Genomic DNA, 57,671 nt, shown 5'->3' with positions numbered 1-57,671 from the left:
TCTGCTCTTGTCTTGAAGTCCGGGAATGTGGAAGTGGCAAGTCGCCAGACGATACGCGAAGCAAACCCTGCTTTCTTGTCTTATCAGTTCACAGAAAAAGATGGAGCTATGACCGGCACCGGCATGACGATAAACGGTAAGGACTTGTTACTTGTGGAAGATGTTGTGTTTACTTTGGGCGATAATAGCCTGGCTATTCATGCGCTCGAAATGACGCGTAAGTCGAATACTGCCATTAAGTTGACATTACCTCAGGATACACCTGTAGGCGAAGCCGTGCAGGTGACGATAAGTTTTAAGAACGGTACAGAGATGTCTTTGCCTGCAATAGACATTCAGAAAGGTTCCGGTGGCGGTTCGTGGGTACAGCAAGAGGTACCTGTTTATTCCGGAGAGCCTGTTGATGTAGGTTCATGGGCCAACTCTCTGCAGATAGCAGCCACTGCTTTTGCCGATGCCAAGTTGGATGACTTGATTCGCGTATATATCTCCGATTGTGGCGATAATGCTCAGGGTTCATTGAAGAATGGAAGTACTTGGGCGGGATTACTGCCTGAGCTTGAATACTTCGATATCACTGGAATGGTAGGCATCGGATATTACGAGCAGACGGTTACAGAAGAGATACTGTTGCAGTTGCAAGAGTCCGGTTTGATTGTTAGCGGACAGAACTATTTAATTCAGAAAGTTTCGCTGTTTACTTCTGTATGGGTACCAGGGGGAGATGAAGAACTTACCGACCCGATTACTCCGCAGACAATTATGTTGAATGACTTTGAAGAGCATGACGGTCATAACTCTTCCTGGGATAATAGCTGGTCGGATGCTGAGGCTACTGAGTTCCCCGTAGACGATAAAGGCAATGTATATCTCCATTTGGTGAAACCTCTTGACGGATGGCTTTTGAACTGTAACCATCAGGATATTGGCACTGTATCTGGCATTGAGAACTATGTCATTAAGTTCGACCTCAAGATTGATGCCGGCACAGTAGGAGCTTCGGAGGCTGCCATGCAGATTGTCTTGGCAGACAAATGGCTTTGGGTAGGCCCCGGCCTCTTCCCGGAAACCACGGACGGGAAATGGATAACCGTATCCCGCAACATTTCCGACTTGAGTGCCGACTTGGTGGGTGACTTGGAGATAGGTAAGCTGAACAATGGCTTATATGGAGATAAGATACCTCAAGGCTTATGTATTGACAATCTTCGTTTAGATCCGAAGAAATAATAATTTGTATAATGAATATTATCACGCGATTTGTAACGAAGTCTAAAGAACTATTTTGTTCTTTATGTAATATAGTGACTGTTCTTGGTTTCTATACTCTTCTCTGTTCTTGCGGCGGCAGTGATTCTCCGGATACCCCGGTTCCGGATGCACCCCGCCTGCTGGAGAGCAGTCCGGTGAATGGGGAGAAGAACTTGTCTGCCGGCAATTTGACTGTTGTACTCACCTATGACCAGAGACTAACACTCCCTGCTGATGCCCGCAGCAAAATAACCATAGCAGGTGCTACGGTTTCCGAAGTGTCTGTCTACTTGACAAAGGCGACTATTCTGATTACCGGTCTGGAGAATGGCAAAACTTATGAGTTGGTAGTATCGCAAGGAGCTGTATTGGGGCTCGCAGGAGTAGAAGCTCCCCGAACAACCATTTCCTTTAGTACAGCCGAAGCTGCCGGTCCACCCATTGCCAAATTATGCACTCCCAATCCATTGCCACAGGCTCAGAAAGTTTATGATTACCTGTTTAGCATCTACGGAGAGAAGGTGCTGTCCGGAGCAATGGCCAACGTTAACTGGAATATAGCCGAGGCAGAGCTTGTAAAGCAGGCTACCGGAAAATATCCTGCCATTGCATTCTTTGACTATTTGCATCTTTTTGCTTCACCGGCGGACTGGATAGATTATGGCGACATCAAAGTTGCAAAAGATTGGTGGGATGCAGGCGGGCTGATAGGAGCGGGCTGGCATTGGAATGTGCCTAACGTAAAGAACGGTGTAGAATATACGTGTACCCCCGGAGACGGGAACAAGAATAGCGACGGCAACTGGACAACCACCTTCAGTGCAAGCAATGCCACGGTAGACGGCACTTGGGAGAACGAAGTGGTGAAGGCAGATCTGGAGAAAATGGCCGGTTATCTGAAACTGTTGCAAGATAAGAACATACCCCTAATCTGGCGTCCGCTGCACGAGGCTGCCGGCAACACCTATGAATATACAGGTGGAAAGGTCTGGTTCTGGTGGGGATATGATGGTGCCGATGCCTACAAGAAACTGTGGATTTACATGTTCAACTTCTTTAAGGAGAAGGGCATAAACAACTTGATATGGGTATGGACTACACAGACGAAAGACGCTGATTTCTATCCGGGAGATGACTATGTGGACATCGTAGGCCGTGATATTTACAATCAGAAGGATGGAGCAGCCAATGCAGCCCAGTACAGTTCAATCAAGGCGACTTATTCCGGCAAACCGGTGGCCTTGAGTGAGTGTGGAAGTGTTGCCACTGTTTCTTCTCAATGGAGCGCAGGCGCACGCTGGTCTTTCTTTATGCCTTGGTATCAGTATAATGCAACCGGCCTGGATGGGCACGAACATGCCGATACTGCCTGGTGGAAGGATGCCATGAGCAAGGATTATGTGGTAGCTCGTGAAGATTTGCCTTCGTTCAAGTAGCACTCCGGTGATTTTATTCCGAGTAGAATAAGTAAGGTATAGGATAAAATTGTATCAGAATATGAACAGTCATTCCGCTATCTTTGTGAAGTGAAATGAATAGACCATTGATAAATATGAAAACACTTAGATTAATAACCATGATATTGGCTTCAAGCTCTCTTATGGCATGTGGCCCGGCGCAGAAGTCTCAAAAAGACGAGGGCGCCCCTACGCGCACTGCCGAAACGGAGCAGTTGCTTGCCAATCTTAAAAAAGTATCAGCCCGCGGCTTCATGTTCGGTCATCACGACGACACCAACTACGGTATCGGCTGGGATGGTGACGAAGGACGCTCCGATGTAAAGAGCGTCTGCGGAGATTACCCTGCGGTTATCAGCTTCGACCTGGGGCACATCGAGCTGGGAGACACGGCGAGTCTGGACAATGTCCCCTTCAGTAAAATAAAGAAAGAGATATTGAACCAGTATAAGAGAGGCGGGTTGTCCTCTTTGAGCTGGCATCTGCGCAATCCGAAGACAGGAGGAGACGCGTGGGATGTATCAGATACTACAGTTGTGAAATCCATCCTTCCTGGTGGAGCGAATCATGAGAAGTTTGTCGGCTGGTTAGAGAAACTGAGCACTTTTATCAACTCCCTGCAAACGGAAGGCGGAGTGAAGGTGCCGGTACTTTTCCGCCCGTGGCACGAACATACCGGTAGTTGGTTCTGGTGGGGCGAGAAACTCTGTACGCCCGAGGAGTACAAGCAACTTTGGCACATGACGGCAGATGCGCTTCACGATAACGGAGTGAATAATGTGCTTTATGCCTACTCTCCGGGCAGTGAACCGCAGGATACGGCGCAATATCTGAAGCGTTATCCGGGTGATGATTTGATAGATGTGATTGGCTTCGATACATACCAGTCCGATCGTGATGGATATATTGCCAATCTTGAAAAGTCTCTTGCCATTATAGACAGTATCGGCAAAGCACACCATAAAATCATTGCCATCACCGAGACCGGATACGAAGGCATTCCCGATTCGAAATGGTGGACCGGAACCCTGCTCCCGGCTGTGGAGAAATATCCGATAGCCTACGTACTGGTGTGGCGCAATGCCCGCGAGCGTGTCACCCATTTCTACGCTCCCTATCCGGGGCAAGTCTCTGCCGAAGACTTTGTAGACTTCTACAATCATCCTAAAACTCTTTTTGCGAACGACGTAAACTCTTTGTATAAATAAGAAAAAGACAATCAATATGGAAACTTTTAATGATAAGGTAAACAAACTCTTTCAGGAACACGAGGAGCTGATTGCGAGAAAGAATGAACCCATGGAGGGAGGCAACGGCATCTTCACCCGCTACAAATATCCGGTAGTGACGGCGGCGCATACTCCTGTCTTCTGGCGTTATGATTTAAATGAAGCTTCCAATCCTTACCTAATGGAGCGCATCGGCATGAATGCCGCCCTCAACTCCGGCGCCATCAAGTGGAACGGCAAATACCTGCTGTTGCTGCGCATGGAGGGGGCCGACCGTAAGTCGTTCTTTGCCGTGGCGGAAAGTCCTAACGGTGTGGATAACTTCCGCTTCTGGGATTATCCCGTCACGATGCCCGAAGATGTGATACCGGCTACCAATGTCTATGATATGCGCCTCACCGCCCATGAAGACGGATGGATTTATGGTATCTTCTGTGCCGAGCGTCATGATGACAATGCCCCCGCGGGCGATTTATCCTCGGCAACGGCTACGGCAGGCATTGCACGTACCCGTGATTTGAAGACTTGGGAGCGTCTGCCCGACCTGAAGACTAAGAGCCAGCAACGTAATGTGGTGCTTCATCCCGAATTTGTAGAAGGCAAATATGCCCTTTATACCCGTCCGCAGGATGGATTTATTGATGCCGGAAGCGGCGGCGGCATAGGCTGGGCCTTGGTAGACGACATGACACATGCGGAGGTGAAAGAGGAAACCATCATCGACCAACGTTACTACCACACCATCAAGGAGGTAAAGAACGGTGAGGGCCCGCATCCGATAAAGACGGAGAAAGGCTGGTTGCACCTGGCTCATGGGGTGCGTGCCTGCGCTGCCGGACTGCGTTATGTGCTCTATATGTATATGACCGCCCTGGACGATCCTACACGCCTGATAGCCACCCCTGGAGGTTACTTCATGGCTCCTGAGGGAGAGGAACGTATCGGCGACGTAAGCAATGTGCTCTTTACCAATGGCTGGATTGCGGATGAAGACGGCAAGGTGTTCATCTATTATGCCTCGTCGGACACGCGGATGCACGTAGCCACTTCTACGGTGGACAAGCTGGCGGATTACTGCATGAATACGCCGGTGGACGGATTGTCCTCTTCGGCTTCGGTGGAGACGCTGAAGAAACTTATTAGTAATAATTTGCAACTCATGCGGAAATAAATATCTTTGCGGTGGCATCAAGCCGTTATTGAACCTATTTCAGTCGTATACTGAATAGGGTTCACTATACGACTGAACCCTATTCAGTATACGACTGATTCCACCCCCGCCGAGAAGGCATTCGGACACGGTTTTTAAGTTTCGCGTGCGCATGGTTATAAATCTTTAATTTAATAGTATGGCAACACTAAAAGAGAAAATTGGTTATGGCTTTGGCGATATGTCTTCCTCTATGTTCTGGAAGATATTCTCCTATTATCTGCCTATATTCTATTCTAATATATACGGGCTGAGTCTGGCTGATACGGGCGTCCTGCTGTTGGTAACGCGCATTTGGGATGCGGTGTCCGACCCGATGATGGGCATCATTGCCGACCGAACCCATACGCGATGGGGAAAATACCGTCCTTATCTGCTGTGGATTTCTCTTCCGTTTGCCGTCTGCGGTATATTGATGTTTACCACTCCCGACTTCGGGCCTACGGGGAAACTCATTTGGGCATACGTCACTTACATTCTGATGATGACGGTTTATACAGCTATCAATGTTCCATACGGGGCTATGCTGGGGGTGATGACGGATGACTCGGACACGAAGACGGTGTTCTCTTCCTACCGGATGTTCTTTGCATACGGTGGTAGTTTCATAGCCTTGTTTGCCTGGGAGCCGCTTTGCACGTGGTTCAGGGAGATGACCGGTTCGGTGACCGTCAGTTGGCAATATTCCATGATTGTGATTGCTGCGTTGTGCTTCGTCGTGTTCCTGCTATGTTTCAGCATGACGAGGGAGTACGTGAAGAGCGTATCTACGGTTTCCATCGGGAAGGACTTCAAGTCGTTGCTTGCCAACGTGCCTTGGTGGTTGCTGATAGGTGCGGCATTGTGTTCTAACTTGTTTAATACGGTGCGTGGCGCTACGGCTGCTTATTTCTTCAAAGATTATATAGGTGACAGTATATTCCTGAACCTGGGTGACTTCACTATTTTGTTCTATGCCGGGTTATTCCTCGGAGTGGGTGAAGTTTCTAATATGATAGGGGTAGTGCTGGCAGTTCCCCTTTCGCGCGGACTGGGCAAGAAATCCACCTATATCGCCACGATGGCGGCACTGGCGGTATTGAGCATTCTGTTCTTCTATCTGCCTTGCACACCGGCGGGCTTCTGGATGATGCTGATTATGCAAATCGTCATATCTATTTGTACGGGTATCGTTTCACCGTTGATATGGAGTATGTATGCCGACGTTTCGGACTATGCCGAACTGAAAGACGGGACGGCTTCGACTGGGCTTATATTCTCATCTTCGTCGATGGCGCAGAAGTTTGGCGGCGCTATGGGCGGGGCGGCTGTGATGTGGATATTGGCATCTTTCGGTTATAATACGGCTGAGGGTGCCGTGCAAACAGCGGAAGCATTGACGGGATTGAACCTGCTAATGAGCTGGATACCTGCCGCTGTGGCTGTGATGGCAATGATAGTCGTGTACTTCTATCCGTTGACGAAGAAGCGCGTGGAGGAGATTAACGAGAAGCTGAAAAAAGTACGTGCAACAGATTGAGGATTATACAATACGTGTTTGCCGGTCTGCACAATCTGCGTTTGCCGATCTGCACAATACGTATTTGCCTATTCGCAAAATACTCGGAGTATAAGTAAACTAAAAACAAAATCTTATGAACATCACGAATCTGCGAAAAGAGATGGAAGAAGAGTTGACAGCCAACATTCTTCCTTTTTGGCTGAACAAGATGACAGACAAGGCGAACGGTGGCTTCTATGGCCGCATCACGGGAACCGGAATCCTGATGCCGGAAACAGAAAAAGGGGCTGTATTGAATGCCCGTATTCTCTGGACTTTCTCGGCAGCCTACCGTTTGCTGAAGAAGGAAGAATACTTGTCTGCGGCAACGCGTGCCAAACGCTATGTGATAGATCATTTCTATGACCGCGAGTTCGGCGGCGTCTACTGGTCGCTTGATTACGAAGGCCGCCCGTTAGATACGAAGAAACAAATCTATGCCATCGGCTTTGCTATCTACGGGCTGAGCGAATATCATCGTGCCACGGGTGATGCTGAGGCTTTGGAATATGCCGTCCGCCTGTTCGAGGATATCGAAAAGCATAGCTTCGATTCTGTGAAGAATGGCTATTGTGAGGCTCTTACCCGCCAGTGGGGAGAGATTGCCGATATGCGACTTAGCGATAAAGACGAGAACGAACGTAAGACCATGAACACCCATCTGCATATCCTGGAGCCTTATACCAATCTGTACCGTGTATGGAAAGATGATCGCCTCAAGAAGCAACTCCGCAATTTGATAGAATTATTCACGGACCGGATTCTTAATCCTGAGACTGGACATCTGGAATTGTTCTTCGATGACAATTGGCGGAGTAAGTATCGCATTGTTTCCTACGGACACGATATAGAAGCTTCCTGGCTGATACATGAAGCCGCTTTGATACTGGCTGATAAAACTTTACTGGAAAAAGTGGAACCGCTGGTTGAGTTTATCGCCGCTGCCGCCGGTGAAGGATTGACGCCTGACGGTGCCATGATTTATGAGACTTTCCCGGATAGACAGAAGGCCGATACCGACCGCCATTGGTGGGTGCAGGCAGAGAATGTGGTGGGACACGTTAATCTTTACCAACATTTTGAAGATGAAGTGGCATTGCGCAAGGCTTTTCATTGCTGGGACTTCATCAAGAGGCATCTGGTAGATTACCGGAACGGCGAATGGCATTGGAGCGTGCATGCCGACGGCACGGTGAATACCGAAGATGACAAGGCCGGATTTTGGAAATGCCCGTATCATAACGGACGTATGTGCATGGAGATAATGGAACGTTTTTCATAAGTGGTTTAGAGGTTATTTCATAACTATTTTAGATGTTTGGAATGAGAAGATTGATTGGACTTTGTGTTGTGCTGTGGATAGGGATTGCGTTGCAGGCGCAGTCCCTTTATCCTGATTTCAGTAAGATGAATTTCGGTTGTGATGGGAACAGCATCACGGCGGGTGAACAATGGTCGAAGACGGTGGTCGATCTACTTGGATTTGCCACCCATCATAATGTAGCGGTAGGTTCTGCGACGTGGGCGTGCCATCCCGATACTCAGGATTACGGAAGTGCCGGTTTTGCCGGAATATCCAATGGCTGGCAGCCTACTGAAGATAAGCGTGAATTGCAAATGCGCCACAACAATGTCTCTAAAGTCCATATCCAGAAGTTCATAGCCGAGGTAGAGAGCGGGCAATATCCGGCTCCCGATGTCTTTGTCTTTTCTATGGGGACAAATGACAAGAATCTTGGCTCTGCCGAGGAAGCTCTGAAAGGTAAGACTCTTGCTGAAGTGGACGTTACCACTATGGCAGGCGGTGCCCGCTGGGCCATACAGACCATTTTGGAGCATTATCCCAAATGTCGTGTTTTTGTTTGTACCCCTATTCAAACCGGTGATGTAACCCGCAATGAACGTAATCTGGAGAAGATTGCCATTCTGCGTGAAATCTGCCGTACTCTCTCCGTACAACTGATAGATTGCTACTCTAATAGCGGTATAACCGGGAAATTCGAACAGCCTTCGGGCAGGGGACGCTATCTGCGCGATGGCTTACATCCCGATAAAGAAGGGCAGGAGTTGATGGGGCGCTATATTGCGAAAGAAATACGGAATAATTTCTTTTAGGTGCGGGTTGATTTCTTTCAGACGGGATATGAACTAAATGTGATAAGGTGGTAGAGTGATAAAGTGATAACGGGATAACGCTCTGTGATATATAGCGCAGCTACTTTATCACCCTATCACCTTACCACCTTATCACTCCTTTCCTTCTTTTCTGAGCGATTATGAATTAATTCCGCCAACGGGTTATATAGAGAATATATTCAAGACGCCTTCTTAAGCCACTCCTTCTTCAGCAACTTCTCGTCAAGCAACCGGAGTGCTTCCACCTTGTCCGTTGCCTTGACCACCAACGACACATCATTCTCATCGCTTCCGTAAGAAATCATCTTCAGCGGAATATTCTTCAACGCATCCATAATCCGCGCTTCGGTTTCGATGCACGATGACTTCATGTTTCCTACCACAGAAATGATACTCATCTTATCTTCCACCCATATCCGGGCATACTTATTCAGTTCCCGCAGGATGAGCGAAAGGAAGTTCCCGTCATCCGTGGCTACGGATATGTTATCGTTGGATGAAGTCAACAGACAGGGCATCGTCTTGTATTTGGCGAAGATATCGAAAATCTTGCTGATAAACATATAAGGCCGGAGCGTGTGGTTCGATTCGAACCGGATGTATGTGATAGAATCTTTGGTGGCGACTGCCTTCACCATGTTCCCGTTCAATCTGTTGGCGGATATATAAGTCCCTTCTGATGCCGGGTTCACCAGGTTGAGCAAACGGATGGGAATATTCTCTTTCCATGCCGTAGCCAGACAAAGCGGGTGCAGTATCTGGGGATTGAAGTAGATGAGCCGTTCGGCTTCACTGAAACTCAGGTTCTTTATCGTGTCGGCATCTTTCACTACCAGTGTGTCGTTGCTGTGTATATCGACATCTGTCCATATCCGTATTTCCTCCGCCTGTATGGCTGTCCCTATCAGGGCGGCGGTGTAGTCGCTTCCGCCTTGTTTCAGACAATCGGTCTCACCAAAGGCATTCCTGCAAATGCTTCCCTGTGTGAGAAACAGATGCGTATCGGGGTATGATTTACATATCTCTTTCACCTTCCGGCTGATATATTCCTCATCCGCTTCCCCGTTCATGCCGGTGCGTATGAAGTCGAAGGCACAAATCACGCTGTTGTCCACTCCCTGTTCCTGCAAGTAGAATCCCAGTAAGGTGGATGTCAGTAACTCGCCTTGTGCCAGGATTTCCTTTTCGTCGGTAGCGTAGAAAGGCTCCATGCTGTATTTCCATATTGCCTGGAAACAGTCGAGAATGCCCCGGATGGCTTCGTGCTTGATAGTGTCGTCCGTAAGTAGTTCATTGGCAAAGTCAATGAACTGGAATTCCAGCCGGGTTATTTTGTCGTGTGCTTCCTCTATGTTCCGGTTGAAGAAGTTGGCGGCTACCTCGCCCAAATGTTTGGTGACATCTTTGGGAGCGGACAGTACGACTATTTTAGACGTATTGTCTTGAATCAGTTTTGCCACATGTTGCATACCTCTTACGGATGCGGTTGCGTTTCCATCGAATTTGTAGATTTCCATATTCTTCTTTTTTAAGTTATTAATCAAATCCTCTTGTGAAGCCTCCTTGCCATTTCAGAATGGTTTTATCAAAATGGAAAGGAAACTCCCCCGCTGCCTGTTCTCTCTTTTCTGCCCTTATCTCCTTGTACTAATGGAGTTAAGCGATGAAATCAGTTACGGGGCTTTCAGGCTCTCTACTATAAAAGTTCAAAAGATGTGCCGCTCGTATTCGGGAAAAGCTTTATATTTGCACACCCTGTTTTTAGCATTATCAGTTTAAACACTTATCCGAATAAGATATGAGTAAGATTTTAATCGTTGATGACGAGATGCAAATCCGTACCCTTTTGGCGCGTATGATGGAGTTGGAGGGATATGAAGTCTGTCAGGCTGGTGATTGCAGGGCTGCCCTGAAACAGTTGGAATTGCAAAGTCCCGATGTAGCTTTGTGTGATGTTTTCCTGCCCGACGGGAACGGGGTGGATCTGGTGCTGGCTATCAAGAAAGCTGCGCCCAATGTGGAAGTCATTCTCCTGACGGCCCACGGCAATATCCCCGATGGCGTACAAGCCATCAAGAACGGGGCTTTCGACTATATCACCAAAGGAGATGACAATAACAAGATTATTCCCCTCGTCAGCCGTGCGGTAGAGAAGGCCGCAATGAATGCCCGTCTTGAAAAGCTTGAGAAGAAGGTGGGGCAGGCGTACTCTTTCGATTCTATCCTGGGAGAGTCCAAATCTTTGAAAGATGCTGTGTCGCTGGCGCAGAAAGTGTCGGTGACCGATGTACCCGTGTTGCTGACCGGAGAGACGGGAACAGGCAAGGAGGTGTTTGCGCAGGCCATCCATTACAGTAGCAAGCGTGCACGGCAGAATTTCGTTGCGGTGAACTGTTCCTCGTTCAGCAAGGAGCTGCTGGAGAGCGAGATGTTCGGGCACAAGGCAGGTTCGTTTACCGGGGCGCTGAAAGATAAGAAAGGGCTTTTTGAGGAAGCGAACAATGGAACGATTTTCCTGGATGAAATAGGTGAGATGGCCTTTGAACTGCAAGCGAAGTTGCTGCGCATCCTCGAAACAGGCGAATATATCAAGATAGGCGATACCAAGCCGACACGCGTCAACGTGCGTATCATTGCGGCAACCAACCGCAATCTGCCCGAAGAAATAGCCAAAGGGCGTTTCCGTGAAGATTTGTTCTATCGCCTTTCGGTGTTCCAGGTGCACTTGCCGCCATTGCGTGAGCGTGCGGGGGACATCCGCCTGTTGGCAAAGGCTTTCGTGAAGAACTTCTCCGTGCAACTGGCCCGTTCGATAACCGAGATTACTCCCGAATTTCTCACTACGCTTGAACTGCAACCGTGGAAAGGGAACATCCGTGAACTCCGCAATGTGATAGAGCGCAGCCTCATTGTTTGCGAAGGGGAACAGCTGACTATTGCCGACCTGCCGCTCGACATTCAGAATGCCCACTACGAACAGTCGGACGAGGAGACTCCCGGCAGTTTTGAACTTTCGGCCATGGAGAGGCGGCACATCGCCCGGGTGCTGGAGTACACGAAAGGCAACAAGACGGAAGCGGCTCGGCTACTGAAAATCGGGTTGACAACGCTGTACAGGAAGATAGAGGAATATAAAATCTGAGTTGTATTTCGGGGTATGTAGCGGTGGGCTTTTCGGAAAACATTGCTATCTTTGTATTGTTCAACTGAAAGAGATAAGAGATTATAATTATGAATAGGAGGAAAGCTAATGAAACGACCTGATCTTGTCCGTCGTATTGCAGAAGTGATGCATCATATTGCTCCCGATGCGAAGACCATTCTTTATGGTTCCGAGGCCCGTGGTGATGCTCGTCACGACTCAGACATTGACTTGCTTATCTTGCTTGATGAAGAAAAACTGGCTCCTGAACGTGAACTGGAAATAGCTCGTTATTTGTATGAGGTAGAAGTGGAGACAGGTGTCATTATCAGTCCTATGGTGATGTTACGTCATGTATGGGAAAGATTTACCACGCCGTTTAGCATTAATGTAATGAAGGAAGGGGTAGTGCTATGAAGGAGAAACTGGATGCAGAAAGCCGTTCTGCCATTGTGAACTACCGTTTGGAACGTGCTTACGAAACTCTGAAAGAGGCTGATTATAATACCGGGGGCGGGTATTATAATGCTGCTGTAAACCGCCTTTATTATGCTTGTTATTACGCAGCTTCTGCCTTGTTATTGCATTATGAAATAGAGGCTAATACACATAATGGTGTGAAAACACAACTTTCCATGCATTTTGTTCGTACCGGACGTTTGAGTTTGGACTATGGAGCAACCTTCAGTTTGTTGTTTGAAAAACGTCAAGCAAGTGATTATAGTGATTTTGCTTATTGTGACCTTGCTTTAGTGGACACACTTCGCCCACGGGCAGAAGCATTTATTGATGCGATGGAAAGGTTGATACATGAAGAGTGTCCCGATTAAATACATTCTCATTTCTCTTTAATACTCATCATCTCGCCCTATTTTGATAAATACCCTTTCAAAATGAAAGGGTATTTATGTTTTATACTTTTCTGTTTGTAACCCTCACGATCTTGGATATTAGACTGTTATGTACTTTTCTGCATGTCTGGCACGCAATTGGCATACCTAAACACGATGAAATAATAGTATCAATTTTAAAAAGGTAAAAGACATGGGAATAACGATTTCATTTATTTTCTGCCTGTTGAGCGGGTTGCTCGCTTTCGGGCTGTTCTGGAAATGTGTGGATTGGTTTGAAAAGATTTAAGAAGGAGAGAGAATTATGTACACAACATTATTTGTATTAGGTATTGCGGTTTTCGGGTATTTGATGTATGTGCTCGTAAAACCGGAGAAGTTTTAGTCAATTGACAATGGATAATTGACAATTAAGGTATCATTCTATTAATGAATTAGAGAAATGAACACAGAGATTTTAGGTGTAGTCCTGCAAATAGTCCTGATGGTGGTACTGGCTTACCCGTTGGGAAAATATATTGCAAAGGTCTATAAAGGACAAAAGACATGGTCGGACTTCATGAAGCCGATTGAGAGACTTATTTTTAAAGTGTGTGGCATCAACCCTGCCGAGGAGATGAACTGGAAACAGTTCCTGAAAGCATTGCTGATACTGAATGCTTTCTGGTTTGTGTGGGGCATGGTGCTGCTGGTTACTCAGCACTGGCTGCCTTTGAATCCCGACGGTAACGGGCCGCAGACACCGGATCAGGCATTCAATACCTGCATCAGTTTTATGGTGAACTGTAACTTGCAGCACTATTCCGGTGAAAGTGGATTGACTTATTTTACGCAGTTATTTGTCATCATGCTCTTCCAGTTTATTACGGCGGCAACGGGTATGGCGGCTATGGCAGGTATCATGAAGTCCATCTCCGCAAAGACAACGAAGACAATAGGTAACTTCTGGAACTTCCTTGTATTGAGTAGTACACGTATCCTGTTGCCACTTTCGCTGATTGTGGGTTTCATCCTTATTATAGAAGGTACTCCGATGGGCTTTGACGGCAAGATGGAGGTGACCACGCTCGAAGGACAGGAACAACTGGTATCGCAGGGACCTGCGGCTGCCATCGTGCCCATCAAGCAACTGGGTACCAATGGTGGCGGTTATTTCGGTGTAAACTCTTCGCATCCGTTGGAGAATCCTACGTATCTGTCCAATATGGTAGAATGTTGGTCTATCCTTATCATACCGATGGCAATGGTTTTCGCACTCGGTTTCTATTCCAATCGTAAGAAACTGGCTTATAGTATATTCGGTGTAATGCTCTTTGCCTATCTGGCGGGTGTCGGCATCAATGTCTATCAGGAGATGAACGGTAACCCGCGTATTGACGAACTGGGTATTGCGCAGGATGGCGGAGCGATGGAGGGAAAAGAGGTGCGGCTTGGTGCTGCTGCAACAGCCTTGTGGAGTATTACGACCACCGTCACTTCCAATGGTTCGGTGAATGGTATGCACGACTCTACGATGCCGCTCAGCGGACTGATGGAGATGCTGAATATGCAGATTAACACTTGGTTCGGTGGTGTCGGGGTAGGTTGGATGAACTACTATACATTTATAATTATAGCCGTGTTTATCAGCGGACTGATGGTGGGGCGTACACCGGAGTTCCTCGGTAAGAAGGTGGAAGCACGCGAAATGAAGATTGCGACTGTTGTGGCGTTGCTTCATCCGTTTGTGATTCTGGTAGGAACGGCTCTGTCCACGTATCTGTTTGCCCATCATCCCGACTTCGTGGCAAGCGAGGGCGGTTGGCTGAATAATCCTGGTTTCCACGGGCTGAGCGAGCAATTGTATGAGTTTACGTCGTGTGCAGCTAATAACGGGTCCGGCTTCGAGGGACTGGGAGATAATACTTATTTCTGGAACTACGCTTGCGGTTGGGTACTTATTCTGAGCCGTTTTATCCCGATTGTAGGGCAGGTGGCCATTGCCGGTTTGCTGGCGCAGAAGAAGTTCATCCCGGAAAGTGCCGGTACACTGAAGACGGATACGGTTACATTTGCTGTGATGACTTTCGCGGTTATTTTCATTGTAGCTGCCCTGTCATTCTTCCCGGTGCATGCGTTGAGTACGATTGCTGAACATTTTAGTTTGTAAGTAGTAGAAAAAGAAAGATATGAAAGATAAGAAATCAGCTTCTTTGTTTCAAAAGGAGCAAGTTATGGAAAGCTTGAAGCAATCATTCGTGAAGTTGGATCCACGGGTGATGATTAAGAATCCGATTATGTTTACGGTGGAGCTTGTGACGCTGGTGATGCTGGTGGTCTGCATCCTATCGCTGGGGACTACGGAATATGGAACATTCGGGTACAACTTCCTGGTGTTCGTCGTTCTCTTTGTTACTCTGCTGTTCGCCAACTTCGCTGAGGCCATTGCCGAGGCTCGTGGTAAGGCCCAGGCCGACAGCCTGCGCAAGACGCGTGAGGAGACTCCCGCTAAAATCCTGATTGATGGCAAAGTCTGCAATATCAGTAGTGCACGCCTGAAGAAAGGTGATTACTTTATTTGCGAAGCCGGTGATACGATTCCGGCTGACGGTGAGATTGTAGAAGGATTGGCTTCCATTGACGAAAGTGCCATCACAGGCGAATCTGCCCCGGTAATCCGTGAGGCGGGTGGAGATAAAAGTTCTGTAACCGGTGGTACGAAGGTACTTTCTGATAAGATAAAGGTATTGGTAACCCAACAACAGGGTGAGAGCTTCCTCGACAAGATGATTGCCCTGGTGGAAGGCGCTACCCGGAAAAAAACACCGAATGAAATAGCGTTGACTATCTTGCTGGCCGGTTTCACACTGGTATTCGTGATTGTTTGCGTCACGCTGATTCCGATGGCGGACTATACGAACATAGATCATCCGGGAACGTACATCTCGATTGCAGCTATTCTCTCCCTGTTTGTCTGTCTGATACCGACGACAATCGGTGGTCTGCTTTCCGCTATCGGCATTGCAGGTATGGACCGTGCGCTTCGTGCCAATGTGATAACGAAATCGGGTAAGGCGGTGGAAACGGCCGGTGATATTGATACGTTACTGTTGGATAAGACGGGAACTATTACAATCGGTAACCGTAAAGCCACGAAGTTCTATGCAGCTCCCGGTGTGGACGAACGTGATTTTATTGAGGCTTGCCTGCTGTCCTCCATCTCCGATGAAACGCCGGAAGGTAAATCAATTATAGAACTGGGACGGGAAACAGGTCGCCGTATGCGTGACCTGAATACTACGGGTGCCCGGATGATTAAGTTCACTGCCGAAACAAAGTGTTCAGGCGTGGATTTACAAAATGGTACTCAGATACGTAAAGGTGCTTTCGATGCTATCCGTAAGATTGTGGAGAGTGCCGGAAACAGTTTCCCGAAAGAGGTGGAAGATGTGATTGCTGCAATTTCAAGTAACGGCGGTACACCGTTGGTAGTGTGTGTCAACCGGCAGGTGGCTGGCGTTATTGAGTTGCAGGATATCATCAAACCGGGTATTCAGGAACGTTTCGAACGCCTTCGCAAGATGGGAGTGAAGACGGTAATGGTGACCGGAGATAACCCGCTGACGGCAAAGTACATCGCAGAAAAGGCCGGTGTGGATGATTTTATTGCTGAGGCCCGGCCGGAAGACAAGATGGAATATATCAAGAAAGAGCAACAATCCGGTAAGCTGGTGGCAATGATGGGAGACGGTACAAATGATGCTCCGGCATTGGCACAGGCAAATGTGGGCGTTGCTATGAATAGCGGTACGCAGGCTGCAAAGGAAGCCGGTAATATGGTGGACTTGGACAATGATCCTACGAAGCTGATTGAAATTGTGGAAATCGGTAAACAGTTGTTGATGACGCGCGGTACATTGACCACGTTCTCTATAGCAAATGACGTGGCTAAATACTTTGCGATTATTCCCGCTTTGTTTATGGTAGCCATCCCTCAGTTAGCACCGCTGAACGTCATGGGGCTGCATAGTCCTGAGTCAGCCATCCTTTCAGCTATAATCTTTAACGCTGTCATTATTCCTATATTGATTCCGTTGGCACTGAAAGGAGTACAGTATAAACCGATTGGTGCCAGTGCATTGCTTCGCCGCAACTTGCTGATTTATGGCTTAGGCGGTGTCATTGCACCCTTTATCGGAATTAAATTAATAGATATGGTGGTCAGTTTATTCTTTTAATAAATAACAAGATAATGAAAACTTTATTGAAATCCCTCAAAATAACACTTGCTTTTTGCGTGTTTTTCTCTGTATTCTATATCCTTATCCTGTGGATATTTGCCCAGGTGGCAGGTCCAAATAAGGGTAATGCGGAAGTAGCGACTCTGGATGGTAAGGTGGTCGGTGCCGCTAATGTAGGACAGATGTTCACAAAAGACATCTACTTCTGGGGACGCCCTTCCCATGCCGGTGACGGTTACGATGCTACCAGTTCTTCCGGTAGCAACAAAGGCCCTACCAACGAAGAATATCTTTCGGAAGTAGAAGCCCGTATTGATACTTTCCTGGTGCACCATCCCTATCTGCAACGCAAGGACGTTCCGGCTGAAATGGTGACAGCCAGTGCTTCGGGGCTTGATCCGGATATCACTCCCGCCAGTGCTTATGTACAGGTGAAACGCGTAGCCCAGGCATGTGGCATGGATGAGGCACAAGTAAAGACTCTCGTAGACAATGCAGTACAGAAACCGCTTCTCGGCCTTTTCGGTACGGAGAAAGTGAATGTGCTGAAACTGAACATTGCACTCGAAGAGGCAAATAAGTAGTTAAGCTACAAGCTACAGGTTACAAGTTGCTGCGCTATACTTGTGGGCGAATAATTATTCGCCCGGCTATCATGCCGAAAGGTACTCGTCACTCGTAGCTTGTAGCTCGTATCTTGTATCTCACAGAGAGGCGGACAGGCTCCGTTCATATTTTGCCATGGTGATGTCTAAAAACAGGGTGAACGGAGACACGCCTCTCTCTTTTTAAAAGATTGTATTTTAAAGATTGAATGAATTATGAAACAAGTAAAAAGAACGTTTTTTGTAATAGCAGCCATTGTTGCTGCATGTTTTTTCGGGACAAATGATGTGAAGGCACAGGAATTTACCGTGCAGGGTGATTTAGTAAGCTCTTACGTCTGGCGCGGCGTATATCAGACGGGAGCCAGCTTCCAACCTACACTGGGTTTCGGCATCGGCAGCTTTTCTCTGACTGCGTGGGGTTCCACGGACTTCGACGGTTATAAATCTACCGAAGGCCAGGCAAACAAGGAAATAGACCTGACGGCAGCTTACGCATTCGGCGAGTCCGGTCTGTCACTGTCTGTGGCAAGCCTTTGGTGGGCGGGACAGGGTGCCCGGCAGTATTTCAACTTCAAAAGTCATGAGACGGCACATTTCTTTGAAGCTGGTCTGGCCTATACGTTGCCTTGCGAGAAGTTTCCCCTGTCCATAGCTTGGTACACCATGTTTGCGGGAGCCGATAAAAATGAGGAAGGCGCGCAAAACTATTCTTCCTATTGTGAACTGAACTATCCGTTCAGCGTGAAGTCGGTAGGTTTGAATGCAACCGTAGGATTCGTTCCTTATGAAACTTATACGGTAGGATATGGAAACTCCGGTTTTGCCTTTACCAATGTAGCATTGAAAGCTACTACGGCTATCAGGATAACAGACTCGTTTTCATTGCCTATATTTGCACAGGCTATCTGGAATCCTTGTTTGGAAGATACCCACTTAGTCTTTGGTATAACCTTAAAGCCTTAATGTAAGTGACAGAGGTATCTTGTCTCTATGACTTAGCATAGAATCATTGGCATTGATTGTGGGAATCATTGGCATTGATTGTAGGAATCATTGGCATTGATTATACCCATCATCCGTATTGATGGTACTCATCATCCGTATTGATGATACCCATCATCCGTATTGATGATATGCCAACTCACTTACCAATCCCAGCTAACCCATAATGATAACTACTTAAAGGTATGGACAGAGAACAAAACGTGCAACACTTCCTCGACCTGATAAAGAAATCCCGTCGTGGCAAGTTCAAGATTTACATCGGCATGATAGCCGGTGTGGGCAAGTCTTACCGGATGCTCCAGGAAGCCCACGACCTGCTGGACAACGGCGTAGACGTGCAAATCGGCTACATCGAAACCCACGGACGTGCCGGGACGGAAGCTCTCCTTGCAGGCCTGCCCGTCATCCCCCGCCGCCGGATATTCTACAAAGGCAAGGAACTGGAAGAAATGGATTTGGAGGGTATCATCCGCATCCATCCCGAAATAGTCATCGTGGACGAACTGGCGCATACCAACGTAGAAGGCAGTCGTAACGAAAAGCGTTGGCAGGACGTGATGGACCTTTTGGACGAAGGCATCAACGTGATTTCCGCCGTCAACATCCAGCACATCGAGAGCGTGAACGAAGAAGTGCAAGGCATCTCCGGCATCGAAGTCAAAGAGCGCATCCCCGACAGTGTCCTTCAGGAAGCGGACGAGGTGGTGAACATCGACCTGACTGCCGAAGAACTGATAACCCGTCTGAAAGCCGGCAAGATTTATCGCCCGGAGAAGGTGCAGACGGCACTGACCAACTTCTTCCGGACCGAGAACATCCTCCAACTCCGTGAACTGGCCTTGAAGGAAGTAGCCCTGCGAGTGGAGAAGAAGGTGGAGAACGAAGTCGTCATTTCGAGCGTAGGCGTCCGGCACGAGAAGTTTCTGGCATGCATCAGCAGTCATGAGAAGACGCCACGGCGCATCATCCGTAAGGCGGCACGGCTGGCTACCCGCTACAATACTTCTTTCATTGCCCTGTATGTGCAGACGCCCCGCGAGAGTGCCGACCGCATCGACCTGGCAAGCCAGCGTTATCTGCTGAACCACTTCAAACTGGTTACTGAGTTGGATGGTGAAGTTCTCCAGGTACAGTCCCGGGACGTGCTGGATGCCGTGGTACGGGCCTGTAAAGAGCGGCAAATTACGACGGTTTGCATGGGAAGTCCTGCTTTCCGCTTTCCGCAATCCTTGTTCATGGTGTTGAAATACAGAAAATTTGTGAGCGAATTGGCGCAAGCAAACATAGATTTGATTATACTTGCATAAAATTTAATTCATCAGTGCATTATGAATATTCGTACTAAATTAATACTCAGTGTAGGCATTCTGGCTGGTATGATCATTCTGCTGGTTGCTCTCTCCGTAGTGAATCTTCAGATACTGACAGCCACCGAACCGGACAGTCCTGCCGCCATGCCCGGACTGGAACGTGCTTTGCTGTGGATTTCCGTTACAGGTGCTATTTGCATTCTTGCCAGTATCGTGTTGCTGGTCTGGCTTCCCCGTTCCATCAACAAGCCTATCCAGGAACTGACGCGTGGCATCCTTGAAATCGCCAATCATAACTATGAGAAACGTTTGGATATGAGCGGACACGAGGAATTCCGCCAGGTGGCCGATAGCTTCAACAGTATGGCCGAGCGCCTGACTGAATATCGTGCCAGTACGCTGAACGATATTCTTTCTGCCAAGAAGTTTCTTGAAGCCGTTGTGAACAGTATCCATGAACCTATTATCGGTCTGAATTGTGAGCATGAAATACTCTTTATCAATAAAGAAGCACTTACCGTATTGAATCTGAAACGTGAAGATGTAATCCGCCACTCTGCCGAGGAACTGTCCTTAAAGAATGATCTCCTTCGTCGTCTGGTTCGGGAACTGATTACTCCGGGTGAGAAGAAAGAACCCTTGAAAATCTATGCGGATAATAAGGAAAGCTATTTTCAGGCTTCTTACATCACCATTATGAATACGGATGCCGATACGGATGAACCGCAGAATCTGGGTGATGTGATCCTGCTGAAGAATATCACCGAATTTAAAGAGTTGGATTCTGCCAAAACAACCTTTATCTCCACCATCTCCCATGAACTGAAAACGCCTATCTCAGCTATTCTTATGAGTTTGCAGTTGTTGGAAGACAAGCGGGTAGGAGCTTTGAATGATGAGCAGGAACAATTATCGAAAAGCATTAAAGAGAATGCCGACCGCCTGCTGGGTATCACCGGTGAACTCCTGAATATGACACAAGTAGAAGCCGGCAAGCTCCAGATGATGCCGAAGATAACCAAGCCTATCGAACTTATAGAATATGCCATTAAAGCCAATCAGGTTCAGGCGGATAAGTTCGGCATCCAGATAGAAGTGGAGTATCCGGAGGAAAAAATGCCGAAACTGTTTGTGGATAGTGAGAAGATAGCCTGGGTATTGACGAATCTTCTGAGCAATGCAGTCCGTTATTCAAAAGAAAACGGACGTGTCGTTATTGGTGCCAAGCGTGAGGGAGACTTTGTTGAACTGTATGTGCAGGATTTCGGTAAAGGTATCGATCCCCGTTATCATCAGAGTATCTTCGACCGTTATTTCCGTGTGCCCGGCACAAAGGTGCAAGGCAGTGGACTGGGACTTTCCATTTCAAAAGACTTTGTGGAGGCACATGGGGGAACATTGACGGTGGAAAGCGAATTGGGGAAAGGAAGTAAGTTCATTATGCGACTGAAGGGGTAGAGTGATAGGGTGGTAAAGTGATAAGCACTCTATCACCCTATCACTTTATCACTTCTTCACCTCTTCCCACTTCGGCGGGTTTCCCCCCATCAGATGGCGTACAAAGAAATCATAGCGTTTATGTTCCCCGAAATCTTCTCCCATCGTGTGGTGTGCACCGGGAATCACTACCAATTCAAAATCTTTGTTGGCTTTTATCAGTGCGTTCACCACCTGCATGGTTGAGGCAGGATCTACATTATCGTCCAGTTCGCCTACCACCAGCATCAGGGGGCGACTCAGCAGATGGGCATTCTCTACATTCGATCCTTCCTTATATTGATCTCCTACGGGATATCCCAGCCAGAGTTCGTTCCACCAGATTTTATCCATGCGGTTGTCGTGGCAGCCACAGGCGGAATAAGCGGCTTTGTAGAATTCGGGATGCAGCAGCACGGCAGTGGTGGATTCCTGGCCTCCGGCGGAACAGCCATAGATGCCTACGCGGTCCATATCCATATACGGATACTTCTCTCCGGCAGCTTTAATCCAGGAGATGTGATCGGGAAGTCCTGCATCTTTCAGATTCTTGTAGCATACGTTTTCAAATTCACGTGAGCGGAATGAGGTTCCCATTCCATCTACCATGACGACGATAAAGCCGAGTTCGGCAAGGGAAGTCATGTACCAATTGTACGGAATGAAGGTTTTGGGCACATATTGATCGCCGGGGCCTTGGTAGATATATTCGATCACCGGGTACTTCCGGTTCGGGTCGAAATTGGTAGGGCGTACAATCAATCCCCACATGTCCGTTTTCCCGTCGCGGCCCTTGGCTGTAAATACTTCGGGGGCTTTCCAACCTTCTGCTTCCAGACGACTGATATCGGCTGTCTCCAGCGGCATCACCACTTTGCCGTCTTCGGCACTGCGCAATACGGCAACGGGGGCTTTGTTTACCATAGAGTAAACGTCTACCAGATAATTCATGTCCGGTGAGAACCAGGCCCGGTGCATACCTTCTTCGGGAGTGAGGCAGGTGAATCCTTTGCCATCGAAGCCGATGCGGTAGTAGCGGATGAGGTAAGGATCTTCGCCCGGCTGCACACCGTTGGCGGAGAAATAAATCTGCCGGTTGTCCTCGTCTACGCGGAGCACTTCGCGCACATACCATTCGCCGCGGGTTATCTGATGGACGGGCTGTGCGGTAGTGCGGTCGTACATGTACAGGTGGTTCCAGTTGTCCCGTTCGCTCATCCAGATGATGTGCTTGTTGTCCCTCAGGTCGTGGCGGAAGCGGCGGGTATAGTTCACGTACTTGTCACTGGTTTCTTCTATCAGAGGACGCACGGCGCCTGTCTCGGCAGAGAGTTCAAGTACACGATATGCCTGATGTCCGCGCTGGTTGTACTCGAAGGTAACAGAACGGCTGTCCGGGTTCCATTCGGGGCCGTATATTTCATACTGCCGGTCGAAGAGGTCGGTGCTGGGGATGATACCTCGTCCTGTTTCAACTTCATAAATGCAAGGTATCTTGAAAGGAAGTTCGTCTCCCGGTTTGGCATATTCCTGCTTGTGCAGTTTCGGTTGGAGCTGATCCGCCGGAGAAGACTCTACATAGTATACATATCGTTTCTCTACCGGGCGGATTTTGCAGGATGCCACTTTCTTGCTGTCCGGAGACCAGCGGATATAAGCTGAGTAGTAGTTGCTGAGTGTACCGTCAAGGCTCAACTGCTTCTCTTTTCCGGTGGTAAGTTCCTTCACATATACATTCTGATTTTTGATATAGGCGGTATACTTTCCATCGGGTGAAGTTACGGGAGCGGTTTCTTTTTCGTCATCCCGTTCCATCCAGTGTTTCTGTGGTGCATTGCGGCCGGGCAGGTTGCCTTCATTTACCAACTGATTTTTGCGGGTGGCGTACATCCAGCGCTGATTGCCAAATACAAAACGAAGCGTATCTAAGCTCGGGTTCACCCGTAACCGTTCCAGTTGGATTGTCTCGGGCTTTACTTCTTTGCCGGATGCGTTGCTCAGTGCGCTTGACAGACGCTTGTGGTCGAACAACTCCTTTCTGTTTTTCTTGTCTGCGTTCACCGATACGTAGATACGGCCTTCGGGCGTATTGCGTACATACCAGAACTGATGTGTGCCTTCTATCCATTGCGGCGTGACGTTGGAGTAGAAAACTTTGTTGGCACTGAATTTCTCTCTTAATGCGTAGGCACGGTTATAATCATCCACTGTGCCTTGTGCGAAAGCCATGCCCCCGCTAAGGAGCATGGCTATCGACAAACCTAACTTACAAACATTCATATCTAACTAACCTTTATTGTACTTCCCATTCATAAACACCTGCTGCATGTTTGTCCGGCAGGGTAATTTCCAGTTTTACTGATTTGGTTTTCACGGGATCAAAGTTTACGGTGTTTCCCGCACCTTTTACAACGCCATATTTGTCGGTACCTGTGACGGGGTGCCACTGGCCTTGTGCATCTTTATAATATACCTTCCAGCTTTTCGGTACACGGCAACCGCCCCAGGGGGCATCGTCGAACCAATATACGGTAGAACTTGATACGGTAGCTTCTGCCGGGAACTCATACGTGATCCATTCCGTAGTTCCCTGTTTGGGCCACCAATGATAGTAGGGCAGGGAACGGTCATTTTCATCTTTCGGAACCAGGCGGTCGTTGATGGCTGAAATGGAGCTTGCGCGATGGGATGCGTCTATTTTACTTTCCGAAGCCAGTGTGGCAGGCATGGCGGGGCGGGATGCGCTCAGCTCTTGCGGCAACCATACTTCCATAGCTCCCGAACCACGGTGGGCCCATGCGTAGTAAGGTATCAGTGTCAGGCTCACATCGGTAGTGGTCAGGCGACCCTGATCGTCGTAGCCAAGTGTCTGTGCGCCGGTCTTCAATTGGTTGATGCCATACAGCAGATCGGGCTTTTCCACCACTTCAAACTTCGGGTTGCGGTTCATGAATACGCTGAAGATGTCGAAGTTATTATCCGGGAATTCTGCACAGTATACAATCGGTCCGCGTTCTACGGCAATGCGTCCGCGGTCGGCTTCCACCTTATTGTTGGCTTTCACGGTACGCGGTTCCATGTCGAAGTGCACTTCCACCTTGTCACCCTTTTTCCAACGGCGGTCGATGCAGAAATAACCATCTTTCAGCTCATTCTGTACGGCTTCTCCGTTTACTTTCACTGTGTACTTCAGACGCTTGCCGTCACTATAGGCATACAGGTCACTGGGAACTACCTGACCCCGAACCCATCCGGGAATACGGACTTTCAGGTTGAACTGTCCGGCGCTGTTCTTGTTGATGCCGATGGTGATGTCGCCGTTCCACGGGTATTTGGTGGTTTGCTCGATAGAAACAGCTTTGCCACCCACTTTCAGGTCGGAAGTATTGGACATGAAGAGGTTGACGTAAACGTCCTTATCCTTTACTGCGTAGATATATCCCGGCAGGGACGGGATGAAACGGCAGATGTTGGACGGGCAGCAGGCACAACCGAACCAGGGCTGGCGTTGATGCTGTCCCATACTTTCCAGCGGGTTGGGGTAGAAGAAGCCACCGCCGTCCAGGGATACGCCTGAAATCAGACCATTGTATAAGGTGCGTTCCAGTACATCGTAGTATTTGGATTCACCGTGCAGGAGGAAAAGACGATAATTGACATACACATTGCCGATGGCAGCACAAGTCTCGCAATAGGCTGACATGTTGGGCAATTCGTAGTTCTTGCCGAAAGCCTCTCCGGCTGCGGTAGCTCCGATACCGCCGGTGATGTAATATTTCTTGCCGACGATATTGTCCCAAATACGGTCGATGGCATGAATATAGGCAGTGTCTCCCGTCAGGGCGGCTACGTCGGCCATACCTGCATACATATATGCGGCGCGAACGGCGTGTCCTACAGCCTCATCCTGCTGAACCACCGGTTTATGTGCCTGGCTGTATTCGTCCGTACGGCTGGTATATCCACGCTGGTCGAGGAAGAACTTGGCCTGGTCGAGGTATTTCTTGTCTCCGGTGACCAGATAAAGTTTGGCAAGTGCCATTTCGGCAATCTGATGTCCGGGAACACGGATTTGCTGTCCTTCGCCTGTACCGATTTCACGGCATACGCAGTCGGCATATCGGATGGCGATATTGAGGAAGTTCTTCTTTCCGGTAGCCTGGTAGTGGGCGATGGCGCCTTCCACCATGTGTCCCAGGTTGTAGAACTCGTGGCTCAGGTCTTCTACCTTTTCCCAACGTTTGCTTCCCGCCCATTCGTGTGGATGTTTCGGGTTCATGGTGCGACTGGTGTAGAGATACCCGTCGGGTTCCTGTGCAGCGGCTACAATCACCAGTACGCTGTCAATGTATTTAGCCAGTTTCTTGTCCGGATAAGTCTGCAACAGGTAGCTGGCGCCCTCGATGGTTTTATAGACGTCCGTATCGTCGAAAGCCAGTCCGCCTACTTTAATCGTATCGCTGGGATGCGCTGCGTTGACAAAGTTCTGATATCTTCCTGTTTCCTCACATTTGCTGAAAGCAAGAGGAATGGTTACTTCACGGCTCGCATTGAGGCGTTGCCCCCAGAAGGAGTCGGTTACTTTCACTGAGGTGAAAGGTATGGGATCGATGGGATACCCGTGCGATTGTTTTTTCACTTGCGCCTGGCTGCCTATGGCAGTGCCGGCAATCAAAACTGATAATAAAAAACTTCTCATGGCGTTATTTATTTGAATGAATGAATATTTTGCTAATTGAATCATTCTCTAAGCGGATAGAGTCTGCTTCAATGTCATAAATAGATGATGGCGACATGATTTCTATAGGTATGCTTATAATATTAGAAAGCCCCGAAACTGTTATTTGTAGCATGGCATAAGTCGTACCTTTGGGAGTTCCGGTAGCACAATAAAAAGACTTGTTGCTTCGCATCTGGAAATATGAAGCCATATTTCCCAAGATCATAAAGCTGTAATTGGAGGGATATACCGTGGAACTTCCCCCTAAATTGTCAATATAATCGAGATAGAGCACTCCTCCTTGATATGCTCTGATATAGTTAGATATAGATGTACAAGTGCCGTTTGTAGATTTATTGTTATAAAGTGTTTGCCATCTCAGACTTCCGCTGCTAAAGTTCACTCTTACGAAATGAGCAGTTTTTTCTTCTGTTGTGAATGAATATCCTCTTGAATCCGTAATGGTTGCTTTAATTGTATATTTCTGTGATGGGTAATCACTTCCTGCATCTTTTATCGTTAAAGTCTTGCTTGTATAATAGGTCGTAGACGTAACATTCTTTGAAAGTGAGTTTGAATATGCATCCATTTTTACTGTCCAGCGAATGGAAGCATTGTCTAAAAGGTATTCTGACAAGAGGCTGGAATTTAGTTCATATTTTGCTGAAGAGTTTATGATACTATTACCTTGGATTAAGTTGTTACCTTTGTGTAATCGAGCTTTTTTTTCTGTAGACCCATAGATGGTGCTTCTTATTTTAGCTTCTTGACCCTCGGTGAACTGATTTCTTATGGCATAATAAGACATAAGGTTCGTTTCATCAGGTCTGTACACATCACCATGTGCATCTACATCATGAATGGTTCCTCCGTAATTGAAATTATTATCATAAATGGCAGGATCGGCAGGAGTGTCTATGATTTTATCACCTGCAGTTGCTGCATTACTACCATCAACAAATTCAGGGTTCATGCCATCAGCAGTCCCTTTAAAGGTATGTTCCAATCCTAAAATATGTCCCATCTCATGTGGTGCCGTATCTAAATGATACGAATTAGAAGTCACCCAACATTCATTTCCTTGCCCAGTTACAGCTGCTCCACCCACGCTGCCGAAGTTATCTCCATTTGTAAAAATGTAAATGTCAAATGCATCTGAATGTGGATTTACACTATAGATCTGCGTTGCATTATATCTATTATATGCATTATAAATATCCGAATCAATAAATTCGGAGCCGGAAAGGCTAAAATAAATACTATGTTTATGAAAGTATCTGTTCAAACGTTCCATTAATGTATTACAGATACTCTCTTTATCTTTAAATTCATTTCCACCCGCAGGGCGTATGATATGAATGTAGACATTGAAAAGGTAAATTGTCTTTGGCAGAGTTGTGAGAGGTTGTACTTCAATGTCACTACTCCTTGTGGCCGTACTATTTGCCGCACAAGTAAAAAACACTTTGGGTTCTTCGTTAACTGCTCGTGTTTTCACATCATTCATATCTGTGACTAAAACATTATCTGCACAAGCCACATTGATGAATAACAGTATTAGTAATTTTAAAATGGTATTTATTCTATAACTCTCCATTTTTAATCTTCATAGGGTGTTATATCTGTATAATCTATTTCGAAAAAGGCTGTTCTTATCCAATAGTCGATATCAAGGTGATCTATTGTATATAGATATGTATATTTGCCATCAATAAGAACATACTGGTCTTTGAATTTTGAGTACACTTCCGAGGAACTGGATAACCTATAATAGATATCATTGGCTTCGATAACAGGGAGTTGCGTTTTGTCATAATTCTCGCTATAAATATCTCCAAATGTTACTATCCATCCATATACAGGAGAATTGAATACCCACCCTTTAGCATCTTTTAAGATACCCTTGGTTCCTTTCAACTTGTGGTCAATGAACTTTTTATAGTAGTCTCTTTGCTCTAAGATTTTATCTTCATTGTCATCATCATCCTTGCATCCACTCAAGTTAAAGGATGAGAACAAACAGATGAAAACTATTAATATAGCTGTGCTTATGGAAGAATTAATGGTACATTTCATATCTCTACTTTATTTCATCGGTATATACTCATCCCACAACTTCAACATGTGCAAATGCCCCGTAAATGGCCAGTTGCGTTCGGCATTCTGCCCCAAAGTTACGTATTGTGAGGGTTTTATCAATAGCTGGATGTCTTTTTCGCTAATTAACTGCCCGTTGATATACACCTGCTCCATGCGTCCGTCGAAGCAGATATATACGTGCTGCCACTTGCCTTCAAGCGTCTTCATCTCTTTATACCCGGCGTCTTCATACCAGCCATAATGATTAATCACTCCGCAGCGTGGCTCCGTGCCGCTCACCAGCATAATCTTCTCCAATTCGTTGTGCGAAGTGGTGAAGTCTGCCACACACTCATTTTCGGCAATGGAGTCGTTCAATATCCATGCCTCCAGAGTGTAAGGCGTATTATCCAGCAGCGTGGCCGGTAGCGGGAAGCTGGAATGGAATACCTGATGCCCATCGAAGCGGAAACTCTTTTTTCCTTGCACCTCTTCAACAATAGCCGGTGCTTTCCGGGCTTCAAAATATCCATCCACTCCATGATTGGAGATGTAACGCACCGTATCTCCGGCTGCAAAGTCATCGGCACTGATGCTTACCACCATGCCCCGCTTCTGCTGCTCTGCAGCCGGCAGACGCACAATATTTGTGGTGGCATCGTGCGCCTCCTCGGCTGCTTCCTGCTTCCAGTTATAATATCTCAGGTTAGTGATAGTCAGCTTTTCAGCTCCGCTCCGAAGCGAAATCATTCCCGATGAAAGGGCAGACTCCGCTTCGTATCTTTGCCATCTACCTAATCTATAAACTAACCCACTAATTGTATGCTCCTTGGAGGGAGAAAGTAACGGATGACGGTATTCCAGCGTGGTGCCCGGTTCCAGCACCAGTGCGTCGCGTCCGTCAATGCGCTCGGTGCGGGCTGATCCTGCTTTCAGGATAAAAGTACCTCCTAACATTCCTTCATTGTTCTGCCATTCGCGGCCGTCCCAGTCGGCGGCAGTCAAGCCCAGCCATTGCTGCGGGGCGGAATCTTCGATACCGGAAAATACTTTGATATTCCAGATGGCGCCGCCAAAACCATTCTTCTGTCCGCCGGTGTAAGTGAGGCGCACGAAACGTGCCTTCGTCTTTCCGAAGTCTACCATCGGACTGCCTGCCAGGTGATTGTTCCGCTTGTCGGCGAAGATATCCCAGCACTTGCCGTTGGTAGAAGTCTCTATCAGATATTGGTAGAACTGTGTGCCATATTCAAATTGCGTCCAGATGGTTTGTATCTGTTGCGTGCGTCCCAAGTCTATTTCAATCCATTCCTGTCCCATGCCGCGGGGGCGCCACAGAGTGCCGTTGTTGTCGTCTACGGCATATTCGGGTAGGAAATTATCGTCATAATAAGAAGATGCACGCACACTCTTGCCAAAGGCGAGGTTGGGAGATTTCACTACCGAGGGAGCCAGTGCCCCTACGCCGTCGTGGGTAGGGATAATCTTCTTGATGCTTCCATCTTCGGCAAATTCCATGCGGTCTATGCTGAGCTGGCGATGGAAGCCACGGTTGGAGTGCGGATTATCATGGCGGTGGTAAACGATGTAGTAATCGTTTCCTTCCTGCAAGATGCTATGATGACCCGGGCCGTGGATGGTGCCGTCGGCATTGGTTTCGAGGATGCAACCACCATATTTGTAGGGGCCTAAAGGTTTATCCGATGTGGCATATTGCACACGATACGTGTGGTCGTGGCAGGAGCCGGAAGAGTACATAAAGTAGTACGTCCCGTTGCGCTTGATGACGAAGGGAGCCTCGAAGAAATCCGTGGCTTCGGTGTTGGGGATGAGGCGGGTTTCGGTGAAACTCTTCAGGGCGGGAGCCATCTTTCCGGCACCGCAACCGAAACCTTTGTAAATGCCCCAGGTTCCCCAGTACATATAGACTGAGCCGTCATCGTCCACAAATGTTTGTCCATCCAGAGTGATGGCATTTGTTACGAAACGGTCGGGGATGAGGACGGCTTCGCTATCGCCCAGGATATTCTTCCACGGACCACGGGGAGTTTCACTGACTCCGCAATGAATGATACAGGGCTGGCAGTAGAAGTAGTAGTACTTTCCATCAGAGTGCTGCATCACATCGGGTGCCCATATCCAGTGGCTGTCGGGCCAGTTCATGGGCATCAGGGTCCAGTTTACGAAGTCCTTGCTGGTCCATACTTGTGCGGGGCCGAAGCCTGCACCACTGCCATCGGTAGTGGCGTACATATAATAAGTATCACCAAACTTTTTGATGGTAGGGTCGGCGAAATATCCGGGAATCACGGGATTGCCGGCACCGGGAGTATTGAAAGCGGCCTGTGCAAAGGCGGAAATGGCTCCTATTAAGAGGGAAGCGGTCAAAAAGATGATTCTATTCATGCTGTTGCTTGATTGTTTTTATAAATGGTAATTTATCGAACTGAATCTCAGGCTTTCAGCCTGACTTGATTTCAGGTATTCTCGCCACTAAATTATTATTTATGTATTTCATTATTAATCGGTATCTCTATCTCATAAAAATATTCTTTCAACAACTTGTACATTTCCGGATCGTAGGCTTTCAGCTTTACGCGACGATTCATAGAATTGTGTACACCATTGGCTGGATCAGCGTAACGGTTACAGTTAAAGAAAGACTGTACACATTCCGCAAAATACTCTTCCTTGTTGCTTAATGCATAAGTACCGGCCCATAGTCCTTTTTCTCCAGCACTTTTCCACAATGCTTCCAGTCGGTCATTGAAATCAGGTTCTACACCTGCAATTCCTACCATATGTATCAGATGGGCAAATTCATGAATCAGAATATTCTCACCCGTATATTTATCTTGTGGCAAGGCCAATAGATTCTCTTCCCCGCAACTGGCGGAGAACTCATCTTCCGGTGCTCCACCGAAACCACGGGCACGCCAGTTCCAGTATGCAATGCTGTCCGGTGAATTGCAGATATGGGCAAATTCCGGTAAATCACAAGTTTCTTCGTCTTTACCGATAACCATCACATGGCAGCCTTTTTTCACCATATGCGCTTTTACATCCGGACGTTTTGATAGCATCAGACTGATGATATCGCAGGCCTTCAGCAACGCCTCGTCACTTACTCGCTCGGATGAAGTAACATATAATCCCTCAGTTTCAATGTATTTCTTATAGAAAGAAGGAATATTCTTTCCCTCAGGTATGGACGTTACTTCACCCCGCACCGGATATAACTCAAGTTTCATCGCGAATCCCCCGCCCGAAGCTAAATGTAGCTTTATCCGGCTGTTTTTATCTATAATCAGTTTCTCTGTACGATAATCTTCCGCTTGCTTGTTCGCATTAATACCATCAGCAAAAAGCGTGGCTGTATAGCGAACATTGGAAGGCAGGAACGAAAAGTCAAGTTCTACATCACGTTCATCCCAGTTTGTCATCCCGCCAATGTACCAGTTGATATCTTTCTTTCGTACACTAACGATATATTCTCCTATTTTACCTGCAACGATAAAGGTAGAATCCGTCTCTACGGGAATTGAAGTGATGAAGTCCACACATTCCTGTTCATTCAAATAATTCGTCGGAGCGTCGCACAGCATGGTGAGCGGAGAATCGTGTACAATATAGGCGGCCAACTGATGACAACGGGTTCCCATACTCATCGGTGAGTAATAGACGGCACGCCAGTCGGCTTTCGTTGCATTGCGCATGGCACCCGGAGTATAATCTACCGGCCCTGCCATCATACGGATATAAGGGAAGGTCACATCGTAGAGAGGCATGTTGTTCTTGATATCCGTCCACTTCACCTCTTCCATACCGAACAGGCTCTCAAAGTTGATGATATTCGGATAAGTGCGATTGATACCTGTAGGTTTGTAAATGCCATGGAGGTCGAGTGTCAACTTATGTTTTGCCGTAGCATCAGCGATACGATATACCATTTCAACTGCAGTCTGATCGTCACGATCCAAAAAGTCTACTTTGAAGCCTTTGATACCCATTTCGGAGTACTTCTTGCAGGCGGCTTCCAGTTGCTTGTCGAGTACATTGAATACTGTCCAAAGAATGATATCAACCCCTTTCTGCTTTCCGTAGGCGATTAGTTCGGGAAGATTCAGTTCGGGTACAACGGTCAGCATATCACCGCTTTTCGGATTGTACCAACCCTCGTCGAGCACTATAAACTCTATATCATTCCTGCTGGCGAAGTCTATGTAATATTTATAGGTATCCATATTGATACCTGCCTTAAAGGGGACACCTTTCAGATTCCAGTCATTCCACCAATCCCAAGCCACTTTTCCGGTCTTTATCCATGATGTGTCACCTATACGATTGGGAGATGCCAGCGCATACACCAGATTGTTAACAGGCATATCCGTATCCTTTTCTGTAACAGCCAGTACGCGCCAGGGATAAGTACGTGCCCCACTACTGCGTGCTATGAAATCACTGGTTTCTGTGACATACTCCTGCATACGCCAGGGATAGAAATCTGTTTGGGTAGGGTAGGGGGCAAAAACACCTTTTAGCCCATATCCATCTTTTTTAGATTCTACAAACATTCCCGGATATGCTTCAAGATCAGATTCCAGTAGAGTTAATTTGGTTTTACCGCAGTCCACTGTAACGGGTAGGAAAGCTACTTTCGGCTGTGCCTTCGACAATGGGGTAACATCGTATATGTTTTGAAAAGCCATTGCCATCGGCTTTTTGTCATTCGTTGTATAAGGAAGATAGGCTGTGTAATCCTGGTTGAAGTTGAATTCTGCCACTTCCTCTTTGATGGTTACTTCTGTCTTTTGTGTTGTGTAAAAACGATAAGCCACTCCTTCGTCATAGGCGCGGAAGGTAATGCCGAAATCACCTTTCAGCTTCAAGTTAAGTTCATTGCATGTGGCTATGAACTCCTTGAAGCGATAGAAAGGAGACTCTACATTATCCCTGACTTTTTTCCTTTTAATACCCGTTACCTGAGAATTGTTTCCTATTGTAGTTCCGTCTGCCAGAACTAATCCTATGTTAGAATGAGAGAGAATTGTATCGTTTTCGTGCATCACCTGATAAGACAGTTCGTTTCCGGCAGTAACCTCCACCTTCAACTTACCATCAGGAGAGGAGAGCGTATATTTCTTTCCGGGAGCTGCCCCGAGTGGATTATTTCCGAAGTATAAAAATAAGGAAATAACGACTAATTTGAGAGATGTGCAGTTTTTCATAATCGATTAGCTCTTTATTTGGTTCGTGTGCAAAGTAAGTGAAAAAGGAGTGAACGGAAGGACTGAATAATATAATGTGATAAAAGAATAGTCCAAGAATCACCCTTTTATGGTATTCTTGGACTATGTTTGGATTATCTTTTTAGTCTTTGGACTATTTTTGCATAGGCACTGGGACGGAGGCTACACCTCTTCGCACACCCGCATTTCCATTCCTTTATATACCACCACAATCTTATGTAATTCTGTGGTGCCGATGGCACACTTCACCGTGTCTGTCTCTGCATAACGGTTGGCCTGTTCGATGGCTTCCCGGCGAAGTTCCCCCACTCGGGTTTCGGGGTCTTTGTATTTGGCATATTTCAGTTCCACGATGTAACTGTGCTTCATGTCAGAGTAAATCTCCAGCATCGGACAAAGAAAGATATCCACATAGCCGGCCTGCGTGTCCTGCTCGGAGATGGGACGGTAGAAGCGGTTCTGAGCCGTCATGGCAAGGGTGAAGCCGTGGACGAAGAATTCGCCCTTCTGTTTGTCGCGCTGGGAGGCGTAACGTTTCAGGCAATCAGCGATGTAACCGAAGTACGCTTGCCAGCCGCCATCATAAGCGAGAGAACTGGATAATTCGCCCTTTTCGTAACTATCGAAACTGAGGTCGGCTTCATTGTACGTATTCAGTAGATAGGTATAGAGTTGTTCCTGCACTACCATGTTGGGGATAGTGAGCTTGGTTTTTCCTTTGTGCGTGCCGCTGATGGTAAGCATCCCAAAATAATAGAGCAGGCTCACGAAGTTGTCGGGATTGGTTATGTTGACAGCCGGAAAACCTTTCTTCAATTCCCCAGTGATGAAGCCTTGGCTTACCAAGGTTTGGATAATGGAAGCATCGTGTGCAAACTCCTTGTCCTTGCGGATGAGCATGCGCAGCTTCTCGTAGTCGATACGAATGTTATCTTCTAACATACTTCGCGGAGCTTTGCCATTTTGAATATAGTTCTTAACGAAATAGAGCACCATGTTGGAATTGTACATCGTAGTTCCACCATAGCATTCCTCGGCAAAGCAATAATTGTCATACCACGGTTTTATTATCTCTATCAATTCGTCCACGCTGTGATGGAATGGGCTGTTCGTGGAATAGTATGTCAGCATTTCGCGCACTTCCTCTTCCGTAAAACCCATCATTGCGTTAAATTCCGGCGTAAGGGAATAGTTTGTCCCGATATTGAAACCACTGGTCAGGTCATCCATCGTCACGGGACTGACTCCAGTGATGAAGCAGCGCTTGATGCAAGAGTCGGTTCCGGCTTTCACCTTATTGAAGAAAGCGCGCAGATAACCTTCCTTGTGTGTCTCGTCTGTGTAACGGTGTAAACTTCCGGCATCCGAAAGGATGGCATTGGTAAAATGATCATATTCATCAATGAAGAGGTAAATCTTCTGATTCGTCTTTTGGCATTCTGTATATAGATATTCAAGCTGCTCTACCGCACCATCTTTTTCATCCAGCTTTTCCTTGATGCCCTGTGGCAGATAGTCGGCATAAATATCACAAAAATAGTCGAACATGGTCTGGCAGTGCGCATCCAGTCCCTGGCGGTAATTGTTCAGCTCACCGATGATACCGGAGAAGTTGAGCTTCAGTACCAGATAGCTGTTGCGGTCGTGCGTAGGATGCTGTCCAATGTAGAGGTCGCCGAACAACGTGTCAAACTTGTCCTTGGCACGCACGTCATAGTAGTGTTGTAGCAAGTTTAGCGTCAGGCTCTTGCCGAAGCGGCGGGGACGGATAAAGAAAAAGAAGCGGTCTGCCTGCTCAATCATGGGAATAAAGGCGGTCTTGTCTACATAATAATAGTTTTCGAGGCGGATATCCTCGAAGTTCATCATACCATAAGGTAAACGTTTTCTGTTCGCAGGTGCCATATACATCATAATCAGTTCCTCCTTTAAGCAATGTTTCTGAATGACAAAGATAGATGATTTCCATTAGATTAAGAAACTATTCTTGAGAAACTATGCCTCTGCGCTGTATCAGAAACACCCCTGCGTCGTACCTGTACCGTACTTGCTCCGTACCTTCTCCGTACTTTCTCCGTGCAGAGGTACTTCTGAGCGAAGAATGTACGGAGCAAGTGCATCCCGGGTGCGGTTCGGGTATAATATCTGCAGCCATGAAAAAATAATCCAAACCAATGAAATAATAATCTAAATATCCTCCAGAGCCTTTGTAGCCCGACTATTTTTGCATTCATATGGACTTTCGTTTTATTCAGTTTAAGATAAATCCTTTTCCTTTGCCGTATACTTTTGGTAACGAACTAAAAATACATATATAATATTATGAAGAAACGAATTCAATTCCTTTTCGGTAGCATCGCCCTCCTGGGCATGAGTGCTTGCAGCGAACCCTACGTTCAGCCTGATGCTCCGATTAAAGAAGTTCCTTTTACACAAGTTCACCTGAACGATAACTTCTGGACTCCGCGTATTGAAACCAATCGTACAGTCTCCATACCTTCCGCATTTAAAGAATGTGAGAAGAACGGACGCTTCGATAATTTTGCCATTGCCGGAGGATTAATGAAGGGTGAACACCGTGGTGATTTCTCTTTTGACGATACCGATCCTTATAAGATAATAGAAGGAGCCTCCTACTCGCTGGCTGTGAAGTATGACAAAGCACTGGATGCTTATCTGGATAGTGTCATCTCCCTTATCGCGGCCGCTCAGGAACCGGACGGCTACCTCACTACGTGCGTAACTAATAAATGCTACCGCCTTTCCGGCTGGTGGGGAAAGAATCGTTGGGAAAAGATTAATAGTCATGAACTTTATAATAGCGGTCACTTGTATGAAGCTGCCGTTGCACACTATCGCGCAACAGGTAAACGCTCCTTGCTTGATGTAGCTATCAAAAATGCCGACCTTGTTTGTCAGGTGTTTGGCCCCGATGAAGGGCAAAAGCATGTTCCTTCGGGACATCCCATTGCCGAAATGGCGCTTGCTAAATTATATAAAGTGACAGGTGATGAGAAATATCTGAAAATGGCTAAATACTTCGTGGAGGAAACCGGTCGCGGAACAGACGGTCATCGTCTCAGCGAATACAGTCAGGATCATAAACCCATTTTGCAGCAAGATGAGATTGTGGGGCATGCCGTGCGTGCCGGATATCTTTATTCTGGTGTTGCCGATGTGGCTGCCCTGACCCAGGACACAGCTTATTTCAACGCACTGAGTCGTATTTGGGAGAATATGGCAAGCAAGAAGCTTTTTATTACCGGAGGTATCGGTTCCCGTCCGCAGGGTGAAGGTTTCGGACCTAACTATGAACTGAACAATCATACCGCATATTGCGAAACTTGTGCAGCCATCGCCAATGTTTATTGGAATCACCGCATGTTTCTGGCTACGGGAAACGCCAAATATGCCGATGTGTTGGAACGTGCACTTTATAATGGTGTGATTTCGGGTGTTTCTCTTAGCGGTGACAAGTTCTTCTATGATAATCCGCTCGAATCTATGGGGCAGCACGAACGCCAGCATTGGTTTGGTTGTGCTTGCTGTCCGGGTAATGTAACCCGCTTCATGGCTTCCGTACCTTATTATATGTACGCCACCCAGGGCAATGATATTTATGTTAACCTTTATATCCAAAGTAAAGCTGACCTTAATACGGACAGCAATAATATAGCTTTGGAACAGACTACTGAATATCCTTGGGAAGGAACGGTTTCCATCTTAGTTACTCCCGAGAAAGAGCAGGAATTTGCTTTGCGTTTCCGTATTCCGGGTTGGGCGCAGGATGCTCCCGTACCAACGGATCTTTACTCATTTACTGATAAGGCAGGTGCTTACAGCATCTCTGTTAACGGCAAGAAAGTAAATGCTAAACAATATGATGGCTACGCTACTATTTCACGTACCTGGAAAGCGGGTGATGTGGTAGAAATCAGTCTTCCGATGGATGTGCGCCGTATTAAAGCCAATGATAATGTGGAAGATGATCGTGGTAAACTGGCTATCGAACGTGGTCCTATCATGTTTTGTCTGGAAGGCAAAGATCAGGCTGACAGCACTGTTTTCAACAAGTTTATTCCTGATGCCACTCCAATGGAAGCAGCTTATGACGCTAATCTGTTGAAAGGTGTTGTAGTGCTGACCGGTAATGCGAAAGAAGTGGGTAAAGATGGTAGTGTGAAAGAGGTTCCTTTTAAAGCCATTCCTTATTCAACCTGGAATAATCGCGGTGCAGACCAAATGGCAGTTTGGATTCCTGAAGCTGCCGAATATGCTCGTCCTATTTCCGAGCCGACAATTGCCAGCAAGGCACGGACTCTGATGATACAGGCTCCTATCCAGAAAGACGCTCCTGAATCAGCCTCAGTAGAAAGCTGGGCATGGGGTGTGAATGACCAATGGGAACCGAAACGTTCATCGGATATTTCTAAGCCTTATCACTATTGGTGGTTGAGAAATGGAACGCTGGAAACGCTGGCTTACCAATTTGATCAACCGTACACCGTTTCGAATGTACAGGTTTATTGGCTGGATTTCGATCATTACGATGGAAACTTCCGCGTGCCGGAAAGCTGGAAACTCTATTATAAAGATGGTAAAACTTGGAAAGAAGTAGAGGCATTGAATGACTATGTGGTGAAGAAGGACTGCTATAATAGTCTTGATTTTAAACCGGTAAAGACGACAGGATTGAAAATTGCCGCTCAGTTGCAGAAAGGTGCTTCGGGTGGGGTGATTGAATGGAAAGTAAACTAAAGCCATTTTAGAAAAAATAGAGTTTTGTAACTTGTAATAAAATAATAACCTTTTAATTAAAGATTTAATATGAAGACACATGAAAATTGGGCCATGTTCAGCAAAGCTGTTCTAAAGGCTACAATCTGTTTTTTTCTTGCAGCAGGTGCTAGCGTAAATCCGGCATTTGCATTCTCGGAGACGACAGAATCTATGGGAACCGAGATTGTACAGCAACAGACTGTAACAATCACTGGTGTTGTTAGAGACAAAGAGGGTGAACCTATTATCGGAGCTAATGTTCTTGAAAAAGGAACTACTAACGGTGTTATCACCAACGTTGACGGTGAATATACTTTGAAAGTAAACGGATCGAACTCTGTGCTGATGATCTCTTATATTGGATATAAGGCGCAGGATATCTCTGTTGGAAGTAAAAGAAAGATAGATGTAACCCTGCAAGATGATACAGAGTTGCTGGATGAAGTTGTGGTTATAGGCTATGGCACTCAGCGTAAAGGTGATGTGACGAGTGCTATTGCAAGCGTGAAAGCAGAAGACTTTACAGTCGGCAAGATTGGTGATGCTGCCGAATTGGTTAAGGGTAAAATAGCCGGTTTGAGCATTGTGAAATCTTCAGGTAATCCGACAGAAGCTTCAAGCATTATGTTGCGTGGTATCACAACTGTGAAGGGTAGTGTAACTCCTTTGATACTGGTAGACGGGGTAGAAGGTTCATTGACAACGGTAGCTCCTGAAAATATAGCTTCTATTGATGTATTGAAGGATGCTTCTGCGGCAGCAATTTATGGTACACGTGGTGCAAACGGTGTCATTTTGATTACTACGAAAGCAGGAAAACGTGAATCTCATGCAAACGCCAGTTATTCCGGGTATGTTTCTTTCTCCGATTGGACAAAGAAATCGAAGTTCATGGATACTCATGATGTGATTAATGGTTTGACTTCTTTTGACTATGAGGGCTACGATACAGACTGGCTGGGAGTTATCTCGCGTAAAGCTGGATACAGACAAAACCATTCATTAACCTTGGACGGAGGCTCCAAAAATTCTTCTTACTCTGCCAATGTTACTTATAGCGACGAGCAGGGTGTCATGCGAAAGAGTGATAACCGTAACCTGAAAATGCAACTTGATTTTACGCAATATGCGTTGAATGATTGGTTGAAGTTTAATGTGAATGCTTTAGTTTCTCGTCAGACTTATACTCTGAATAACAATAACTATGCTTATCGGCAGGCTATTATCCGTAATCCGTCTTCTCCTGTTTATAACGATGATGGCTCTTACAATGAAAACCTGAACCTTTTATATTATTACAACCCACGTGGCATTCAGGATGAATATATTGGTGACGGTCGCAATCGTTTCTATCGTCTTACCGGTAACGTTACTTTTGAACCTATCAAAGGTTGGCAAACCAACTTGATGGTTTCGATGAAGGAGAGTGTTTATACAGGCGAAAGTTACACTACCAGCAAACACTACACGCTGGTTACACAGAAAGATTATAACGGTTCTGCCAGCAAAAGTGAATCAGCTTCTCGCAGCGATAATCTGGAATTGACTTCTAAATATGATTTTAGTATTGATAACCATCGTGTTTCAGCATTAGTTGGTTATAGTTATCTGTATAATGTAAATGATGGCTTTAATGCAAGTAATGGAAACTTTCCGACTGAGGCTTATTTGTACAATAATTTAGGTATTGGTACTTTGCTTACTGAGAAAGATCGTCATGCGGGTATGGGTTCTACAAAGAATGATGATAAACTGATTGGTTTCTTTGGTCGTGTCAGCTATGGTTACGATAATCGATATAATGCTCTGATTAGTGTACGCCGAGAAGGTTCCAGCCGATTTGGTGAAAATCACCGTTGGGGTACTTTTCCTTCCGTATCTTTAGGTTGGACAATTAACAATGAAGCTTTCATGAAAGACCTCACTTGGTTGAATAATTTGAAATTGCGTGTAGGTTATGGTATTACAGGTGTTATCCCCACTGCAAATTATCTATCTCAATATACTTATGATTATGATGCCTATGGTGATATAATGAATAAAGAAGGTGATTGGATACAAACCTTGAAGGTATCTCAGAATCCGAACAAGGATTTGAAATGGGAAACTACAAAAGAGTGGAACTTTGGTTTAGACTGGAGTGTGCTGAATGATAGATTGAGAGGTAGTGTGGATTATTATGTGAAAACTACTTCGGATATGCTGTATGATTATAGTGTGCCTGTTCCGCCCAACCTGTATAGCTCTACTGCAGCCAATGTAGGTAAGATGCGTAATAACGGTATTGAAGTTATGGTTAACGCTATTCCAGTGCGTACCAAAGATTTTGAATGGAATACTACATTAACTTTATCTCATAATAAAAACAAATTATTGAGCTTGAGTAACGATTTATATGAAACGGAGACATTTCACGAAGTAGGCGGATTAGGTGAACCTATTTCTATTGCTACTCACTGTATGGAAGTTGGAAAGGGCCTTGGTGACTTCTGGGGATTGAAATCAGTGGGGGTTAATAAAGATGGTGTTGTCTTGGTAGAAGTATCTGATGGTAATGGAGGCTGGACAGTAAAAGAATTCAATACTAATCTGAATGTGAAAGAAAATCGTCAACGTCTTGGCAATGGTCTTCCGAAAGTATATGCTGGTTGGGGAAACAATTTCCGTTATAAAGGTTTTGACTTGAGCTTGCAGTTTACAGGGCAATTTGGTTATAAAATATTGAACGCTCAGCGTAGTTTCTACGAAAACAATTCTGTTGCTTACAATCGGTTGAAGTCTGCCGCCAATTATTATCCGGCTATCAATACTGATGGAACACCTTATATCGATGAAGCTACAGGTAAGCAAAAAATGGTACGCTTGTCTAATTCTATGGGACAGGGTTTCTGGAGTGATCATTTGGAAAAAGGGGACTTTGTGAAATTGACTAATGTGACACTGGGTTATGAACTTCCTCTGACAGGCAAAATAACGAAGTTTATTAATTATGCACGCATTTACCTGTCAGCAGAGAATGTGTTCTGTATTACTGGCTATTCGGGTATCGACCCTGAAGTATCTAACTATTTCATTTCACCGGGTATTGATGCTCAGGACAAGTATCCCACAACCCGCTCATTTACTGTTGGTGTAAATCTTAACTTTTAATAGAAACTGATTATGAAAAAATATATAAAGAATACCCTTATGGGATTGATGGCTGGCAGTATGCTAAGCCTCACTGCTTGTACTGACTTGACGGAAAATCTGTATAGTACTCTGAATGATACGAATATTGATTTCAACAGTGAAAAAGATGTGGCTTCGCTGATGGGGCAGGCTATAGCCCAATATCGCTATATGCACTGCTCTTGGTTTGGTTCTTGGGAACTGAATGAGCAATGTACAGACCAATATATGGTTCCGTTCCGTGTTGGTATTGGTTGGGGAGACTCTTATGTGAATCTTCATAAGCATGATTGGAATTACAATCTCGGACATGCTGAAAATATCTGGAATTTTGCTTTTGCCAGCATTGGCTATTGTAATAAAGTACTGGATGTGATGCCTGAAAAAAATGCGGCAGACCGTGCACAGATGCGCTTCTTCCGTGCTATGACTTATTATCAGTTATTGGATTATTTCCGCAATATACCAATAGAAACTACTTTGAATGTCCCCGATGGATACTTGCCGGAGCAGAATACAGCTCAAGAAGTTTATGATTTCTGTGTGAAAGAGTTTACTGAAATAAAAGAAGATATCGGTACAGATAAGTATTTTGGATATGGCAATCGTTGGTCTGTTTGTATGGCACTTGCCAAACTCTATTTGAATAAGAATGTTTATCTGGGAACAACGGATAGAGATGGTTATGAAGCAGCCTTGCTCGAAGTAAATGACATCATTGAAAATGGCGGTTACTCTTTGGCTCCCAACTATAGCGATTGTTTCCGTGAAAATATTGATGATAATCCGGAGATTATTTTTGCTATACCACAGGACAGAACTCATGCCAAGCACTTTTTGCTGCATACTTATTCTTTCCCGCAGGTAGGGTTGGAAGCATTTGGATGTACTGCAAATGCTACAAACGGTAGCTGTGCAGTCCCTCAATTCATCGATTCTTATGATGCAGCAGATAAACGTTTGACAGACACCTGGACTGGTGGCAAACAGAAAAAAGCAGTGAAGAATGCAGACGGGACTTATACTCCGCAAGCTGGTGACTATATAGAGTATGCTGAAGATGATTGGGCAGGCGAGGGTATTCTGAATTATAACAAGAATGTGCACTCTATCGATGTGCCGGGTGCTTACAAGCAGGAAGGATATCGGATGGTTAAGTATGAGGTAGTAGCAGGTGAGTATGGTACGATTGCTGATGATATACCTATTTTCCGTTTGGCAGACGCCATGTTTATTAAGGCTGAATGCCTGCTTCGTTTGGGGCGTGATGAGCAAACTGCTGCTGATTTGGTTACTGAAGTTCGTAAACGTTCATTTGATGCAGCAACAAAAGCTGTACGTACTGTAGCAGAACTAAAAGGTGGAAGCCGTTACGATTATGGTCATCGGGAATATACTTGTGAAGGTTATGCCAATTGGGATCCGGCTTCTTTCGTATCTACTACTGAAGGTGGTGCTGATATCGAACTCGGCGGTTTATTGGATGATTTGGGGTGGGAGTTTGTAGGTGAGCAACACCGTCGCCAAGATCTGATTCGTTTTAAAATGACTGATGGGCGTAGTGTATACAATGGTAAGTCGTGGTTCTGTAAAGATGCCACAACTGAATCTCATTGGAATTACTTCCCGATTCCGGAACAAGCGATGAGGTCTAATATGAATCTGAAGCAAAATTCTGGTTATACCGGAGCTGTAGAATAAGTGATAACTCTAAAAAAAGAAAAACATGAAAAATATATATTTTTACTTCGTATGCTTTGCCCTATTGCTATCAGGTTTGGCAAGTTGTGGCGATAACACGGATGTATGGGGAGAACATATCCTTACTGATGACGAAATTGCGGAACTGGCACGCCAGGATTCTATTAAAGAAGCACAGAAGAACTCTATCAATGCAAATCTTATTCTTGAATATAATGCTGATATAACAATTCTTGCCAATGGATATGACGGTGCGTTTGTATACATTGACACTGTTAAGATAGCTGAGCTTTTTGGAATAACAACTACCCAGTTGGCACAAGGCATTGCAAATATGGGGGCGGATAAACCTTACGAGAATGCTCCGGAAATAACAGGCTTCTGTATTGAAGGTACAACCCATGCTGATAACATGACGAGCTCCAATACCAATTCTTACTGGGGACACTGGTGGGATAAGGATGGTAACACTACTTCCTGGGGAGATAATGCCAGAGTGTTTGCTGAATATAATGCAGAAGAGGGTTACTTCAATGTTGGACAAATGCCTGGTAAATTGGAAGCAGGAAAGAATATTAAATTCATTGAGTGTTTGAAGTATCAGGATCAGCGTGTGGCAGTTGTAATCACTGCAATGCCTAAAGAAAAAGGGCAAATAACTGCTACGGTAGTCAGTACCCAGGATTTATCCATAGACATGAACCCAAGATCAAGTTATGATTCGGAACCTTTATCGTTTGACCGTGCAAAGGTGTTAAGTGACTTAGGAATAACCTCTTTGGAGGAAGCAGAAATCATTTCAGTTAATCCTGATGGCAGTTATGCACAGGAAACAAGTGCAGTTAACGGTTATTGGTATGATCTTGATGGGTTTGCCGGTTCGCATGGAGACAACGCAAGCGTTTTCGTTGAGTATCATGGTTTGGGTGATGATATTGAGGAAGGAGATTTAGACATTTTATATGTAGGGCAGATGCCCAATGCATTGGAAGGCGGATTTAGTACTACTGTAAAATATGGATTTTTGGCAAATAATAAAATTGTCATGTTGAATATTACAGTTAATATCGTTGCATACGAAGATCCGGAAACGCCACCGACAGGAGAACCAACAATGGATACCGTGCTGGATGTGACAATTGAGAAACCGTGGGATGACACTTTTAGCAATGTACAATTTGATGTTAAGGATGTACTTCGCGATGTATTTAAAATGACTACTTACCAGATACATAGAGCGAAAATTAGTGGTGATTTAAAGATATATTGTGGTGAAGTGAGTGAAGAAGAACCGACATATACCAGCGATACTCCCGGTTATTGGCTCAATGCGGCTGGTGAAGTATGTAGTTATGGTACGGAAAGTGTAGTATTCTGTTGCCTTGGCAGTTCTGAAACAGCATTGTGGCTTTATGCTGGTAATCACCCAACAAGTTGTGTGCCTAATACAACAGTGAAATCTAAATATATTATCTCTTGTAATGGAGGTGTTCTAACTGTAAATCTTACTGTTAAAGTAGGAGCGAAGGCTGAATAATGAAACATACATTGTAGAGAGTAGAGTATTTCTATTCTCTACATTGACTAAAATCATGAGAAATATGAAAAAAGAACTTTTGACAAAACTCATTATTCAGCCGTTATTGTGTCTAATAGTGTTCGTTTATCCCCTCCTCCTTACAGGATGTAGTGATGATAAAGAAGATAGTACAGGAGAAAGGCTGATAACTATAAGTGAAGACCAACTTGTTGTGTCGTTAGAAGCGGAAGATACATATGCTTCAATTAGTTTTACGGCTTTGACATCATGGACAGCGTCTGTGAAAGAGACTGATGCGGCAGCTTGGCTGAGTCTTTCAGTAGATAAAGGAATTGGTGGAATGATGAAAATTGGGTTGGTTTTAAAAAAGAATACCAATAAAGAATCACGCACTGCAACAGTTATTCTTACTTCCGGAACTACTAAACAAGAAGTTAGCATAACACAAACTGGCACTTCGTTGGAAATTATGGACGAAACAGATATAAAGGACTTTGATAAATACTATAAGCCGGCAGAGTTCAGCAATATGAATATGCTTCGTAGTGATGCTAAATGGTCTTGGTTTCGTAGTAAACAAAGTGAGCACTTCTTTGTATTTTGGGAAGCTGGTTTTGGGGATGATCCGAATGCGGCGACTGTAGATGCTGCTTTGCGTGTGGATATTGATGATTTACTGGAAAAAGCAGAGCAATTCTATAAGACAAATATCGAGGTGTTGAAATTTGCAGAATTAGGACAAGGAAAATCTTATCTGGATAAATATAAGATGGAAATCTATCTGTTGTATCAGACGGAATGGTTGGCAACAGGTTCTGGTTATGATGATACAATTGGTGCTCTGTGGGTGAACCCCAGTACATGCCAACCAGTAGGTTCTACTATTGCACATGAAATCGGGCATAGTTTCCAGTATCAGGTGTATTGTGATAAGATATTGCAAGGTGAGCCGAATGATTTTAAGCATGGTTTTCGTTATGGTTATGAAGGTAGCAATGGTGGTAATGGATTTTGGGAACAGTGTGCACAATGGCAATCTTATCAAGATTATCCGGAACAATTGTTTGCCAATTACCATTTTGATGTATGGTTGGCTAACTGCCATCGTCACTTTGAGCATGAATGGATGCGTTATGCCAGTTATTGGTTACAATACTACTGGACACAAAAACATGGTGTAGAAACCGTAGGTGAAATATGGAAACGTTCAGCTTCTCCGGAAGATGCTATCGGAACATATATGCGCTTGTATTGTGGTAACCAATGGGAGGCTATGAAAACAGAATTGTATGATTATGCCGCACGAATGGCTACTTTTGATATTGATGTAATTCGTGATTATGCTGATGGGTATATTGGAAAGTATTCTACTAAACTCTATCAGGTTGAAGATAATTATTATCAGGTAGCTTATGCAAACTGTCCGGGTACTACAGGTTTCAATGTTATAGCGCTGAATGTGCCGCAAGCAGGTGCTACTATCACCGCAAATTTTGAAGGATTGGCACCGGGTTCTGCTTTGGCTGCTGATGATCCGGGTGAGTATATGGAGTCGGAAGCTGTGAAAGGGAATGTAGGCAAATACAATGCAGGAACTGCAAGCAATGTCGGATGGCGTTATGGCTTTGTTGCTCTGAAAACTGATGGTACTCGTGTATATGGAGAAATGAATCAGAAAGCAACAAATGTTGTAAACTTTAACATTCCAGCCAATACTGATAAGTTGTATTTTGTTGTATTAGGAGCCCCAAATCAATATAAAGCGAATCCATGGGATGAAAAAGAGTTGACTGATGAACAATGGCCATATAAGGTGAAGTTTAACGGAACTGACCTTTTGGGCAGTTTTAATATTGATACAGATGTTGATCCTAAAGATATAGAGTTTACTTATAATTTTAATTGCAGTGCTGAAACAGAAGGTTATGATTTAGGTTCTATTGATTTACAGTCAAATGGAGATATTCAGAAACTGGCACAAGCTTTTGTTATGCAACCCGGTGTATTGAGTGGAAATATGTTGACTATTGCAAATGAACAAACCTCGAATCCTACGGAAGGAAAAATAGCCTTAGGTTTGTTGCAGGCAGATGGAACATATTCATATACCTATACTGCTAATGGCGGTTTCTATTGTACAGCTGAGGGAAATCAGGGTTCATGGGGTAACAATGATCCTATTTGGGTTGAATATGATAAAGATGCGTTTGTTTTTAAGTATGGTCATAAACCTGGAAGTAGTGTCGCAGGGAAGAAATATATTATTAAACCGACATTGGTGTATACTAAAAATGGCAAACAATATAAGGCTACTTTTGTGATCAATATGCAATTCTAAAAAAAGAAGTTATCTATAAGTGGCAGGTTTGTTGCTTATAGGTAACTTATGTGCATGCTGTACAAATATCTTTTCTACTGGAGAAGATAATAAATAGAATTAATAATCTAAATTCAATGGGGGAGAAAATCTTACTATTGACTCGGAAAAAGAAGAATGGGACTATACCGGAACAGGGCACATTAGCGGATGTGAGAATTTTACCTAGCTTTGGTATCCGAAAAAGCCTTATCGCATTAAGTTGGATAAAAAGTCGGAAATACTAGGACTGATTGCTGAAAAGGATTGGGTACTTCTTGCAAATTACTGTGATTCGACCCAAATGGTGAATACCTTCACATTTTATTTAGATACTGTTGTTAAAAATTATCCGTCAGGAACAAAATAAAGATTATGAAGAAGTATATCTTTTTATTAAGTCTTGCTATCGTTTGGGGATTAGCCTTGAAGGCGCAGAATGTGGCATCCGTTCCGATGCCTGTTGGCAAAGCCTTTTATATTCCCAAAGACCTTCAGGGAATGGATTTGCAAAATCCTGAAAGTAAATGGAGTTATCACCGTATGGCTTGTACAGAGAACTTTGTCATCTTCTGGGAGAAAGGGTTTGGGAATGATTTATCCAATCCGCCTCAGTTGGAAGGGCACGATATGCAGGTCGATTTACCGAATCTGATGGAAAAGTTGGAGACCTTTTACCGTTTCTTCCGTGATACATTGGAGTTCTCGCGTCCCGGTTCCAAGTGCGACAAGTATCGCATGATGGTGATGCTGAACTATTCCCTGGAAGGCACAGCCTATGGTGGAGATTATGACGGAGAAATCGGTGCATTATGGATTGCTCCCAACCGTGTGCAAGATAAGAAATTGAACTGCATCGCCCATGAATTGGGACATAGTTTTCAGGCACAGATCAGTTGCGATGGGCAGGGCGAAGCTTGGGGAGGATGCGGTTTCTTTGAAATGACTTCGCAATGGATGCTGTGGCAGGTGAATCCCGAATGGATTACTGATGAAAAATATCATTGGGATGCTTTCATGAAGTTGACTCACAAGGCTTATCTCCACATGGAGAATATTTATCATTCACCTTACGTTTTGGAATATTGGGGCATGAAACGGGGACTTCCCATCATAGCCGAACTTTACCGTCAGGGAAAGCGGGGAGAAGACCCGGTTATCACCTACAAACGTTTGGCTACCTTGAATCAGAAACAATTCTGTGATGAGATGTTTGACACTTACCGCCACTTTATCAACTGGGATTTTCCGCGCGTCTGGAAAGAAACACGCCCGTATGCCAATAAATATACTTCTCAGCTAATAGCTCAGCCGGATAGATGGTATAGGATAGCACCGGAGAATTGTCCTGAAAATTATGGATTCAATGCTATTCCTTTGGCTATTCCTCAGCCGGGAGAGAAAGTGAAAGTGGAATTCTGCGGAGAAGCAGGAAAGGAAGGATATACTGCAATCCATACAGATAAGGCAGGTTGGCGTTATGGTTTTGTTGCTGTAACGGCAGAAGGTAAATCTATTTATGGCGAAATGGGCGATAATAGCGGGAAAAGTATTATTTTTACAGCTCCAAAAAATCAAACTCTGACTCACTTGTGGTTGGTTGTGATGGGAGCGCCGACGGAGCATTGGATGAATCCCGCTCCGGGAGAGAAAGATGCCCAATGGCCATACCGCATCAGGGTTACGGGAAGCAATCCTTTATAAACATACAGATAAATACGATGTCTGCAAAAGAAACATATATGAACCGATGAAAAACAGTACGAGTGCCGTTGTTTATGCCTGCATTGCAGTGCTTAGTTGGTCTACTGTAGCCACTGCTTTTAAGATAGCCTTAACGCATCTTACTCATTTTGAGATGCTGCTGATAGCCAGTTGTACTTCATTAGTCATATTTGCTCTTTTGCTAACTTTCCAGAAGAAGTGGAGACTGGTGTCGGAACTTTCCGGTCGCCAATGGGGATATTTTGCATTGTTGGGATTACTGAATCCTGTCGCTTATTATCTGGTGTTGTTCAAGGCTTATGATCTGCTACCTGCACAGGTGGCACAGCCCATCAATTATGCATGGCCTATTGTGCTGCTTATTCTGTTGGCCTTGTTTGCCCATCAGCCCATACCCCCGAAAAAATATATTGGCATGTTCATTTCGTTGGGCGGAGTGGTACTTATTTCAGTTGGTACAGGGCAGTCGGGAGGTATGGATATACCTGTGCATGGTTTGCTGTTAGCGGCATTGAGTGCTTTGTTGTGGGCCATGTATTGGATGATAAACAATAAGTTCAAAGATAAAACGGATGGCAGCATTGCGCTGTTTATGAGCTTTCTGTTTGGCACGGTCTATTTGCTGATAGGAGCTGTGGGAGTAGGTGTGCATCTCAATACATTGCCCGGTATTTTATCGGGTATGTATGTCGGCGGGTTCGAAATGGGTATTCCTTTCATCTTTTTCAGTCTTGCCATGCGGAAAACATCCAATCCGGCACTGGTCAACCAGCTTTGTTACTTATCTCCCTTCTTGTCTTTATTCTTCATTGCAATCATATTGGGTGAACAGATTGTGTTTACAACTTACATCGGTCTTGCATTGATTGTAATGGGAATTATGTTCAATCAATATCTGGTGAAGAAATGAAAAAGATTGTCCTTGCTATAATAGCCGGTATTATTCCGTTGGTGCTTCCGGCAGCTTCTACTGATTTTTGGTTCCGCCATTTCTCCGTGGAAGATGGATTATCCTCCAACTCTGTGCGTGCTATTATGCAGGATAAATATGGGTTTATGTGGCTCGGTACGGATGACGGCTTGAACCGTTACGACGGCACCACTATAAAGGTTTATAATCTGAATCCGCAAGGGTCTAATGATTATATCTCTTCTCTTTACGATACTACAGACAATATCTGGGTAGGGACAGAAGACGGGGTTTATATTTTTGATTATGAAACGGAAAGCTTTGAACTATTCAAAGTATTGACAGCCCGGGGTGACAGCATTAAGAGCAATGTGAATCATATTGCAGAAGACAGAGACGGCAACTTGTGGTTTTCGACAGTAGGGCAAGGGATTTTCAAGTATAATATATCCAAGCACTATCTGGAACATTATGAATTTAAGGATGCCAATGGATTAATGGCAAGTGTGCTGGTTGATAGTGAAAATCAGATTTGGGCGGTCACTAATTGGGGAAGTCCCACTGTGTCCAAGCTGAATAAGGCGGAGAATAAATTCGAACTTTTCCCTATCACTTACGAAGCGGGGCAATATGACTCAAACTCTCTGGTCATGCTCGAAGACTCTGAACATGCACTGTGGCTGGGAACCTGGGAATGCGGTTTGCAAAAGATAGACAGATATACGGGTAAGGCAATCACTTATTTGCATCCGTCGGAAGGTAAGGGGGCTACACATATCCACTCTTTGATGGAATATGCTCCCCACCAACTATTGATAGGTTCGGATGACGGACTTTTGCTGTTTAATACCCTTACATGCGAACATCAACTGTTCACGGAAGATGAAACAAACCCTTATTCATTATCCAATCGTTTTGTCTATCCTATCGTAAAAGACCGTGAGGGTGGAATCTGGGTCGGGACTTATTACGGTGGGGTGAATTATCTTTCGCCTAATACCGGACAGTTTGAATGCTTTGCCCATTCGCGCTTTTACAATTCGGTGAACGGAACCGTTATCGGGCGTTTCTGTGAAGATTCTTACGGGCATATCTGGATAGCCTCTGACGATGGAGGTCTGAGCCGCTTTGCTCCCAAGGATAAACAATTCACTCATTATATGCCCGATGAGCACAGAAACAGTCTTTCTTACCATAATGTGCATGCTCTTTGTATGGATGATGACGATTTATGGATTGGCACCTATACGGGAGGAGTCAACGTGCTGAATACGAAAACAGGCGCGTTCAGGGTATATACCACCAGAGGAGGAGACTTGACCACACTTGACGGCACCAGTTCTTACGCCATCTTCCGTGACCGGGAGAAGCGGATATGGGTGACTTCTATGGCAGGAATAAACTTGTATAACCGTGAAGAAGACAATTTTATCCGCGTCAAAGACTTGGAATCGCTGACCATCGATATAGATCAGGATGCCGACGGTAATATCTGGTTTGCTACGCAGGGGAAGGGTTTGTTTAAGCATAATCCGGATAAAAAGACTTGGAAGAACTACCTGCACAGCAATGCTCCCGGTGCATTGGTTAACGATCAGGTGAATTGCGTGCTGATAGATGGCAACGGGAATATGTGGGTGGGAACGATGAACGGACTTTGCAAGTATAATGCTGAAGAAGACCGGTTTGAAGCGATACCTCTGGATATTCCTAGTCATAACATTTGCGGCATTGTTGAAGACCAGCGTGTGCTGTGGCTGACCACAACGAAGGGACTGGTTCGTTATGCTCCCGGCGAGAGTTGTCAGGTTTTTACGCGCAGCGATGGGTTGCAGAGCGAACAATTCCTGCCTAATGCTGCTTTGAAGGCTTCCGACGGTAAAATATATGTCGGCTCGGTCAATGGCTTCAATGCCTTTTATCCTTATCAGATAAAAACGAATAAAGTGCTTCCACCGGTTGTTATCACAGGATTGGAAATCTTCAACAAGGAAATCCGGATAGGAGATAAGAAGTTGCCGAAAGCCCTGAACCGGATGGCGGAACTGGATTTGTCTTATAAAGACCATGTATTCAGTCTGCTCTATGCTTCATTGAGCTATTGTACACCCGAAAAGAACCAGTACGCCTATAAACTGGAAGGTTTTGATAAAGACTGGAATTATGTAGGTTCGCAGAATAAAGCTACTTATACCAACCTGCCTGCCGGAACATATGTCTTTAAAGTGAAAGCCACGAATAATGACGGGATTTGGAGTAATCGGGAAGCGAGTTTGAAGATAACCATTCATCCTCCTTTTTATTGGAGCACGGCTTCCAAGATTCTTTATTTCATATGGGTATGCATAGCGCTGACTTTCTTTATCCGTTTCCTGTTGAAGCGGACGGAGAAGAAGCATACTGCGGAAATCAATCAGTTGAATGTGAGCAAGGAGAAGGAAGTGCATGAAGCTAAGATTAAGTTCTTCACGATGATAGCTCATGAAATCCGCACCCCGGTTTCGCTTATCATTGGTCCTTTGGAGAAAATTATGAAATCGTCCATACCAATGCCGGCAGTGCTGCGGGACGATCTGAATATTATCGACCGCAATAGTCAGCGACTGCTGTTCCTGGTCAATCAACTGCTGGATTTCCGTAAGGTGGAGCAGGAAGGCATAACCATGAAATATGCTTCACAGAATATCCGCCAGTTGCTACAGGCGGTTTGCGAGCGGTTCAAACCGTTTATCACCCAGCATGGTGCGCATCTGGAAGTGGAATATCCCGATACCGATTTTACGGCTATGGTGGATAGTGAGGCAATCACCAAACTGATAAGCAACCTGCTGACGAATGCGAGCAAATATACCAAGGATAAAGTAATCCTTTCTTGTGTTGTTCAGCCGGAACAACATACGTTTGTGGTGAAAGTAACTGATAACGGAATCGGCATTAGCGAAGAAGACCGGAAGAAAATCTTCAAGCCTTTCTATCAGGCAATGGATAATAAACCTGGTACGGGTATCGGACTCAGTATTGTGAAGAGCATTGTGGAGTCGCATAACGGTTGCATAGAGGTGGAATCCGAAATCAATAAAGGTTCCTCTTTCATAGTGACGTTGCCTATTGAACAAGTCGGGGTGACGGCTCAGGAAGGGGAGACAGGTGTTCTCAATCCGGCGATACCCGAAGATATCTTGTCGGAAACCTTGCCAGTGGTGTCTTCTAAGGACAAACCGTTGATGCTGATTGTGGATGACAACGAAGAGATGTTGAATTTCCTTTCAAGCAGTTTCTCCGCTCAATATTCCATTCTGACGGCAGAAGATGGGGTGGAAGCGTTGGAAAAACTGAAGGAGCATGAGGTCACCTTGATTGTGAGCGACTGGATGATGCCACGCCTGGACGGAGTGGAATTCTGCAAGGCTTTACGGGCGGACCAGGCTATCAGTCATATCCCGTTCATATTGCTGACAGCAAAAACTGATACGAACTCTAAGATAGAGGGTATGGACTGCGGTGCGGATGCTTATATTGAGAAACCTTTCTCTGTACAATATCTGGAGGCATGTATCAAGAATCTTCTTGACTTGCGTAATCTGTTACGCCAGAAGTTCTCCAAAATGCCAATGGTTCCTTTGAACAGCATAGCCAGCAACTCGGTGGACAATAAATTCCTGACCCGTATCAATGAGATTATCGAACAAAACTTCTCTGAACCGGAACTGACAATTGATTTCCTGGCTGAACAGCTTGGTATCAGCCGTTCCGGTCTGTTTTCCAAAATAAAGACACTGGCTAATGTCACTCCGAATGAATTGATACAGATAGTGCGGTTGAAGAAGGCGGCAGCCCTGCTTGCGGAAAATAAATACCGTATTAATGAAATATGCTATATGGTAGGATTTAATAGTCCGTCGTATTTTGCAAAGTGTTTCCAGAAACAATTTGGCATAAAGCCGGGGGAGTTTGTTAATAATGCAAGCATTGGTTGAATTTAATTCATAGCTGTGCAGAAATGAGGCAAATGATAAGCAATACTATCTTAATTCTCCTCCTCCTGGGAGGAGGAGTACCCGTAGGGGGAGGTGGTAGGTAAAACAATAAAGTACCTATTAATAAGAATATTAAGGACTTCTTTTCTCACCTACCACCCCGCCCTTTGGGCACCCCTCCTCCAACTGGAGGAGGGGAATGAAGATACTCAGTAAATCATCATTTGATTCATATCCACTACAATAATGAACCTAATTCTTTTGTAATAGTTTTCGGGCTATAATCCTAAAGAAAGAACTAAAATAGGAATCTTTTAGGGGTATAACCCTACAGATGAGAATTGGCAGAATTGATTTGATTTTTTACATACTTTTCGTGTAATTATTCTTATTCTTTTCTTACTTTTGTAAGTTGACTAAATTCAAATAACATGAATAAGAAATTACTTTTATCCTTATTCGTTCTGATCGGTGCATCTGCATGGCTTTCTGCTGCAGATGAAGCACGTTTGTTGCGTTTTCCGGCCACGAACGGTAGTGAGATTGTCTTCTCGTATGCAGGCGATCTTTACAAAGTACCTGTCACAGGAGGAGAGGCTCAACGCCTGACTTCGCATGTGGGATACGAAATGTTTCCCCGTTTCTCACCGGACGGTAAGACAATTGCCTTTACAGGCCAGTATGATGGAAATACGGAAGTGTATACCATTCCCTCCATAGGCGGCGAACCGCAACGCCTTACTTACACCGCAACCAATGCCCGTGATGACTTGGGCGACCGTATGGGCCCTAATAACATCGTAATGGCATGGAGCCCCGACGGCAAACAAATTGTATACCGTAACCGCATCAGCAGTGGTTTTTCCGGTAAACTCTACACTGTTAATAAGAAAGGTGGCTTGCCCGAAATCATCCCCCTGCCCGAAGGTGGCTTCTGTAGTTACTCTCCCGACGGAAAACAACTGGCCTATAATCGCACCATGCGCGAATTCCGCACCTGGAAGTACTACAAAGGCGGTATGGCGGATGACATCTGGATATACAATCCAGCCAGGAAGTCGGTGGAGAATATCACGAATAATGTAGCTCAGGACATCTTTCCCATGTGGATTGGCGACGATATCTTTTTTCTTTCCGACCGCGACCGCACCATGAACATCTTCGTCTACAACACAAAGACGAAACAAACGGAGAAGGTGACCGACTTTACCGAATATGACGTCAAGTTCCCGAGTGCTTCCGGCAATACCCTTGTCTTTGAGAATGGCGGATACATCTATAAGATGGATGCCTCTACCCGTAAACCCGAGAAGGTGAATATCAGCCTTGCTTCCGATAATATCTATGCTCGTGGCGATATAAAGAAGGGTGCTAAGTATATTACATCCATCAGCACCTCTCCAGATGGAGAACGGGTGGCGATTACGGCCCGTGGCGAAGTATTCAACCTTCCGGCAACCAAGGGAGTGACCAAGAATATCACTCGTACTCCCGGTGCTCATGAGCGCAGTGCCCAGTGGTCGCCCGATGGGAAGTCCATCGCTTATATCTCCGATGTTACGGGAGAAACAGAACTCTATCTGCAAGATGCCATCGAAGGCAATCCGGTGCAACTGACCAAAGGGAACGATACATATATCCGCACTTTCGAGTGGAGCCCGGATAGTAAAACAATAGTTTATACCGACCGTAAGAACCGCATCAATCTGCTGGATGTAGCTTCACGCCGGGTGACTATGTTGTTGCAAGACCCGGTGAGCGAACCGGATGATGTTACCTTCTCTCCGGACAGTAAGTGGCTGACCTACACCCGGGATGCGGATAATGAAATTACCATTGTGTACGTTTATAACATTGCCGATAAGAAAGAGTATCCGGTAACGGACAAATGGTATAACTCTTCTTCACCGGTGTTCAGCACAGATGGCAAGTATCTGATATTCTCGTCTGCCCGCGATTTCAATCCTACTTATGGCTGGTTGGAGTGGAACCATGTTTATAATAATATGTATGGAGTTTATATTGCCTTGTTGGCAGAAGATACCCCATCACCTTTCTTGCAGAAAGATGCGGGAGTAAGCAACAGCACAAAGGACGAAACCCCGAAAGACTCCCTCGTGAAGTTCAGTCCCGAAGGTATCACTGATCGTACCATCAAGCTGCCTGTGGCTGCTTCTTATTATGGCAATTTCTATTCCGATGGAAAGAAAATCTACTACTGGGGACGTGGCGGTACAAAAGTCTTCGACCTCGGAGAACAGAAAGAAGAAACGGTGGCCGATGGTGCCATGATGTTTGTCACTCCGGGCAGCAAGAAAGCTACGTTCTACAAAGACGAGCAAGTCTACGTGACGGATATTCCCGCAGGACAGGCTAATCTGAGCACTGCTGTTAATCTTGATAACATGTCCATCCCTGTGGACTATCCCAAAGAGTGGGCGCAGATATTCGATGAGGCTTGGCGTGCTTACCGTGACGGCTTCTATCTGGAAAATATGCATGGGGTGGACTGGAAGGCTATCAAACAGAAATATGCTGTCCTGTTGCCTTATGCAAAGACTCGTCTCGACCTGAACTATATCATTGGTGAAATGATTGGCGAGCTTAATTGCGGCCATGCATACGTCAATCCGGGTGAGACGGAAAAGCCGAAGCGCATAAAGACCGGCTTGCTGGGTGCTGAGGTATCTGCTGATAAGAGTGGTTTCTTCCGTTTGGAGAAGATACTGACCGGAGCTTCCTGGAGCAAAGAATTGCGTTCGCCGCTGACGGAGCCGGGCATTGAAGCCAAAGCGGGAGACTATATCGTAGCCATTGACGGTGTGCCGACGAATACCGTGAAGAACTTGTATGCCTTGCTGGTGGGCAAAGCCGGTGTGCCGACGGAGATTTCGCTGAACGGCAAACCCCAGTTGGCAGGTGCCAGAAAGATTGTCATCAGTCCGATTGAAGATGAATATCCTCTTTATCATTATAATTGGGTGCAGAATAATCTGAAGAAAGTGGATGAAGCTTCAAAAGGCCGTATCGGTTATATTTATATACCGGATATGGGACCGGAAGGACTGAATGAGTTTGCCCGTTATTTCTATCCCCAACTCGATAAGGAAGGTTTGATAATTGACGACCGTGCCAATGGTGGCGGAAATGTTTCGCCGATGATTCTGGAGCGTCTGTCCCGTGAGCCTTATCGTGTGACGATGCGTCGTGGTTCTACTAAAACAGGTACTGTGCCCGATGCCGTGCAGGTAGGTCCGAAGGTTTGCCTGATAAATAAATACTCCGCTTCCGATGGCGACCTTTTCCCGTGGGGCTTCCGCGCATTGGGACTTGGAAAGCTGATTGGAACACGTACCTGGGGAGGAATTGTCGGCATCAGTGGTCCGCTTCCTTATATGGATGGCACGGATATCCGTGTGCCCTTCTTCACCAGCTATGACCCGAAGACGGGGCAGTGGATTATCGAAAATCATGGCGTGGACCCGGATATCCTGATTGATAATGATCCGTTGAAGGAATGGAACGGAGAGGATGAACAGCTCAATAAGGCTATTGAGGAAGTGATGAAGGAATTGCAGAACCGCAAACCATTGCCTCCTGTTCCGGCTCCGAGGGATTTCAGTAAGTAATCAGAATTGCTTGCTGTACAAAGAAAAGTTTTATGTGTTTTTGCATACACTCCTACACCCGATGCATAAATTGCAGATATGTAGTTGATTAGCGGGGTGTAGGCACGGTGTAGGTAAGTGCTGATAAATCACTTGCCTACACCGTTTTTGTTCTATATATTTACAAATGTTGCGTTTAACTCACTTGTAGTCAGTGTATACGGACGTTTTATACAGATATGGCAGAATTGAGCGCGAAGACCCTGTATTTTTCTGTATTCTATAGCACTTCATTGTTTATATACCGTTTGCATTTTCTTTTTATTCCTATAGTGTGAAATTCATCCAATTATGCGAGTGTCAGTTTCTGTAGTGTACTGAATAAGTTGACACTTCTAAAATTAGAAATTCATATGGAAGC

General features: G+C 45.5%; 34 protein-coding genes and 1 pseudogene (1 of these 35 running past the window's edge). 27 read left to right on the top strand and 8 right to left on the bottom strand.

What is annotated here, in order from left to right:
* The 7 genes from QZ135_RS07665 to QZ135_RS07635 all read left to right on the top strand — a co-directional run.
* Positions 1-1,230, top strand: partial view of a glycan-binding surface protein gene (locus tag QZ135_RS07665; RefSeq protein WP_294607453.1) — the 3' portion only. Its footprint begins 276 nt before the window's first position; the window shows 1,230 of its 1,506 coding nt (coding positions 277-1,506); the start codon falls outside the window, past its left edge; it ends in the stop codon at positions 1,228-1,230.
* A gap of 11 nt (positions 1,231-1,241) precedes the next feature.
* Positions 1,242-2,687, top strand: coding sequence for a glycosyl hydrolase (locus tag QZ135_RS07660; RefSeq protein WP_294607451.1), 1,446 nt, complete (start codon positions 1,242-1,244; stop codon positions 2,685-2,687).
* 116 nt (positions 2,688-2,803) lie between these two features.
* Complete coding sequence (locus QZ135_RS07655; protein ID WP_294607448.1) at positions 2,804-3,916, top strand: glycosyl hydrolase; 1,113 nt, start codon at positions 2,804-2,806, stop codon at positions 3,914-3,916.
* Between the two features lie 16 nt (positions 3,917-3,932).
* Positions 3,933-5,108 carry a glycosidase gene (locus tag QZ135_RS07650; protein ID WP_294607445.1) on the top strand — a complete coding sequence of 392 codons (1,176 nt, stop codon included), beginning with the start codon at positions 3,933-3,935 and terminating at the stop codon, positions 5,106-5,108.
* Positions 5,109-5,286: 178 nt separating this feature from the next.
* On the top strand, positions 5,287-6,666 hold the full coding sequence (locus QZ135_RS07645) for an MFS transporter (protein ID WP_294607442.1): 1,380 nt from the start codon (positions 5,287-5,289) through the stop codon (positions 6,664-6,666).
* 115 nt (positions 6,667-6,781) lie between these two features.
* Complete coding sequence (locus QZ135_RS07640; protein ID WP_294607438.1) at positions 6,782-7,969, top strand: AGE family epimerase/isomerase; 1,188 nt, start codon at positions 6,782-6,784, stop codon at positions 7,967-7,969.
* 41 nt (positions 7,970-8,010) lie between these two features.
* Positions 8,011-8,802, top strand: coding sequence for a GDSL-type esterase/lipase family protein (locus tag QZ135_RS07635; protein ID WP_227087845.1), 792 nt, complete (start codon positions 8,011-8,013; stop codon positions 8,800-8,802).
* A gap of 200 nt (positions 8,803-9,002) precedes the next feature.
* On the opposite strand, the gene QZ135_RS07630 is transcribed toward QZ135_RS07635, so the two are convergent.
* Positions 9,003-10,340: an aspartate kinase gene (locus QZ135_RS07630; RefSeq protein WP_294607433.1), complete on the bottom strand. Its 1,338-nt coding sequence runs from the start codon at positions 10,338-10,340 to the stop codon at positions 9,003-9,005.
* 281 nt (positions 10,341-10,621) lie between these two features.
* Between QZ135_RS07630 and QZ135_RS07625 the strand changes: the two genes are divergently transcribed.
* The 10 genes from QZ135_RS07625 (at position 10,622) to QZ135_RS07585 (ending at position 21,417) form a co-directional block, all read left to right on the top strand.
* On the top strand, positions 10,622-11,965 hold the full coding sequence (locus QZ135_RS07625) for a sigma-54 dependent transcriptional regulator (RefSeq protein WP_294607431.1): 1,344 nt from the start codon (positions 10,622-10,624) through the stop codon (positions 11,963-11,965).
* A gap of 108 nt (positions 11,966-12,073) precedes the next feature.
* Positions 12,074-12,382 carry a nucleotidyltransferase domain-containing protein gene (locus QZ135_RS07620; RefSeq protein ID WP_044267434.1) on the top strand — a complete coding sequence of 103 codons (309 nt, stop codon included), beginning with the start codon at positions 12,074-12,076 and terminating at the stop codon, positions 12,380-12,382.
* On the top strand, positions 12,379-12,795 hold the full coding sequence (locus QZ135_RS07615; protein WP_044267432.1) for a HEPN domain-containing protein: 417 nt from the start codon (positions 12,379-12,381) through the stop codon (positions 12,793-12,795). The genes QZ135_RS07620 and QZ135_RS07615 overlap by 4 nt, the downstream gene beginning before the upstream one ends.
* A gap of 325 nt (positions 12,796-13,120) precedes the next feature.
* The gene (locus QZ135_RS24905; protein WP_074435147.1) at positions 13,121-13,201 is read left to right on the top strand and encodes a potassium-transporting ATPase subunit F; all 81 of its coding nucleotides are present in this window, start codon (positions 13,121-13,123) and stop codon (positions 13,199-13,201) included.
* 57 nt (positions 13,202-13,258) lie between these two features.
* Positions 13,259-14,965: a potassium-transporting ATPase subunit KdpA gene (kdpA, locus tag QZ135_RS07610; RefSeq protein ID WP_294607425.1), complete on the top strand. Its 1,707-nt coding sequence runs from the start codon at positions 13,259-13,261 to the stop codon at positions 14,963-14,965.
* 19 nt (positions 14,966-14,984) lie between these two features.
* The gene (gene kdpB / locus QZ135_RS07605; RefSeq protein WP_294607422.1) at positions 14,985-17,033 is read left to right on the top strand and encodes a potassium-transporting ATPase subunit KdpB; all 2,049 of its coding nucleotides are present in this window, start codon (positions 14,985-14,987) and stop codon (positions 17,031-17,033) included.
* Positions 17,034-17,047: 14 nt separating this feature from the next.
* Positions 17,048-17,620 (top strand): K(+)-transporting ATPase subunit C, encoded by a 573-nt coding sequence (locus QZ135_RS07600; RefSeq protein WP_294607420.1) that lies wholly within the window; start codon positions 17,048-17,050, stop codon positions 17,618-17,620.
* A gap of 237 nt (positions 17,621-17,857) precedes the next feature.
* A complete protein-coding gene (locus tag QZ135_RS07595; RefSeq protein WP_044267425.1) occupies positions 17,858-18,607 on the top strand; it encodes a hypothetical protein in 750 nt (249 codons plus the stop codon).
* Between the two features lie 224 nt (positions 18,608-18,831).
* On the top strand, positions 18,832-19,956 hold the full coding sequence (locus QZ135_RS07590; RefSeq protein ID WP_009129358.1) for a hypothetical protein: 1,125 nt from the start codon (positions 18,832-18,834) through the stop codon (positions 19,954-19,956).
* A gap of 21 nt (positions 19,957-19,977) precedes the next feature.
* Entirely contained in the window at positions 19,978-21,417 is a 1,440-nt protein-coding gene (locus tag QZ135_RS07585; RefSeq protein ID WP_294607415.1) for an ATP-binding protein, read from the top strand.
* A 48-nt stretch (positions 21,418-21,465) separates the two neighbouring features.
* Here QZ135_RS07585 and QZ135_RS07580 read toward each other — a convergent pair whose 3' ends face one another.
* From QZ135_RS07580 to QZ135_RS07550, 7 genes are all read right to left on the bottom strand, one after another.
* Complete coding sequence (locus tag QZ135_RS07580; protein WP_044267420.1) at positions 21,466-23,715, bottom strand: S9 family peptidase; 2,250 nt, start codon at positions 23,713-23,715, stop codon at positions 21,466-21,468.
* A gap of 13 nt (positions 23,716-23,728) precedes the next feature.
* Entirely contained in the window at positions 23,729-26,134 is a 2,406-nt protein-coding gene (locus tag QZ135_RS07575; RefSeq protein ID WP_294607412.1) for a beta-L-arabinofuranosidase domain-containing protein, read from the bottom strand.
* 4 nt (positions 26,135-26,138) lie between these two features.
* On the bottom strand, positions 26,139-27,752 hold the full coding sequence (locus QZ135_RS07570; protein ID WP_294607408.1) for a M43 family zinc metalloprotease: 1,614 nt from the start codon (positions 27,750-27,752) through the stop codon (positions 26,139-26,141).
* A 2-nt stretch (positions 27,753-27,754) separates the two neighbouring features.
* Positions 27,755-28,231, bottom strand: a complete 477-nt coding sequence (locus tag QZ135_RS07565) for a hypothetical protein (protein WP_294607406.1) — start codon at positions 28,229-28,231, stop codon at positions 27,755-27,757.
* Positions 28,232-28,240: 9 nt separating this feature from the next.
* Positions 28,241-30,640, bottom strand: coding sequence for a family 43 glycosylhydrolase (locus QZ135_RS07560; protein WP_294607404.1), 2,400 nt, complete (start codon positions 30,638-30,640; stop codon positions 28,241-28,243).
* A 95-nt stretch (positions 30,641-30,735) separates the two neighbouring features.
* Positions 30,736-33,462 carry a glycoside hydrolase family 97 catalytic domain-containing protein gene (locus QZ135_RS07555; protein WP_294607401.1) on the bottom strand — a complete coding sequence of 909 codons (2,727 nt, stop codon included), beginning with the start codon at positions 33,460-33,462 and terminating at the stop codon, positions 30,736-30,738.
* A 183-nt stretch (positions 33,463-33,645) separates the two neighbouring features.
* Positions 33,646-35,394: an AAA family ATPase gene (locus QZ135_RS07550; protein WP_294607491.1), complete on the bottom strand. Its 1,749-nt coding sequence runs from the start codon at positions 35,392-35,394 to the stop codon at positions 33,646-33,648.
* Between the two features lie 411 nt (positions 35,395-35,805).
* Between QZ135_RS07550 and QZ135_RS07545 the strand changes: the two genes are divergently transcribed.
* The 10 genes and pseudogenes from QZ135_RS07545 (at position 35,806) to QZ135_RS07500 (ending at position 57,271) form a co-directional block, all read left to right on the top strand.
* Entirely contained in the window at positions 35,806-38,241 is a 2,436-nt protein-coding gene (locus QZ135_RS07545) for a glycoside hydrolase family 127 protein (RefSeq protein WP_294607399.1), read from the top strand.
* 69 nt (positions 38,242-38,310) lie between these two features.
* Positions 38,311-41,412, top strand: a complete 3,102-nt coding sequence (locus QZ135_RS07540) for a TonB-dependent receptor (RefSeq protein ID WP_294607397.1) — start codon at positions 38,311-38,313, stop codon at positions 41,410-41,412.
* 12 nt (positions 41,413-41,424) lie between these two features.
* On the top strand, positions 41,425-43,134 hold the full coding sequence (locus QZ135_RS07535) for a RagB/SusD family nutrient uptake outer membrane protein (protein WP_294607394.1): 1,710 nt from the start codon (positions 41,425-41,427) through the stop codon (positions 43,132-43,134).
* A gap of 25 nt (positions 43,135-43,159) precedes the next feature.
* Positions 43,160-44,671 carry a DUF4859 domain-containing protein gene (locus tag QZ135_RS07530; protein ID WP_294607392.1) on the top strand — a complete coding sequence of 504 codons (1,512 nt, stop codon included), beginning with the start codon at positions 43,160-43,162 and terminating at the stop codon, positions 44,669-44,671.
* A gap of 64 nt (positions 44,672-44,735) precedes the next feature.
* A complete protein-coding gene (locus QZ135_RS07525; RefSeq protein WP_294607389.1) occupies positions 44,736-47,012 on the top strand; it encodes a DUF6055 domain-containing protein in 2,277 nt (758 codons plus the stop codon).
* A gap of 226 nt (positions 47,013-47,238) precedes the next feature.
* Positions 47,239-47,400 (top strand): annotated as a pseudogene (locus QZ135_RS07520) (hypothetical protein); the annotation flags it as partial.
* 5 nt (positions 47,401-47,405) lie between these two features.
* Positions 47,406-48,734 (top strand): DUF6055 domain-containing protein, encoded by a 1,329-nt coding sequence (locus tag QZ135_RS07515; protein WP_294607387.1) that lies wholly within the window; start codon positions 47,406-47,408, stop codon positions 48,732-48,734.
* 46 nt (positions 48,735-48,780) lie between these two features.
* Complete coding sequence (locus tag QZ135_RS07510) at positions 48,781-49,665, top strand: DMT family transporter (protein WP_044267405.1); 885 nt, start codon at positions 48,781-48,783, stop codon at positions 49,663-49,665.
* Positions 49,662-53,642: a hybrid sensor histidine kinase/response regulator transcription factor gene (locus QZ135_RS07505; RefSeq protein ID WP_294607384.1), complete on the top strand. Its 3,981-nt coding sequence runs from the start codon at positions 49,662-49,664 to the stop codon at positions 53,640-53,642. The genes QZ135_RS07510 and QZ135_RS07505 overlap by 4 nt, the downstream gene beginning before the upstream one ends.
* Before the next feature lie 431 nt (positions 53,643-54,073).
* Positions 54,074-57,271 (top strand): S41 family peptidase, encoded by a 3,198-nt coding sequence (locus tag QZ135_RS07500; RefSeq protein WP_294607382.1) that lies wholly within the window; start codon positions 54,074-54,076, stop codon positions 57,269-57,271.
* Positions 57,272-57,671: the final 400 nt, after the last annotated feature.

Source organism: uncultured Bacteroides sp., from assembly GCF_905207245.1.
Taxonomy (GTDB): domain Bacteria; phylum Bacteroidota; class Bacteroidia; order Bacteroidales; family Bacteroidaceae; genus Bacteroides.
The sequence above is the reverse complement of the archived record's forward strand: the minus strand, read 5'-3'. Positions and strand labels throughout refer to the sequence as shown.

What these genes read in the sequence shown, in the direction of transcription:
- QZ135_RS07660 (WP_294607451.1), top strand. Translation starts at nt 1,242, where the DNA reads ATGAATATTATCACGCGATTTGTAACGAAGTCTAAAGAACTATTTTGT.
- QZ135_RS07655 (WP_294607448.1), top strand. Translation starts at nt 2,804, where the DNA reads ATGAAAACACTTAGATTAATAACCATGATATTGGCTTCAAGCTCTCTT.
- QZ135_RS07650 (WP_294607445.1), top strand. Translation starts at nt 3,933, where the DNA reads ATGGAAACTTTTAATGATAAGGTAAACAAACTCTTTCAGGAACACGAG.
- QZ135_RS07645 (WP_294607442.1), top strand. Translation starts at nt 5,287, where the DNA reads ATGGCAACACTAAAAGAGAAAATTGGTTATGGCTTTGGCGATATGTCT.
- QZ135_RS07640 (WP_294607438.1), top strand. Translation starts at nt 6,782, where the DNA reads ATGAACATCACGAATCTGCGAAAAGAGATGGAAGAAGAGTTGACAGCC.
- QZ135_RS07635 (WP_227087845.1), top strand. Translation starts at nt 8,011, where the DNA reads ATGAGAAGATTGATTGGACTTTGTGTTGTGCTGTGGATAGGGATTGCG.
- QZ135_RS07630 (WP_294607433.1), bottom strand. Translation starts at nt 10,340, where the DNA reads ATGGAAATCTACAAATTCGATGGAAACGCAACCGCATCCGTAAGAGGT.
- QZ135_RS07625 (WP_294607431.1), top strand. Translation starts at nt 10,622, where the DNA reads ATGAGTAAGATTTTAATCGTTGATGACGAGATGCAAATCCGTACCCTT.
- QZ135_RS07620 (WP_044267434.1), top strand. Translation starts at nt 12,074, where the DNA reads ATGAAACGACCTGATCTTGTCCGTCGTATTGCAGAAGTGATGCATCAT.
- QZ135_RS07615 (WP_044267432.1), top strand. Translation starts at nt 12,379, where the DNA reads ATGAAGGAGAAACTGGATGCAGAAAGCCGTTCTGCCATTGTGAACTAC.
- QZ135_RS24905 (WP_074435147.1), top strand. Translation starts at nt 13,121, where the DNA reads ATGTACACAACATTATTTGTATTAGGTATTGCGGTTTTCGGGTATTTG.
- kdpA (WP_294607425.1), top strand. Translation starts at nt 13,259, where the DNA reads ATGAACACAGAGATTTTAGGTGTAGTCCTGCAAATAGTCCTGATGGTG.
- kdpB (WP_294607422.1), top strand. Translation starts at nt 14,985, where the DNA reads ATGAAAGATAAGAAATCAGCTTCTTTGTTTCAAAAGGAGCAAGTTATG.
- QZ135_RS07600 (WP_294607420.1), top strand. Translation starts at nt 17,048, where the DNA reads ATGAAAACTTTATTGAAATCCCTCAAAATAACACTTGCTTTTTGCGTG.
- QZ135_RS07595 (WP_044267425.1), top strand. Translation starts at nt 17,858, where the DNA reads ATGAAACAAGTAAAAAGAACGTTTTTTGTAATAGCAGCCATTGTTGCT.
- QZ135_RS07590 (WP_009129358.1), top strand. Translation starts at nt 18,832, where the DNA reads ATGGACAGAGAACAAAACGTGCAACACTTCCTCGACCTGATAAAGAAA.
- QZ135_RS07585 (WP_294607415.1), top strand. Translation starts at nt 19,978, where the DNA reads ATGAATATTCGTACTAAATTAATACTCAGTGTAGGCATTCTGGCTGGT.
- QZ135_RS07580 (WP_044267420.1), bottom strand. Translation starts at nt 23,715, where the DNA reads ATGAATGTTTGTAAGTTAGGTTTGTCGATAGCCATGCTCCTTAGCGGG.
- QZ135_RS07575 (WP_294607412.1), bottom strand. Translation starts at nt 26,134, where the DNA reads ATGAGAAGTTTTTTATTATCAGTTTTGATTGCCGGCACTGCCATAGGC.
- QZ135_RS07570 (WP_294607408.1), bottom strand. Translation starts at nt 27,752, where the DNA reads ATGGAGAGTTATAGAATAAATACCATTTTAAAATTACTAATACTGTTA.
- QZ135_RS07565 (WP_294607406.1), bottom strand. Translation starts at nt 28,231, where the DNA reads ATGAAATGTACCATTAATTCTTCCATAAGCACAGCTATATTAATAGTT.
- QZ135_RS07560 (WP_294607404.1), bottom strand. Translation starts at nt 30,640, where the DNA reads ATGAATAGAATCATCTTTTTGACCGCTTCCCTCTTAATAGGAGCCATT.
- QZ135_RS07555 (WP_294607401.1), bottom strand. Translation starts at nt 33,462, where the DNA reads ATGAAAAACTGCACATCTCTCAAATTAGTCGTTATTTCCTTATTTTTA.
- QZ135_RS07550 (WP_294607491.1), bottom strand. Translation starts at nt 35,394, where the DNA reads ATGTATATGGCACCTGCGAACAGAAAACGTTTACCTTATGGTATGATG.
- QZ135_RS07545 (WP_294607399.1), top strand. Translation starts at nt 35,806, where the DNA reads ATGAAGAAACGAATTCAATTCCTTTTCGGTAGCATCGCCCTCCTGGGC.
- QZ135_RS07540 (WP_294607397.1), top strand. Translation starts at nt 38,311, where the DNA reads ATGAAGACACATGAAAATTGGGCCATGTTCAGCAAAGCTGTTCTAAAG.
- QZ135_RS07535 (WP_294607394.1), top strand. Translation starts at nt 41,425, where the DNA reads ATGAAAAAATATATAAAGAATACCCTTATGGGATTGATGGCTGGCAGT.
- QZ135_RS07530 (WP_294607392.1), top strand. Translation starts at nt 43,160, where the DNA reads ATGAAAAATATATATTTTTACTTCGTATGCTTTGCCCTATTGCTATCA.
- QZ135_RS07525 (WP_294607389.1), top strand. Translation starts at nt 44,736, where the DNA reads ATGAAAAAAGAACTTTTGACAAAACTCATTATTCAGCCGTTATTGTGT.
- QZ135_RS07515 (WP_294607387.1), top strand. Translation starts at nt 47,406, where the DNA reads ATGAAGAAGTATATCTTTTTATTAAGTCTTGCTATCGTTTGGGGATTA.
- QZ135_RS07510 (WP_044267405.1), top strand. Translation starts at nt 48,781, where the DNA reads ATGAAAAACAGTACGAGTGCCGTTGTTTATGCCTGCATTGCAGTGCTT.
- QZ135_RS07505 (WP_294607384.1), top strand. Translation starts at nt 49,662, where the DNA reads ATGAAAAAGATTGTCCTTGCTATAATAGCCGGTATTATTCCGTTGGTG.
- QZ135_RS07500 (WP_294607382.1), top strand. Translation starts at nt 54,074, where the DNA reads ATGAATAAGAAATTACTTTTATCCTTATTCGTTCTGATCGGTGCATCT.